A 57,671-nucleotide genomic window follows, 5' to 3' on the forward strand; every position below is an offset into this window, starting at 1 on the left:
AGTGTTAGACATGTATCCAAGCCTATCTCTTAAGTTAAGAGACTTCTACTGTCTGGTTTCGCAGGGGGCCTACTCAAGTGAACTGGTTTACGCCGACCCACCCTATGTTCATAGCACGCGTAAACGTAGCAAAATCTATCGTCATGAATATTCAGATGACGATCATCGCCGGTTGCTGCAAGTGCTTGTCAGGTTGCCCTGCATGGTCATGATATCCGGTTACGGAAATCCTATCTATGACGAAATACTCAGCGGATGGCGCTGCGAGCGATTTAACGCCAAGACTCATACGAGCGTGCGTGAAGAATGCGTATGGATGAACTTTGATGTTCCTGACAGGTTGCATGACGCGCGATACATGGGCAGCAGTTATCGGGAAAGACAGACTCTGGCCCGCAGACGCACTCGGCTTTATGATCGCATAGAACGAATGGAACCCGCAGAGCGCAACGAACTGATCAACTGGCTGAACGCAACTTATGGTCTGGAGACTGTATGACGCAGCGCGGAGCGGTCTTCATTGGACCGACAATTATCAATCTTGACTTTCCAGCTCCGGAACAGGATATCCTGCCGGGTGTTCGGTGGGGAAGAATTGAGGCGTTCCCATCGCCAGCGTACTGGGCCTATCAAATACTCGCCCGTCGTCTGGAAGTCAATGCCGTCAATTACAAGCTTGGGCGAACGCTCAAAGAGGAAGTGGGTGCCTGCTTGCTGGGTGGACACGGCATACCAGCTGCGATAGGCCTTGCCGCATTCAATAAGCTGAAGGATTGCGGTGCGTTTGATGCTCAGCCACCATCTGAAGCCACTCTTTACGAATGGCTATCAGAGCCCATTAAAACTGGTAACAAATCAGTGCGTTACCGCTTTGCTCGGCAAAAATCGCGCTATCTCTCGGTTGCACTAAACAGGCTGGATGTAGAGATGCCGCCGACGGATTCGGGCCGTGCTCTCAGAGACTGGCTGACCTCCATTCCCGGTATTGGTCATAAAACGGCATCATGGATAGCACGTAACTGGCTCTGTGCGGATGATGTCGCTATTCTGGACATTCACATCCTTAGGGCGGGATTACTTGCAGGTTTTTTCCCGGGAGACCTTACTGTTGAACGTGACTACCTGAAGCTGGAACAAATATTTCTGGAGTTCAGTGAAGCTATGGGCGTAAAAGCATCCGAGCTGGATGCGCTTATCTGGTATGAAATGCAGGCCTCTTCCAGTACGGTGTTCAGTCTCATCGAAAACATGCGCGGCCAGCCTCTTGCGAAATTGCGCCCTCGTTCATCGCGAGCCAAAAACCGCCAGTCCGGTACCAGCCAGACGACCTTCCAGTTTTAATCCGGAGCACCAGTCATGGCCTGTAATGCCCAGCGGGCAAAAATTGCATTCCAGCGCTTCGGCAACAAGCGCCATCTGCCCAACAAGAACACCAGAATCGCGCCAAACAAGGCTATCAGCATCTAAATATTTTGCTGACGTTTTTCCCGGCTCAGCGATAAGTCTGACAATAATTCCGCTCTGGATATCAATTACCGGCAAAAGCTCATCGCGTATTTCGAATCGGGTCTGCTCAGGGATCCGAAGCGGTGCCAGCGCGTGCATGTCAGGCAGATACAGCTGCCACCCATCCCGTTCAGGGAGGGAAAGAATAATGTGAATAGGATGTATGGCCCCAGCGGAGGGCACGGGGCGTTGAGTTAGTGGAAAGCCATAGCTTGAATGTCCCACAGCCATCACTCTGCCGGTTAGCCATAGCCAGTGAGATAGCTGGGCCTGACTGACGTGGCTGAAGTTTCGCTGTGTTCTACGGGTTTCGATCACATCATTCAATCCGGGAAGCACTGCATTCTCCGAAGGAGGCGGCAAAAAAAACGGATCTCCGGCGGGCCAGTTAACGGGTTGATAGCTGAGTGGCTGTTCACGAGGAACAGGACTAGCGGGAACGGTCCAAGTCATATCCGACATCATCCAGAACCTGAAAATATTTATTGCACCCCCGGCAGTTGCCGCATGGGATGTTTGCCTTATGGCAGCTATGGGCCCAGGCGAGGCCACCTGGCGTAACATCTGAAATTCTGATCAACTCAGAGGTTGATAACGTAATTGCCGGAGCTTCGACAACCATGCCTCCTTCCTGAAACGACATAAGCTCACTGATTCTGCTGATAAAGCCTATGGTACCATCCAGATGCGTTTCATCTGACTTCACTGTGCCGATCCACAGGTGCGTGACGCCAAGCGTTATTGCCTTCATGGCCGCCAGCGAGATGAGCATCTGGTTACGATACGGCCACCAATCGCTCGATGGTGCATTCGGATCCATAGCGGTACCAGCCATATCCCCTGATCCCAGCGAACGGCAGTCAATGCGTATAATGTGATGCTCAATTCCAAGGGCCTCACAGGTGGCAGTGGCAGCTTTAATTTCGGCATTGGCGGCTTGCTGACCGTAGTCGAGTGTCAGTGCTATATCCGGGCGCTTCCACCAGGCAATAGCAATGGAGTCCATTCCGCCAGAAAGTAAAAGTGCGGTTTTCATTTTTGAGCGGCCACCCAGAGCGTTTTATAAATTGCTGTGACGTAATCTTTGCTCAAGATACATCCTGATCCTTCCATCATTTTCTGATCCTCTTCCGATTCGTTCTCGGCATAGAACACCACCGGGGTGCCTAGCGCCCGTGCGTAACCGACTTCATAGATGGTGCCGGAGTCGAGTGCATCACCTATTGCAAAAACGATGTCGGCCTGCCGTATCGCATCAAGATCCTTTTCGACTACTTCTTCTGCGGGTCCGTGTCCAACCATGTGGTAGGGGGAAAAAACGTCCAGCCCAAGATCGCTCAGGTTCCGTCGCGCTTGCTCAACAAGCCAGAGCTGTGCCAGGGTAAAGAAGGGGCCAGCCAGATAGACTTTTCTGTTGCCACCCTCAATGAACGCCTGAGAAAGCTTGATGGGGCTGGGACTGAAAGCAGCCAGCCCTTCTGCTGAAGGAAAAAGTCCGCTTTCGCAGTAGCATGCGGTGGCAAGTGAGGCATAATTCGCAGCGTCGTGGGCTGTTTTTTTGTTCAGCATCCACTCACGGGAAAAATAGGCTACGAATGCGTCACCAGATCCAATTTTGTTGACCCGACTTGTCTCATAGGCAGGGATATAGGATATTTTCCCTTTATCGCAGATGAGTGCACCGGCTGGGCCCTGCTTGATAATGATGACTTCGGCATGACCACTTTCGTAGAGAAACTCTGCATGCTCTCTGTCGGATAATTCACTCTGGCCACTAAGGGTCTTCGCCTCATAGCGATTAAGGATCAATGCGAGGTGCTTTGCTCTGGATCCGTTTGCTGTGAATGGCTCCGGATTGGTCACATTCTGGGGATCATATACTGCATATTCCGCGTCGATTACAGCGGATCCCTCCAGCATTCCATAGCGTAGAACACAGGGCGCTTTCACTGTAATGGCCGGGTAAGGGGTGTCCGGGTAATTGAAAATTCGAGGTTCCGCCAGCCCATGCTCATAATGGAATATGACGGATTCACGTACTTCATTCGTATGAAGCGTGAAGTTTTCAAAACAGGCGCGTTCTCGAAGAACCGAATTGACTACTTCATCAGCGTAGGTGTACAAATCAACGTTTACACCGAGCGTTGCCAGTGCTGATGCCGCCCTTCCCGCTGAACCGTAAACCTGGTGATTTCCTGGATAAAGGATAATTTCATGATAGGTACCGCCTGCAATAGTGATGATCTCCGTACTGACCGTTTTGCTGTTGCTCATATCGCGTACACACTGACCCTGACCTGACCACCGTTAATGGCGGTCACTTTAGCAACATAGGTAGTACCATTACTCATACAGTCACGGAGGCGCTGGATGTAGGGTGAAGCGATACCCCCAGCCTGCATACCATTGTGCATAGCAACCGTTAGCAGAGTCCCATTTGAATTGATTTGCATAATCCCCATAATCACGCCGATTGACAGCTGCGCTACGACATGCGGATCAGGCGAACTTAACTGAGTATCAATCGTAAGTTTTTCACAGGTCACTTCAAAATCATCCTGACCGAACTGGCCGCCAAAGCTACCCCCACCAGAGCCTGACATAGACACCTCATGTTACAATTATTAATATATTTGATATTTGTATATCAATAAATTTTGTCGGTGTATAGAAAAATTGTTTGCTTTATGTGCAGGTATCAGGTGCTATTTTTTTAACTAACATTAGTCATGATTTGTCTTGATAGTCATCTCGGTAGCGTCAGCCTAAGGTCCTTCGAGCAGACCTCGTCGTGAGGACAGAAAGTGTCCATAATTACGGCACCACCTCAATTAACGTATTGAATAAATTACCTATTACAGATAAAACAATCGTTCTTCGGGATAAAACTTCCGTTACCCTAATTAAACATGTATTCTACCCTACTGGGCTTTTTCCAGCGAAAAAACGCGGAGTAAGCACACATGAAGCGGAAACACAGAATATTCACCTCCCTTTCGCGCCGTAAGCGCCGCGCTAAAACCCGAGAAATCAAAAACCTTATCCACCATGAACGGCATCGCTGTGGTGGTATATTCTATGACGAGTGCGATATAGATGAGGCATTTGCATGCGGAAACTGGAAGTGGAGCGACATACTTTTCTTGGGAAGAGACTCTGCGGTTTTCTGGAATGCGGAGATAATTACGGCCAGTGTAGAATTTAGTGATAGAGTCGAATCAATCGCATTCAACGAAGCATGGTCGATGCTGGATGATGGCGAACGGTTCTGTGATTTGTGCAATAAACCAGCACTCGCCCAATTCGCAGGGCTGACATGGATGGAATATCTTGAGAAGCGAGAACATGAAATAGCCCGAGAAAACCCACCAATAGTTCACAGTGGTTATCGTATCCTACCCGGCTATGCAAATGGTATTGGTTTGCAGATTATCGTTGATGTTGATGTTTTGAGTCGTGACGTCATTGAATCTGCTATCGCAGATTTCATTACGCAAGGTGAGCGCGAATGGGTCTCGAATGAACCAGCGTACCCCAAGGTATTTCAAGAAACTTCCACTGTAGATTAGAAGGAAAATATTGAGCCTTGAGATAAAAATACCATTACAGATAAAGTAGTTAATTAAATTGTAAGCATCCCGGTAAGCCAACACATAATATGTATATTGAGAGTTTTAACGAAGATTTGGATACGAATATCTGAATGAACGCGGTTCAATGTTATTGTACATAAAATGATTAATGCATGATGACAATTACCGACAACACTCAGCGCTGGATTCTCTGCCCTTCCTTCTAAATTTTCAGCAGTTGGAAGAACATAAAAATCTTTCGGAACAGCGTGAAAAAATCAGAGCTGCTCTTTACCTGTTGGTAAACCGAAGCTAATTTTTTGGTGAAGATTAACTGCGGAAATTCCCTCCAAGAGAGTATCTAGGGAATACATTTTCAGTTCCGTATGGCCAATGATGATGAAACCATATTGGTCTTTAGTATCAATAACATTGTAAGTATCCCCTAAAACAGCCCGTTCACTTTTAGGATCTTCCGACATATGACCCTGGCCCAAAATCAGTGCGGTGCTAAATCAGAGATCTTCGTCTTTTTGCAGGCTCCGGATAAATTCAGCCGGAGTCATGTCATTTAATGATGAATGCGTTCTCTCATGATTATATTCCCCGCGCCAGTTGTCGAGTTTGTATTGTGCATCTTCACCAGTGAATGTTCAGGCATTCATCCCGCAGACTACCGTTAAATTGTCAACGACGGGTAAAAAGTGATCCACTTACATCTCCACTGACAGTCTAATATTGATCCACCGTTTTACTCAGGATTAGCTTCAGCGATAACCCCGGCCTTTCTTTTCTGTTTAAGTCGATAGCTCTCTCCTTTTATCTGAACAACGTGTGAGTGATGTAAGATCCGGTCCAGCATCGCCGATGTCAGTGCCGCATCCCCGGCGAGCGTTTGATCCCACTGCCCGAACGGTAGGTTGGATGTCAGGATCATCGCGCTCTTCTCGTAACGTTTGGCGATGACCTGGAAGAACAGTTTTGCTTCTTCCTGACTGAACGGCAGATAGCCTATTTCATCAATGATAAGTAGCTTCGGCGCCATCACGCCACGGTGAAGCGTTGTTTCATAGCGGCCCTGGCGTTGCGCTGTAGACAGCTGAAGCAACAGGTCCGCCGCTGTTGTGAAGCGCACCTTGATACCTGCACGTACTGCTTCGTAGCCCATTGCTATCGCCAGGTGCGTTTTCCCCACGCCAGACGGACCCAGCAACACGATGTTTTCGTTACGCTCGATGAAGCGGAGCAAACGCAGCGACTGGATTTGCTTCTGTGGAGCTCCGGTGGCGAAGGCGAAGTCATAATCTTCGAACGTTTTCACCGCCGGAAAGGCTGCCATTCGGGTAGCCAGTTCAGCAACCAGTGCTTTGAGTTTGTTTTCGTCCATAATTTGCCTGTCTCCGTTGTTGGAGTGAACATATCAAAAACAGGCAGATACACAATTTAAATTACAGTCTCAAAATAAAAATCACATCCTAACAACAAGGCTTTTCAGGTTTTTTATGTAACGAATTTTGTATGGTATTGATATCATACGCTCGCCAAACTTTACAACTTGGCTATTACAGCTATACCAGCAAACCCCGCCCCGACAACTAAACCAAGTTGTATGCAGTTTTATCAGTCGGGGCCAGATGACGGTGGCTCGCAAACGAACTTTAATCGTGCAGCACCCGACACCGAATAACGGGCCAAAGTGATATACGTCACTTGGCACCTTGTGCGACCGTGCACAACGCCTCAATATCTTCCGCAGAAAGTTTGTGATATTTAAGTTGTTTATGCACTACTTGCGCGTCAGCATACCCGCCATTACTGGCCAACGAGATCGAATATGCTTGAATCGCATTGCGCATCCTAGTGAGCCCTTGTCCGTTGACGATTCGAATATCGGAATGGGGCGATGCAGCATGTTCAAAGATGGTCTTGGGATGCACCAAGATGGGCGTCCTTGTACAAGTGTGACCGTACTTTTCATCAAACCAGACGATGGACCCATTTAATTGGTTCGTGTCATGTTTGGAAATTCGTTCGGCCAGTACAGCTCCGCTCTTGCATTCGATCACGAAATACCGTGAATTACCGAGAGCCCAAAGGTTATCTGGTCCTCGACCCACTAGATCTTCTGGCCTTTCTGACCCGAAACCGAGAAACACTCCTAGTTCCTTCATGGCGGCCTCAAACCGCTTTGACCCTTCTTCACCCCACTGTAGATCATCTAATAATCCGTTGACCCAGATGATGAGGTCGTTACCTTCGAGAAAGCGCGTCATAAAGTTAACGGCTGCGGCCGCTTGTCCGCTGGCTGGTGCGCTGAGACGGTGATAAGTCGTTCCTGCCAATGGCTTAAGAAGCCGATAGTTGTCGCTGAGCGCAGCCAGTTGCAGTTCCTGCGCCTGTGAAGGGTCAGTAAAATTCGTGTACGCTGCTAGCTGCTGTTTCAGGTAGCCTTTGATCTGACGCTCACTTGTTGCGTTCACCGCTCTCTGAGTCTTGTCCTTGGCGATATCATGTCGCGATACGCGTGCCGCATCGAAGGCCCCCCGCAACAGCACCTGATTAGCATCAATGCGTCCCTCTGTGATAGGAGGCGCGTTCACAACCGCATTACGGCCAGCCTGCACCCAGTTGTCGTCTTGGGCCAGACATAGGTCCATAATCTCTTCAAGCTTCTCGAGAGATTGCCCACGCAACTGCTCCGCCACACTTTTGCCGAGGTCAATCTGAGCGCGAGTGGCGGAAGAAAACATCGTTTCGGCCTCGGGTTGATGGAGTCGTTGCGTCAGCCTGCCGCCAAGCAATAGTACGACACAATGATCGTCACTGGACCGTACACCACGACCCATTCCCTGTTCGATTCTCTGAACTTGACGCACAAGCTGGCGTTTGGTTCCGTCCAACAGTAACATTTCGCGCCGTTCGCCGAGCCCGTAAACCTCCGGCAAGCCGTCAATGACGAGCAACTCACAGGCCTTTCCTGGCAAGTCGATACCGTCGTATTTATTGATCAGCACGGTTAAACCCACAATACCGTCCTTAAGATGCTGTATACCTGCCTGAATGTTGTCCTTGTCAAGAGTTTGATGCGCGACATCTTTCCAGAATTTTGCGCGCTCTTTAGAGGGGACGATAACAACGACGTTCAGGTTTTCTGCGATCGCTGACACAAGTTTGCGGATCTCCTCCATTTTGAAGTCCGGATTGATCTCTTGTGGAGCAAGAATCATGCGGTCTCCAATATCGCCACCTCCTTTAGGTCGAATCGGCTTAACGACCTCATCCGCCAAGGCCCCAAAGTGGCTCACAAGGATTGTGTCGTCCGCTAAGGTGGCCGTCATATAGATCCGCCGCTGTGCAGTGTCGAATGACGGAATGCGATCGATCGGGATGAAATGTGGAGAGATTTCTAGTTTGCCACCGCCGAACAGGCAGGTGCAAAGCGGGATACAATCGCGCAGCAAGGGCCAACTCCACTCCAACTCTGCGGAAGCCCGTTGGGTATGCAGCAGCTCGATGACTTGCTTTTGATGAGACTGCCAAGCCCAATAGGGCACCTCCATCACGATACTAGGGTCTAGGGCCTGCACGTCGAGCAGACCGGCAGGTGACTGATTTTCCAAGTCGTTCTCAAAGAGATTGAGTAGGCCGTCATATACCGGTGTGCCGACATCGGCCTTAATCGAGAACTGGTCGTGAACCACGCCAAGGCATGCATGCGCATCGTCGACAACAACACAACCGATCGGAATCTTCTTCTGTCCGACCCCAAAAACCGAGCGTGCGTTGAAGAGCTTCCACACGTTGGCAACAAGGATGGCTCGACCTGCAAGGAAGTCGGGGTCCTTCTCGTCATCTGTAGCGGGAATACCAAGCTCTTTCGCCTCATGTAGTACCTGATTGACAAGGAAGCTATCGGGCGTGATGTATACTGCGGGCTTGATGTTTTCGTTAAGCGAACTCTGCAAGCACAGCAAGCCCACTACAGTCTTGCCGCCGCCAGTATTCATCTTAAGCGTCAAATCTTTGGCTTTCCTCCGTGCATACCAAGCGTCGAGTACGTCAGCCTGCTCATCCAGAGGACGCTTGAAACGGGCGTCTCTCTTGAGCGTAGTAAAGATTTTTCTCGGATCAGTTTGCTTTGCACCGATACCCGCGTTCAGCTTGCCAAAGTCTAGGCTCATATAACAATCTCTAGTTAGGTTTGGGCCATGTAAATCGCCACTGTTTTCTATTATGTATTACAATGACCATACAACGAGATAGTCACTGCCCCCAATTGAAACCTTAAAATACTCTGTGTCCAGATAACTTATCTGTGAGCTAGGAGAAAAAATAAGGGGTCTAGTTCCATCAGTCCATAGATGACCGCTCCCCATTGATTAATGCCCCCTCGTCATCGCAGTCAATAACTATCTTTTTTCTCCATCAGAACGCTCCCGGTCAATCTTTGTCAACGGCGCATTAAGTTGATGTTCTGCCATTCCATGTTTGTAGGCATTGTATTGCCAGATCACAAACTGCTGTTTGTACCTCCGGTTTTCTTCTTTAAGCTCTTCGATTTCACTTCCAAGATTCACAATCCTGGCGGCTGCAATATTCAGACTAGCTGGGCGTGGATTTTTGCGGCCCCTGCCTTTAAGCGCCTCTTTCTTCGTTTGATAGGCAGCCACTATTGCCTCATGTGCACTGAGGGACTGTCTTGACGGCAACTTTCCGACCAATGGTTCTGCCGCCTCACAGATTGCTGACCAGGACAGTTTTGGTTCCTGCCATCCCCGAATTAGATTCACGATGGCGTTAATATCTCTATTGTCCAGATGCTTAGCCAAGGCCCCCCCCTAACAAAGTTGTCAAATCATCTAACATCACAGCTTCTTCACTTTCTTTGCCTTTTTGCTCAATGGCCTCAATAGACTTCTTTGCGACAACACGGCGAAGCTGGCTGAAATCATTGCCCCGGAGCTTAATCTGGGCACCATTTTCAATCTCTGGATTCTCTAAAATAGCCACTAGCTCACGAAGCCGGGTAACAGTTTTCTTGTGGTACTGATACCAGCGATCAGTTCCTATCTCGCCGCTTTCCACAGCTGCGTCAGCAAGCAAAAACAGTCGCTCCGACTTCTCCAGACGTTTCTTAATGCGATCCAACTTTTCAGTATCATCGCCTTTGATGCAAACCTGTTCGGTACAATTGACACAATCTCGGAACTTCTCACAAGGACTCATGGTGTAATCATGCACACAGTAGCCATACTCCATCACATGGACTGCAGCATGCTCTAAGGTATTGAACTCCTGCATAGCCACGGGCAGATGCTTTGCCACCTCGCCAACAGGCCCAAATAGCGCTTTTGTGGGATCGAGTCGTTCAGCCATACCAACCAGCTCGTATTCGGTCATGTGGTTGTAAGTTCGATTCTGTTTCACATCTGCCCGCCCCGACCACTTGGCAATTTCCAGGTTTGACAGGCCGCCGCGCTGGGCAATGGTGTTGAGCAGATGCCGAGCCTGATGCGAGGTCAATTTGACCCGTTCTCCGTTTTCTGCGCGGTAACCATGACGATCAAAGATACTGCTGTGTTTTCCTTCCAGTGTTTCACGAGGTGACAGATCATTGTTGAAGAAATTATTGGTTGGCTTATGCAATTCAACCGGTATACATCCTCGGTTCCCGTGGAGCTGATTTGCATTCAGTGCAAACAAGGCATCGTTGTACTTAATCCCTTTGTCTTTATCAAACCACGGAAAGTCATCGGGCAAACGCGCCATAGTATGCTGCCACAGGCTATTTAGCGTATGCACACCATCTTCTGAGGCTAAACCTCTACTATTAAGACACGACCTGCACGTCTTTGGGGTGTTATGTGCAAAGCCGAGCGCCATGCAGGTCTGCTCCATCGTCAACGGCACATCATCAGCAACATCAGGGCAGTTAGCATGGCGGTAAAATTTATCCGGGTGTTTCTCAATCCACTCGGCCAGTTGTCGAGCATTTTCAGAGAGCACTCTAACTCGAGCTACGGCTGTTTTAGCGATGCTGACCATCACGGTGGGTATCCATTTGATATCACCCTCATAGCCTTTCCCCGCAAAAAAACGCCAACCATAGCGCTCTATACCTTCACGATCAGTTTCAAATACCTCGCAATCCACAGGTAGAGCAAACACCTCACTAATGCGTGACGGCGCTGACATCAACATGGCAAATACTGATGTTGTAAATATATCTCGTTCATGAATTGGGTCGTTGGCAAAAATTTCTGCCAACGCATTGAGGGCAATATCACTTGGAAGTTTCTCTTCCCTATTTTTCTTCGCCTCCCTGCCTGTTTTGTTCTTGTCCTCAGCACGCTTAATTGGATTGACCCAATCTTGTACAGCGTTTGATACAAGCTGGTTTTCAACTACAAACTTAGCCAGCCGCTCAATCTCTCGGCCGCAATGATATGCTGAGCTATCTGAGTAGTGCTGCCTTGCCAATTCAGCTGCTTCATCAAGCACAGTAATTGACAGGCCATCAATATTTGCACTCCCGTTTACTTGAAGCAAAGACGCCTCAACCGCTCGTAGGGCCTTACTTTCATTCTTTGTCCCCGTGGGACGATGCCCCTGCTGGTAACGGAAATAAGCTTTAGCGAAACCGATGAACTCTGGAGCTTGCACCTCTTGGGGTTTTGGTTTGCGAGTAGTAACACCCAACTTGGCAAACACAGTTATGTTTGGCCACACCGGATCATCCCAATTGAGTTCGGTTCCGAATACAGTCAGTTGATCTCGGCACTTGGCTATGAATGCTCCAAGGTTTTCGGCGGCTGTCAGCATAGACTTTGACTTGAACTTGAAAATCTCAGCCATTGGTAATTAATCCCTCTTTACCAAGCTCTTCACGACGTTTAGCGCAACGCATAATCACATCTGCCACCGCGATGATGCTACGATCTAGTACAGCAGCAATCTGGATATCACCAGTTATCTCTTTCAGCCGTTCACGCTCATTAAGCAGGCCCTGATAGACATCTTCATGTGGGCCATTCAACCAAGGCTGGAAGTGCATGCAGGTATAACAAGGAATAGGAACATTGGCACCACAAAAGCCATACTCGCCACAAGTGCCAACACCCTGGCCCATTTCGGTCCGAATACGGCTGGTAGGGTCATCACCCCGATGCGCATCCCTCTCTGAATCTACAAGCACCCCGACAAATGCTTGAGCGTATGGCGCCAATTGAAATCCAACCGCCTCATCCAGCATTTTCACATGCTCGGGTATATTCTTGATATAAACACCTGCGTTTTGGGTGTCCGTATGGTCAAGCAGTTCCGCTATTACCAACTCGCCAAAACCTTCACGGGCAGCCCGTGTGCCCGTGGTATAACGAAAGCGGCGAGAATTGATATGCAATAGATCACCAGTACGTTCTGACCGGATATCTGATTCTTCTACGATTAAATGGAGTGTTTTAGTTATCACTGAAGCGGCGATGTGGAGTTTGTCAGTGGCAAGCAGTTGGTAGAATTCATAAGGGGATTGGATGGTCGCTAGCACATCAAGATCAGGAAACAGAGGGATCTGCTGCCGGTCAGCTTCCTGCAATTCAATCCCGAGACGATTCTCAACCAGAGTAACAGCATTCCTTGCCTGAGCACTCAGGACTGCCCATAGTTCGAGAGTCATCGCATAGGGCTTGAAGCTTTCGCGAAAAAAGCTGTTACGTTGCTTGGCTCGCGGCACATTCAACACATAGAAGGATTCACCCTTTTCATTTTCTCCGCAGAGAATATCAACCACGCGCAGCTGAGAGATCTGGATTGAACGACGCCCTGTATGACTGACGCTAAGAGCCATAGCCAACTCCGCGATGGTGATTAAGCTCTTTTCATAAGCTCGTACAACCGCCTCGTTAAACGCTTGAAGTTCATTATCCGTCAGAGGCCCATCTTGAGGATCCATGCGCTTAACCGCATCCCCCTTACGCCCCCCCTTTAACCTCCATCCCTCCAGCAAACACGCCACGTTATTGCTAACACCGGGATAGCCCAGCCTGTGCCACTGTCGCAGGAAGGTGCTAACAACACCTAACCGATATTCATGAGCCGCATCCAAAGAAGACCTGTAGCCAATCAACATGATATCGTCGATGCAAGTAGCTTTAGTTGCTCGAACCATTGCTAAGAAACACCAGAAAATACTATGCGTGTGACCAGCAGACATGTTCCTTGCATAGAATGACAGTGTATAAAGAGCCCCCTTCAGAGACTCTGATTCCAGAAGCCTATGTAGCAATCCAACCGGAATAGTGGTGTTTTTATCTAACCGCCATTTTTGATCATGCAGCATAAAATAGTATCCGTTCGCCCTTGCTGGGATTCGCTCGGGAACTAATGCTGGTAAGATGTTATTCGTCATCATTCTTCAAGTCCTCAGGCAAGCGAGTACCGTTAGCTTTTTGTAATGCCAAAGCGGCCTCAAACCCTTTTTGCTGAATGAAACGCTTGTTGTAAGTCGCTGCGGTTCCTGAGCCCTCCCTCCAGCCCATTAAGTACGAGCGGACTTGCTCTTGGCGTTCCTCGCTGACTTGCTCATCCATGGCATCCATTCGCTCTGAAAACTTGCGATTCCAAGTGTGACGGAGCGAGTGTCCTGATGCAGCATACAATTGTGGCGAGACGGCTCTGACCACGGAAAATATTTTATGATACCCCGCCTTGGATATAGGGTTTCCCACAGTTGGCCCACGCTTGTAAGTCACAAACAGGTAGTCATTTTTCTTCGCATTTCGGACATTACGACGATCTTGGGTGATATAACCATGCAGTTCTTGAACTAAGGACTCAGCCAACGGTAATAGCCGCTCTCGAGTTTTAGCATTAGGCTCATTAGTTCTCGAGTCAGCTCGTTCATCTGCTCGCCTCACGATATGGATCCTGTTAGTGCTAAAGTCGATATCCTGTATTCTGATGTTTAACAATTCGCCACCTCGAATACCAAGATAAAACAGAAGCAAGATCATCAGCCGATTGCGACGCTGGACATCTATTGAAAAAGGGTTTGACGCTGATCCAGGCTGGATGAGTTCAAATAACGCATCCAATTGAACATCACTCAATGACTTATCTTGCAAATCACCGTTTCTGCCCTGTTTAGACGGTCGGCGCGTCTTTATCTGCTCCGCCATTGCATTGATCTGTTCAACAACGTCCAGCTCAGGCATTTTTAAGATATGCATCGCATACCAGCGTAAATAGTTGGCAAACGTTGTTAAGCGGGAGTGTTGTGTTCCGTTATCCACGATATTGGTCAACTCATCATCCAGCCAAGGGTTGGAGAGCGCTTTTGATGGCATCCTGACTTGCTTGCGCTGAGCAAAATCTCGCAGATCGTCCAGCTCATGTGGCTTGAAGAAATCCTTGGTCAAAAACCGCTGTTCAAGGTTAATGTCACGACTCTCCAGAAAGCGTAACAACAAGACTAGGTTGTTAGCAGCAGCTAGCGTCGTTGAGAAGGCATTGCCTTTATTACGGATTTGGGTTGTTAAAAACAAAGTTGGGTAATACATGGGAAGGCCAGAAGCACGATCCACTACCATGCAATAGCGCTCGCCACTATCCATGACAAATGTTGTAACTCTGTAGTTCTTTTCCATGCACCCACACCTCATAAACATTACACAATTACAAGGTACACTATATGTGAAAAATCACCAATTAATACAAGACACTTTTCCTCGGCGCTAGAAATAAAAAACCCCTGTATTAACAGGGGTCTGCGTATAAAATCTTTACATTTTGTTCTAAGGTCAATCTCAGAACGGAATGTCGTCGTCGAAATCCATCGGCGGTTCGTTGCCGAGCGGCGCCGCGTTTTGCGGTGCGGGACGGCTGGCCGGCGCGGCGGAAGGATTGCCGCTGAACTGGGCATTCTGGTTGTGCGACTGTGGTTGCTGCGGCTGCCCCCAACCGCTTTGCTGACCGCCGGCATTGGCGCCTGACGCGCCGCCCTGGCGGCCGCCCAGCATCTGCATGGTACCGCCGATATTCACCACCACTTCGGTGGTATAGCGATCCTGGCCGCTCTGGTCTTGCCACTTGCGGGTTTGCAATGAGCCTTCAATATAGACTTGGGAACCTTTCTTGAGGTATTCCCCCGCCACTTCGGCCAACTTACCGAACAGCACCACCCGATGCCACTCCGTTTTTTCCTTGGTTTCGCCGGTCTGCTTATCGCGCCAGCTCTCGGAGGTCGCCAGGGTGAAATTCGCCACCGCGCCACCGTTCGGCATATAACGGACTTCCGGATCCTGGCCCAGATTTCCGACTAGAATCACTTTGTTTACGCCCCTGCTGGCCATGTTGACTCTCCCGATATGTTGAATTGATAACTCCGCCGCCCGCGCATGCAAAGCGCGGTTTCACGCCATGCGGCCGCCGCTGAAAAAAGCCGGGGATTAATCATGGGCGGCAATGGCGCATCTCGCCACGCGGCTCCAATCTAACATAAGAACCCCGTGGCTTCACGCCTTAGTTCCCCACCCGCATGGACCCGAACTGCGCCGACGTTTACGGCATTTTCCGCTAAGTGTAATCTGTAAAGTTTATCATGCAATCCCATAAAGGACACGATGGGAAATCATTGCGAGGGGGATCTCGCCTCGGTTGCGGCAAGGATGGCCGTTGCATAAAATACTGGATATCCGTTCAGTTTTTTTTGTGTCATAATTGTCCGTTTCCAGAGGGCCGAAACCTGCGCAGCCCTCAACCCTCATTTATTGGTGTCGGGATCTAGTTGAATGGATAAGATCGAAGTTCGTGGTGCTCGTACCCATAATCTGAAGAATATCAGTCTGGTTATTCCCCGCGATAAGCTCATCGTCATTACCGGTCTGTCCGGCTCAGGCAAATCGTCGCTGGCTTTCGATACCCTCTATGCCGAGGGTCAGCGGCGCTATGTGGAATCGCTTTCCGCCTACGCCCGCCAGTTCTTGTCTCTGATGGAAAAACCGGACGTCGATCATATTGAGGGATTATCGCCGGCCATTTCCATCGAACAGAAATCCACTTCGCACAATCCCCGCTCCACCGTGGGCACCATCACCGAAATTCACGACTACTTGCGACTGCTGTATGCCCGCGTCGGCGAGCCGCGTTGTCCCGATCATGATGTGCCGCTGGCGGCGCAGACCGTCAGCCAGATGGTGGATAATGTCCTGTCCCAGCCCGAAGGCAACCGCCTGATGCTCCTGGCGCCCATCGTCAAGGAACGCAAGGGCGAGCACAGCAAGACGCTGGAGAATCTGGCGACCCAGGGTTATATTCGCGCCCGCATCGACGGCGAAGTCTGCGACTTGTCCGATCCGCCCAAATTGGAACTGCAAAAGAAACACACGATCGAGGTGGTGGTGGATCGGTTCAAGGTTCGCGCGGACATGGCCCAGCGGCTGGCGGAATCCTTTGAAACCGCCCTTGCGCTGTCCGGCGGCAACGCCATCGTGGCGGATATGGACGATCCGCAGACGGAAGAATTGCTGTTTTCCGCTAATTTCGCCTGCCCTATTTGCGGCTATAGCATGCCGGAACTGGAGCCCCGGTTATTTTCTTTCAACAACCCGGCCGGAGCCTGTCCGGTGTGCGACGGTCTCGGCGTACAGCAGTATTTCGATCCGGAGCGGGTGGTGCAAAACCAGGATATTTCACTGGCCGGCGGCGCTATCCGCGGCTGGGACCGGCGTAACTTCTATTATTTCCAGATGCTGAAATCCCTGGCCGATCATTACAAATTCGATGTGGAAGCGCCGTTCAATGAACTGAGCAGCGTTATCCAGCAGAAAATTTTATACGGTTCCGGCAAGGAAACCATTGAGTTTCATTACATCAACGACCGCGGCGATAGCGCCACCCGCCGCCACCCTTTTGAAGGGGTTTTGCCCAACATGGAGCGCCGCTACAAAGAGACAGAATCGCCGGCGGTGCGCGAAGAGCTGGCCAAATACATCAGCAATCGGCCGTGCAACAGTTGCGGCGGCACCCGTTTGCGACGCGAAGCCCGCCATGTGTTTGTGGAAAACACCACCTTGCCAACCATTTCCGATATGAGCATCGGCCATGCCCTGGACTTTTTCGATGAGATGAAACTTTCCGGCCAACGGGCGAAAATCGCCGAAAAGGTCTTGAAGGAGATTCGCGATCGGTTGAAATTTTTGGTGAATGTCGGCCTGAATTATCTGTCTTTGGCCCGTTCAGCCGAAACCCTCTCCGGCGGCGAGGCGCAGCGTATCCGGCTGGCAAGCCAAATTGGCGCCGGTCTGGTGGGCGTCATGTATGTGCTGGACGAGCCGTCCATCGGCTTGCATCAACGCGATAATGAACGCCTATTGGAAACCCTGATTCATTTACGCAATCTGGGCAATACGGTTATCGTGGTGGAGCACGACGAAGATGCTATCCGGGCGGCGGACCATATTATCGATATCGGCCCCGGCGCCGGCGTGCATGGCGGCGAAATCGTCGCCGAAGGCACCGCCGAACAAATCATGCGCAACCCGGCGTCGCTTACCGGCCAGTTCTTGTCCGGCAAACGGGAAATCGCCATACCGCAACAACGCGTGCCGGCCGATCCCACCAAGGTATTGAAACTGATCGGCGCGCGCGGCAATAACCTCAAGGATGTGACCCTGACCCTCCCGGTGGGGTTGCTGACCTGCATTACCGGCGTATCAGGCTCCGGCAAGTCAACGCTGATTAACGATACGCTCTTTCCGGTGGCGCAACGTCAGTTAAACGGCGCGGCCGGCACGGATATCGCGCCTTACCGCGATATTCAGGGTCTGGAATATTTCGATAAAGTCATCGACATTGATCAAAGCCCCATCGGGCGGACGCCCCGCTCTAACCCCGCCACCTATACCGGCGTGTTCACCCCCATCCGGGAGCTGTTTGCCGGCGTGCCGGAATCCCGCGCCCGCGGCTATACGCCCGGACGTTTCAGTTTTAACGTGCGCGGCGGGCGCTGCGAAGCGTGCCAGGGCGACGGCGTCATCAAGGTGGAAATGCACTTTTTGCCGGATATTTATGTACCCTGCGATCAATGTAAGGGCCATCGCTACAATCGCGAAACCCTGGAAGTAAAATATAAGGGCAAAAATATCCATGAAGTGTTGGAAATGACCATTGAAGAGGCCCGGGACTTTTTCGATGCCGTACCGGCGCTCTCGCGCAAGTTGCAAACATTGATGGATGTCGGTTTGTCCTACATACGGTTAGGCCAATCCGCCACGACACTGTCCGGCGGCGAGGCGCAGCGGGTCAAACTGGCCCGCGAGCTATCGAAGCGCGGCACCGGCCAAACACTGTATATTCTGGATGAGCCCACCACCGGCCTGCATTTTGCCGATATTCAGCAATTGCTTGAAGTGCTGCACCAGTTGCGTGATCAGGGCAATACCATCGTGGTCATTGAGCATAATCTGGATGTGATCAAAACCGCCGACTGGATTGTCGATCTCGGCCCGGAAGGCGGCAGCGGCGGTGGAGAAATCTTGGTATCCGGCACCCCGGAAACCGTGGCGGGCCATGAGAGATCCCATACCGCCCGTTTCCTTCGGCCGATACTGGAGCGCAATCAGCACCCCGCCGCGAAAAAGGCCGGCTAACCCGGCTTGCGGCGACCGGATGATTGCCGGCCGCCGCCTCATTTGGTGACGTCACCGGCCTAAGGCGGTATCGTCGTAGGCCGCGTGATGAAAGTCAATTTCCCATTCCAACACTTGCCGGTAGAGTGCTGACAGGCGCCGCCGTTCTTCGGCCGACAGGGCCGACGCACACCGGTCAAGTTCTTCTTTGAGCCACCCGGCCTGGGCGTAAAACCCTGCTTCAGCGTGCATGACCACCCATTGACGAACATCCTGATCGGTCTGCTTCGCCGCATAGGCACGCCGGCACCAATGGTAATACATCCATTCCGCGCCGAACATCAAGGTCATAATCTCGGCATAGGTACCCTGGCATGCGGCATTCAGCATGCCGTCACGAAAGCGTATCACCGCCGGCAGGTTGCGCTGGACGTCGTCGGGATTGATTCCCCGTCGCGCCAGCACCCCCTCGAAATAGCCCATCTGCTCGTCCACCAGCGCAGTCAGTACCCCGACCAGCCAACGTTGCTGCTCAATACCGGGGGCTTTGCCCACCGCCTGCGCGAAAATACGAATGGCCGTCGCGACAAAATCGCCTTCAAACACCAGATAGCGATTGAATACTTGTGCGGATAACCGGTCCTGCTCAATATCGGTAACGAACCGATGCTGTTGCATTGTTTGCCAGGTTGCCGCATGGTCGGCCAATAACCGGTCACTGAAACCGTTCATTGTGCCTCCAGGGCCGGACGCGCCGCGTCCATGAAATGCCTGACCCGCGCCGGTTCCACTTCGTTCCACCATACACCCTCCCTTTTTAGCGCGCTGGCGACGATAACCCCCTGGGTACGGCTCAGGATTTGAGCGACATTCTCCGGCGTGACACCGGACCCAACCAGCAACGGCAAGGCCGTGGCCGACCGTATTTCTTCGATTTCTTCGTGCGTCGCGCTGTCGCCGGTACGTTGCCCGGTGGCAATAATCGCATCGGCCTGGAAAAAATCCACATCACGGGTCAGTTCTACGATGGACCGGTCGGCAACGATGGCGTGACTGCCATGCTTTACGTGACTGTCGGCGAACACCCGGATATGTTCCGCGCGTAACATGCTGCGATAGCGCAAGGCTTTGGCCGCCGCGCCTTCAATGAACCCTTCATTGGCGATATAGGCATTCGCCCATTGGTTGACCCGGATGAAATCCGCCCCGCCGGCCAGCGCCGTCGCCAGCGCGGGTAAAGCGGCGTTGGCCAGCACATTAATGCCAAGAGGGACGCCGAACTCAGTTTTAATACGATCCGTGATAACCGACATTAACGCCGCTGTTTCCGGGCCAAGATCGTCCGGCTTGGCGAATGGAATATCGCCATGATTTTCTATAATTAATCCGTGCACGCCCCCCTCGATATAGCTTTTGGCGTCAGATAAAGCACGTTCAAATATTTTACCAACGGGCTGGCCTTTATATTGCGGCGTGCCAGGAAAGGCCGCGCAATGTACAACACCGATCACCGTTTTTTTTCGAAAAAATATATCTTGTATTGCGCTAGGTTTTTCTGCTGATATAGAAGCCATCATGGTTCACCTTACTGGAAATTTGATAATGCACGTCTTCGTCGTGGGTAATATTGGTGTTGATCAAACTTTTCTTATAGATGATCTGCCAGAAAAAGGCGCGTCCATCCACGGCTGTAAAATAAACCAGGATCTGGGCGGCAAAGGAGCCAATCAAGCCATTATTCTGGCCCGCTGTGGAATTCCTACCACATTGATTGCCGCTTGCGGCAATGACGGCCCTGGCGACTGGTGCCGCAGAAGACTGGCCGAAGAAGCGCTAACGCTACGCCCCGAACAACCTGCGCCATACGCCACCGATACGTCGATTATTTTGAACAGCGCTGATGGCGATAATGCCATTATCACCACTACCACCGCCGCCGAAAATTTATCATTTGCACAGATCAAAACCGCATTAGCCCCTGCATTGCCTGGCGACATCGTATTACAGCAAGGGAATCTTCCCTACGATGTCACCCGCGCTGTCTTTGATTATGCCCACCATTCAGGTCTATTTACCGTCTTCAATCCCTCACCGGTCAAGGCGCCATTCGCTCAGCTCTGGCCGCTGGTGGATTTGGTGGTGGTCAATAGCGTCGAAGCGCGAATGTTCAGCCAAATGCCGGATGCCGCCAGCGCCGGACAACAGTTGCTGGCGGCCGGGAATGGCGCGGTGATCATCACCCTCGGTCGTGACGGCGCGATACTGTTCAATTCCCGGCGGGAAGAACATGTGCCCGCGGTCCCGTGCCGGGCGACGGACGCCACTGGCGCCGGGGATACCTTCCTGGCGACAATGCTGGCCTCCGCGCTGCGGCGGGGTGTTCCCGTCGATACCCTGGCCCTGCGCCATGCCGTCGCCGCCGCCGCCATGACCATTAGCCGCGCCGGCACATTACAGGCTTTTCCCTCGCGCCGGGAACTCGCCGCGCTACTGGAGAGCGCCTGAACCGGTGGCGGGCAGGCGGCATCCCTCAGGACACCCATAAGGCCGCCGCGCACCCTCCCTCTCCCCATTCTGGTTATTTGAACAGAGGCCTGAAGGTATCCACATTACTCTTAGTCACCACTGTGGCAGGCACCAGAATGTTTTTTTCCACCGTTTTGCCGGCGTTTACGGCATTCAGGGCTTTGAGCGCTTCCGATCCCATTTTTTCAGGATCTTGCTGTAAAACCGCCACCACATAGCCCTGATCGATACCCGTAATCGCCTGCGCGGTCAGATCCCAACCAAAAATTTTGATATCCTTCTGCCGTCCTTGGTTCACCACCGCGGCCATGGCGCCCAGCAACGCCGGTTCACCCGTGGCATAAATGGCCGTCATATCCGGATTGCCGGTAATCAGGTTTTCAGCGGCCGTCAGCGCGTCATCCTGTATATTGCGACCGTCCACCACATCGACGACTTTTATGCCTGAATGGGTCTTAATGACATCTTCGAACCCTTTTTGGCGCTGGTTTTGTATGGCGGAATTCAACGCGCCGACGATGCCGATCTTGGCCTTGCCGCCCATATTTTTCTTAACATAATCGTTAAAAAAATGGCCGAGAATCTGGCCGCCCTTGATATTATTCACGCCCACTTGCGCCTTTTGCGGGCCGGCCGGCAATACGGCATCAATGGCGATAACGGGGATGTGCGCATCGGCGGCTTCTTTGATAGCCGGCATAATACCGTTGACATCAATGGCATCCACCATGATGCCTTTAACGCCTTGCTGGATATAATTTTCAATGGCGTCATTTTGCGCAACCGGATTATCATTGGCATTGAATATCACCAAGGACTTTCCGCTTTCTTTGGCCGCCGCCTGAGCGCCTTTATTCATTAAATTGAAAAATAACGCCTGCTGATTAATCTGAACCAGGGCATAGGTAGGCGGCGCCTCCGCCGCTCTAGACACGCCAGTGAATAATGTCATTGCCGTTAGCGAGCACGTTAACGTGATCAAAAATTTTCTACCGGTGTTGAATAACATGGTGTTGTCCTCGTCAGAAAAATGCAAACAGGATGCAAATACGCGCTGAACCGTTAACATACACGGGTATCAGGGATAATGTCAGGCGGGACAAATATCAATAAGGCGAAATACGGTTACGACGCTTGTGGCCCGCATCGATTACGTGATTTCGTACTGTCTGACAGCGCCCTAGCTTGTCCATATCAGCTATTTGACGAACGCCATTAGCAGGTTCGGAAATATACGCTTATACTCGTCATACTCCGTGTTGCTTCTTTGTTGGCTACGCTTGCTTGCCGCCGCGATGCAACTCGGATTATGCAAAATATCTATTTGACATTGCGATTAGGCGGGCCTTTCTCACAGCGGCCGATCATGTGACATAATAAACGATCGGCCCAAGGAGACATTGCCGCTTTCGCAAGCCGAAATAGTGGCAGTATCACTTCCGCAATAACGTGACTCGGTAAACTGGATATTACAATTCATCGGCGCAGAGCATTTGTCAAGCATAAAATAGTGACTGCCATTGCATTTTCCTTCGGCCAATGGACAAAAAGACCTGTAACCGCCTGACGCAGATGTGATAACAATAAACCCGTGCGGAAAATTTTTGGTGATAACTATGGGTAAAAAGCGAGTGGTCCTCTCGGACGTGGCGAATCTGGCGGGTCTGTCAAAGGCGACCGTTTCACGTTATCTCAATAACAGTATCGTACTGCCGCAATCCACAGTGCAACGCATTGAGGAGGCTATCGCCCGGTTAGACTACCGGGCCAACAGCCTGGCGCGCCGACTAAGCAAAGGGGGCAGCGAAACCATCGGTCTGGTGCTGCCGGATATCACCAATCCGTTTTTCGCCGAACTGGCTGATGCCGCCGAGGAAGCCGCCTCCGAGCATCGCTATAGTCTGGTGCTCTGTATCACCCGCAACAATCCCGACAAGGAGCGGCAATTCATCCGCTGGCTCGATACCTGCCAGGTGGACGGTTTGTTGTTTACCACCAACCGGCCGGATAACGGTCTGTTGCGGGAGGAATTGGCCGACCATCAACGCGTCGTCTTGATTGACGAAGATGTTCCGGGCAGCCAGGTGCCGAAGGTATTTGTCGATAATGTTCAAGGCGGTATGCTCGCCACTCGCCAGTTGATCGCCGCCGGCCATCGCCGTATTGCTTTTGTCGGCGGCCCCGACGCGCTGATGAGCGTGCGTGAACGCTACCAGGGATTCAAGCAGGCCATGGATGCGGCGGGTCTGTCTTGCTCCAATGCGTGGATACTGTTTGGCGATTACAGTCGGGAATTCGGCCAGGCCGCGCTGCACCGCCTGCTGTCGCTGCCCGAGGCGCCCACCGCGGTTTTCGCCGCCAGCGACTATCTGGTGCTGGGTCTTCTGGACGGTCTCGGCCAGCGGGGGCTGTCGGCGCCAGAATCGCTATCGCTGGTCGGGTTCGATGATGCCAGCTATGCCGAGCTCATCACGCCGCGGTTATCCACCATACGTCAGCCGGCCCGGTTGCTGGGACGCACCGCCGTCGATATCATGATTAAGCTGCTCAACGGCCGGCAGGATGTCGAACTTGAGACCCGGATACCGGTGGAATGGATAAGCCGGGATTCCGTCCGTCGATACCCGCCGGCATAGCGCAATGCACCATAGCGGGTCGCCGGACGCACAAAAATGCGGCAATTTCTGTGCCGGCGATGCCCCTTGTCTTTGCGGCGTCCGATCTTTGACCCGTTCGAATTATGCCTTGTTTTCTCGGGATATTTTCTATAACGCGCCGACCGTTGGTGGTGAAGCCGTGCCGCATGGCATGAAAACTGCTTGATACCCAGCGGCGATACAAATATCCACGGGCGGTGGTATGGCGCTGTGGAGGGGCGGCAAGGCGTTTTCCGTTGTTTTGGTAAACCGGTTTACCTAGGAATGGCGAACCGAAAATCGCGGAACTCGCCTTGCTTGTCTACTGTCCCGCTGAGGGACGATACCCGCTTCATTTTCGATAATGGAGGCGATCAATGACCGGAACACCGAATTCACGTTCCCGAGTGGAGATGGTGGAGATTACCAAAACCTACGGCTCCATCCGTTCGCTGCGCGGCGTTAATCTGCGCTTGGCGCCGGGCGAGGTGTTGGGGTTGGTGGGCGACAATGGCGCCGGAAAATCCACGCTGACCAAAATTCTTTCCGGCGCGGTTACGCCCACCAGCGGCGCCATCCGTATCGATGGTCAGGAGAGGGCTTTCACATCGCCGGCGGATGCGCGGCATTGCCATATCGAGATGGTGTATCAGGACTTATCCCTTTGCGACACCGTCGATGTGGCCGGTAATCTTTTCATGGGCCGCGAACCTCAAACCCGTTTTTTAGGCATTCCGTTTCTTGATGAGAAAACCATGCATGCCCAGGCGCGGGAAATGCTAAAAGGGCTGGGTATTTCAATTCCGGATACGCGTTTGCTGGTGCGCAATCTCTCCGGCGGGCAGCGCCAGGCTATCGCCATCGCCCGCGCCGCCGCTTTCGAACCCAAAGTACTGATTATGGACGAGCCCACCGCGGCGCTGGCGGTGGCGGAAGTGGAAGCGGTGCTGGCGCTGATCAAACGCGTCAGCGCCCTTGGCGTCAGCGTAATCCTGATAACCCATCGCCTACAGGATCTTTTCCTGGTCTGCGATCGTATTATGGTGATGTACGAAGGCGCCAATGTGGCCGAAAGGGATGTCGCGAACACCAGCCTGGCGGAAATCGTCAACCTCATCGTCGGCCAGAAATTCGATGCCCATTCCGCCCGCGCCCATCAAGGGGGCAACGCATGAGTATCATTAACATGACCAATAACCGTATGATTCGGTCCACCTTGCCGCGCCGCGTGCTGCATAACCATTCCGGGGTGGTCAGTATCGCCTTATTTTGTTTTTTTTGCTGTGTGGTGTTCTCGCTCATTACCGATAATTTTCTGACCAGCGCCAATTGGCTGAATATTATCCGCCAGAGCGCGCCGTTGCTGATTGTCGCCACCGCCATGACCCTGGTGATCACCACCGGCGGCATTGACCTCTCGGTAGGCTCCACCCTGGCGCTGGTCGGCGCGCTCTCGGCCATCGCCCTGAATAATTGGGGCATACCCTGGCCGGTGGTATTGCTGGGCGGATTGATTCTGGGCGGACTGATAGGCTTACTCAACGGCTATTTTATCGCTTATGAAGGAATACCGGCGTTTATCGTTACCTTGGCGACGCTGGCGATAGTCCGCGGTGTCGCTTTATTGATAACCCAGGGATATTCCATCCCCATTCCGGCCGGCAATCCCTTTACCCAGCTAGGACGCGCCTGGGTCGCCGGATTGCCCTTGCCGGCGATTTTGGGAGTACTGGTCCTGGTTTGCGGGCATCTGCTGCTTAATAACACCCGGTTCGGCCGCTATGTCACCGCTATCGGCGCCAATAGCGAAGGCGTCAGGCGCGCCGGGGTCAATACCCGCGCCACGACATTATGGGTTTACATATTAAGCGGCAGTTGCGCCGCTTTGGCCGGCATGATTATCACCGCGCGGCTGGGCAGCGGATCATCCAATCAGGGCGAGGGCTTCGAGTTGCAAGTTATCGCCGCTGTCGTTCTCGGTAGCACCAGCCTGTTCGGCGGCTTCGGCACCATCATCGGCACCCTGTTGGGCGCCTTGTCCATCGCCGTGATCCAAAACGGATTGATTTTAGCGCACATTTCCCCGTTTTTTACGCAAATCGCCACCGGGACCATTATCCTGCTGGCTATCTGGCTTAATACGCGGATTTTCAACCCGGCACGACCGATGAAAGGATAATCGCCATGCAAAGTTCAATCTTCCGCCATGCCGATCCCCTGCCGGTGGGCGTCGACAACGGCCATGTCATGACGGTTCTCGGCCCGTTGCCGGTGGAAAGGATGGGCGTGACCCTGATGCACGAACATATTTTGCTGGATGCCGCCGGCAAATGGGTACCGCCTTGTTGCTGTAGCGAGCGCCATTTGGCGGAAATGCCGGTTCGCATGGAAAATCTCGGCGAGCTTTACATGAATCCCCTGGCCAGCCGCGATAATTGCCAGTTATTCGACCCGGAGACGGCCATTGAGGAATTAAATAAATACCGCGCCTTGGGCGGGGAAACCGTCGTGGATCCCACTAATATCGGCATCGGCCGCGACCCCCAGGCGCTTGCGCGTATTTCCCGTATGACCGGGCTGAATATCGTCATGGGTACCGGATTCTATCTCGAACCGTCCCACCCGGCCTATGTGAAGGTCCGTTCAGTGGAGCAACTGGCGGAACAGTTGATCTACGATGTGGGTGGCGCACGGGAAAAACCGGCAATCCTCGCCGGCCTGATTGGCGAAATCGGCATTTCCGCCGCCTTTACCGCCGATGAGGAAAAATCCTTGCGGGCGGCGGGCCGCGCCAGCGCCGCCACCGGCGTCCCGATTGAAGTCCATTTGCCGGGCTGGGAAAGACTGGGACACCGGGTACTGGATATTTTGCAGGAGGAAGGCGCTGATTTGCGGCATACGGTGCTGTGCCACATGAACCCCAGTTTCGCCGACGTGTCCTATCAGCACAGCCTGGCGCGCCGGGGCGCCTTTTTGGAATACGACATGATCGGCATGGGTTATTATTATGCCGATGAATCGGCGCAATCCCCATCCGACGAAGAGAACGCGCGGGCCATTATGGCATTGATCAATGCCGGATTTATTGCCCAGATCCTTTTATCGCAGGATGTGTTCCTCAAAACCATGCTAACCCGCTACGGCGGCCACGGCTATGGCTATATTTTGCGGCATTTCGTGCCGCGCCTGCGCCGTCACGGTATTACCGGCGAGCAATTGGAAACGCTCATGATCGAAAACCCCCGTCGGGTATTTCAACGACAACGGTGAACCCGCAAAAGGTATGTCGTATGCATGTAGTCGACGAAGTCATCGACCTGGCCCGGACGTTACTGGCTTTCAATACCCTTAATCCGCCCGGGGACGAAGCATTATGCATGACGTTTCTGGCGGACTTTCTCAAATCGCGCGGTTTCCAGGTCAAACTACACACGTTCGCCGAACGCCGATACAATCTTGTCGCCCATTTTGCCGGCAAGCGGAAAGAGGGCAAGCCGCTGGTTTTTACCGGCCATCTGGATACGGTTCCGCTAGGCGATGCCCCATGGCATCACGATCCTTTCGGCGGCGAGATTGCCGACGGCAAACTGTACGGGCGCGGCGCCAGCGATATGAAGGCGGCAGTGGCGGCATTTATCATCGCCTGCCAGCAACGGCGGAGCGACATCGAAACCGGGCCGGGGATAACACTGTTGTTGACCAGCGGCGAGGAAACCGGCTGTGACGGCGCGCGGGCGCTCATTGCGCAGTCCGCCATCGATTTGCCGACGGCGGGCGCGTTGATCGTCGGCGAACCCACCGCCAATTATCCGGTTATCGGTCATAAAGGCGCGTTATGGCTGCGCTGCGAAACACAGGGTAAAACGGCGCACGGCGCCATGCCGGAGCTGGGGGTCAACGCTATTTATCTGGCGGCCGACGCCATCGGTAAAATCCGCCTTTTTGATCCGGGCGCACCGCATCCGCTGATGAAAAAGCCCACCCTGAATGTCGGCGTCATTCATGGCGGATTGAATATCAATTCTGTGCCGGATCGCAGCTACTTTGATGTGGACATCCGTAGCGCGCCCAATTTGCGCCATTCGGAGATACGGCAACGACTGTCCGCCGCCCTGGGTGATCGCGTCGCCATGACGACCCTGGTGGATTTACCCGCCGTGCTGACGGACACGGATAACCAGTGGATCAAAGCCGTATTCGCTCGCTGCCAGCCTCTGCATGATGCGCCGCTGCAAGCCAGGGTGGTGCCCTATTTTACCGATGCGTCGTTATTGATACCGGCGCTTGGCGCGCCGCCCTGCATTATTCTCGGCCCGGGCGAACCCAACCAGGCGCACCAGACCGACGAATATTGCGAGGTGGACAAACTTTGCCGGTCGGTGGATCTCTATGGCGAACTGATCGGCGACTGGTCAGCGCGAAACCGGCGCTAAACGTGCCGGCAGTCGGCACGGCTTTCGTCCGCGCCGGCCTGGTAAGTGCGCTTGTCCGGCTTATCCCCCTTGCAGCGTGGCGATGATACGCCTGCCGCCGCCGTGCGTGCGGTGCTCTCCCAGCCAAATGCCCTGCCAGGTGCCCAACAATACCCGCCCGCCGCCGACAGGCAGCAACAACGAGGCGCCCAGCAATGATGATTTGATGTGGGCGGGCATATCGTCCGGTCCTTCATAATCATGTTGATATGGCGCATCTTCCGGCACATGGCGTAAGAAATGATTTTCCATATCGGCCCGAACGGTAGGATCGCAGTTTTCGTTCAAGGTCAGCGAGGCCGAGGTATGCTGCATAAACAAATGCAGGAATCCGGTCTTGATGGCGGCAAGATTTTCGAGCTGTCCCAGGATTTCATCGGTAACCAAATGAAAACCGCGCGGCCGGGCTTTTAAGATCAAGGTTTGTTGATACCACATGATTCACGCTCCTGTCCTCTCTGCTCATTATGTACTTGTCATATTCCAAGCCGCCTCTTGGTCGGCTACGCTCGTTCGCCGCCGAGATGCAACTTGAATTATTTAGGGTATAGAGGCATCGGCGTGATTTATCTGAGTACCGCGATGCAACTTGAGGTATTCAGAGTAAATATCTGCCGTACATGCACAAGGGCAAGACAAAACGCGTTAGCCGGCGACCCCGCTCACCGCGGCGATGGCCCGGGCCGTGCGCAGGACATTGCCGCCGTTTAGCCCGGACAGACACATCCGGCCGCTGGCGATAAGATAAACGGCATATTCATCACGCAACCGATCCACTTGACGCGGACTCAGACCGGTATAACTGAACATGCCGCGCTGCCGTAGCAAATAGCCGAAATCATGTTCAGGCAGGGCGATTTTCAATGCATCCACCAAGCTATGGCGCATTCGCATCAGGCGTTCCCGCATGCCGTCGACCTCCTCGCGCCAAAGCGCGCAAAGCGCCGGATCGTTGAGCACCTGTGAAACCAGTTGGGCGCCAAAGCTCGGCGGGCTGGAATAGTGGCGGCGCACGGCGGCGGTCAGTTGCCCCAGTACCCGTTGCGTCTCGGCCGGGTTATCGCCCGTTACGGATAAGGTGCCGACCCGTTCGGCGTACAGCGAAAAAACTTTTGAAAACGATTGGCTGACCAGGCAAGGCAATCCCAGGCGGGCCATCTCGCGCACCGCATAGGCATCGTCATCCAGCCCCTCCCCCAGGCCCTGATAGGCGATATCCAGGAACACAATCAGATTGCGTTCCGCGACGACCTTGATGACGTCATCCCATTGCTGGCGGGTCAAGTCCGAGCCGGTGGGGTTATGGCAGCAGGGATGCAGCAGGACAATATCGCGGGCCGGCAGGGACCGCAGGCAATCCAGCATGGCGGTGAAATCAATGCCCAGCGCCTTTCCGTCAAAATAAGGGTAGGTTTTTACCGGAAAGCCCGCGCCAGCGAATACCGCCACATGATTTTCCCAGGTGGGGTCGCTAACCCAAACCGTGGCGTCCGGGAAATAACACTTAAGGAAATCCGCGCCAATGCGCAGCGCGCCAGAGCCGCCCACCGTCTGGATGGTGGCGATGCGGCCCGCGACACGCAGCGGGTGGTCTTCACCAAACAGCAGCGCCTGTCCGGCGTCGCGGTAAGAAGCCAGTCCCGCCATGGGCAGATAACCGCCCGCCTGTTTTCGCGTGGCATCCACGATGGCTTGCGCCTCGGCAACCGCCCGCAGTTGCGGAATGACCCCTTGTTCGTCGTAATACAGGCCGATACTCAGATTGATTTTATCCGGACGTGAATCCTGCTTATAGGTTTCCATCAGCGATAATATCGGATCCCCGGCATACGCAGCGACATTTTGGAACACGGTGCAGACTCTCCTGGTTGAGCGGGTTCAAAGGCGAATTCCCGCCTCCACATTAACAAACTCAATGAACGTATGACAAACCTTCTCCGGCCGGGATACGCCGCCGCTCACAAAGAACATGCCGGCATGCGGTTGTCCGCCGGCGCCTCGGCACATGTACCGTCGACATACTCAAGCGCCACCCGGTTGGTCAGTTTGGTAATGAGCTCATACGCGCTGATGCCGCTGGCCTCGGCGACCCGTTCCACCGGCAGGGACGGCCCCCACAGCGCCACCTGATCACCGACGCGGTCAATACTGTCGGGGCCCAGATCCACCGTCAGCATATCCATGGAAACCCGTCCCACCAGCGGCACCTGGCGGCCATTTACCCAAACGGGCGTGCCGCTGGGGGCGCTACGCGGATAACCGTCTCCGTAACCGAACGCGATAACGCCCAGGCGGGTATCGCGGGCGCTGACCCAGGTTCCGCCGTAACCGCTGGCTTCACCCGCCCGGTGATCCCGCACGGCTATCAGCGCCGATGTCAGCGTCATAACCGGTCGAAAGCCAAAATCGGCGCCGATACCCGCCGCCGGCGAAACGCCGTAGAGTAAAATGCCGGGACGAACCCAATCGCGATGGGAATCCGGCCACAACAGAATTCCGCCGGAAGCGGCGATGGATTGCATGCCGGGTTTGCCCCGGGCAAACGCGTCAAAGCAGGCCAGTTGCTGGCGGGTGGTATCTGTCTGAGGTTCATCGGCCCTGGCGAAATGGCTCATGATATTCACCGGCCCCAGGATACCGGGACAGGCGGATAAACGCCGATAAAACGCTTCGGCTTGATCCGGCCGGATACCCAGACGGTGCATGCCGGTATCCAGTTTCATCCATACCCGAACCGGCAACCCGGCCTGCTCCAGCGCCAGCAACTGCTCTTCGCAATGCACGGCGGTGTCGATATTATGCGCCGCCAGCAACGGCAGTTCCTCTTTGCTGAAAAAGCCCTCCAGCATCAGGATGGGTTTCGCTATCCCCCCGCGGCGTAGCGTCAGCGCTTCCCCCAAACGGGCCACGCCCAGGTAATCCGCTTCATTTTGTAACGTCAGCGCGGTTTCCAACAGGCCGTGCCCGTAAGCATTGGCTTTCACGATCGCCACTACGCGGCTTTGCGGCGCCAGCCGACGTACCTGTCGGAGATTGTGCCGCAATGCCTGACGATCTATAACGGCGGTGGCCGTTTTCATTATTCCTGTCCTGGTTATTATTCATCATCGTATTGCGGCCCGGCATAACTGTCGAACCGCGACCATTGTCCGTTAAACGTCAGCCTGACGGTACCGATCGGGCCGTTACGCTGTTTACCGAGAATAATTTCCGCAATACCCTTCATATCGCTGTTTTCGTGGTACACCTCGTCGCGATAGATAAACATGATAACGTCGGCGTCTTGCTCAATGGAGCCGGATTCACGCAGGTCGGAGTTTATCGGCCGTTTGTCGGCGCGTTGTTCAAGGCCGCGGTTGAGCTGGGATAGCGCCACCACAGGTACTTGCAATTCTTTGGCCAATGCCTTAAGCGAACGCGAAATTTCAGCGATTTCCAATGTCCGGTTGTCGGATAGCGACGGCACCCGCATCAATTGCAAGTAGTCGATCATGATCATGCTCAGACCGTCATGTTCGCGAAATACCCGCCTGGCGCGGGAACGCACTTCAGTAGGCGTGAGGCCGGAGGAATCGTCGATATACATATTATTTTTTTCCAGCAGCAGGCCCATGGTGCTGGAAATCCGCGCCCAATCCTCATCGTCCAATTGCCCGGTGCGAATGCGCGTCTGGTCGACCCGGGACAGCGACGCCAGCATACGCATCATTAATTGCTCGCCGGGCATTTCCAGGCTGAAGATCAAAACCGGTTTGCCTTCGGTCATGGCGGCGTTTTCGCACAGGTTCATGGCGAACGTGGTCTTGCCCATGGACGGCCGGGCAGCGACGATAATCAGATCGGACTTTTGCAGGCCGGCGGTTTTCTTGTCGAGATCCGAATAACCGGTGGAAACCCCGGTCACGCCGTCATGAGGCCGCTGATAAAGCTCCTCGATGCGCGCCACGGTATCCTCAAGGATTTGGTCGATGCTCTTGGGACCGTCGTCTTTACTGGCACGGTTTTCCGCTATCTGGAATACCCGCGACTCCGCCAGATCAAGCAGTTCCTCACTGCTACGCCCCTGGGGATCGTAACCGGCGTCGGCGATTTCATGGGCGACGGCGATCATCTCCCGCACAACCGCCCGTTCCCGGACAATATCCGCATAAGCGGCAATATTGGCGGCGCTGGGGGTATTTTTCGATAATTCGGCCAAGTAGGCGAACCCGCCCACCGAGTCCAGTTCGCCCTTTTGTTCCAGCGATTCGGAGAGCGTGATCAGATCGATGGGCTTGCTCAGTTCAATCAGACGCTGCATCTCGCCGAAAATCAGCCTGTGCGGACGATTGAAGAAATCCTTGACCGCCACCCGCTCGGCGACGTTATCCCAACGTTCGTTATCCAGCATCAGACCGCCCAGCACCGATTGCTCCGCCTCCAGGGAATGGGGGGGCAGTTTCAGGCCTTCTACCTGACGGTCCGAAGCGGAACCGGTTTTATTGAGGGCTTTTTTTTCTGGCATGCGATAATGACTTTATCTGCTGGAAACGTCCTTGGATGAAAACGCATTGTAGCGTTAGTTGCCGTCAAATCCTATGCGGCTGTGCATTCAGGCGACAAGACATATGAGTGTTCGAAAACCTTACAGGAGGAACAGCGATGGCCAAGCGCATTCAATTCTCCGCCAACGGCGGCCCGGACGTTTTGGAATATGTGGATTTTACACCAAAAGAACCGGCGGCGGGCGAAGTACAAGTTGAAAATAAGGCAATAGGCATCAATTACATCGATACCTACGTGCGCAGCGGCTTATATCCGGCCCCGTTACCCTCGGGCCTGGGTACCGAAGCCGCCGGGATCATTACCCGGATAGGCGAGGGAGTGGCCGGTTTCAAGCCAGGCGATCGGGTGGTTTATGCCCAATCTTCACTGGGCGCCTACAGCGAAATCCATAACGTCGCCGCCGAGAAAATCGCGCTACTGCCCAACGCCATCGGCTTTGAACAAGCGGCGGCCTCATTTCTCAAGGGACTGACGGTGTTCTACCTGTTGCGCCAGACCTATGAGATCAAACCCAACGAAATTTTTCTGTTTCACGCCGCGGCGGGCGGCGTGGGTCTCATTGCCTGCCAATGGGCCAAAGCCCTTGGCGCTAAAATGATAGGCACCGTGGGGTCGGCGACAAAAGCCGCCCTGGCGAAAGACGCCGGCGCCTGGGAAGTCATCAATTATCGCGAAGAAAACGTACCGGAACGGGTGGCGGCACTGACCGGCGGAAAAAAAGTGAGCGTGGTCTACGATTCGGTGGGCAAAAACACCTGGGAAGCCTCGCTGGACTGTTTGCATCGCCGGGGATTGATGGTCAGTTTCGGCAATTCCTCCGGCCCGGTGACCGGCGTCAGCTTGTCCATTTTGAACCAGAAAGGATCATTGTTTGTCACACGGCCGTCGCTGTTTGGCTATGTGACCAACCAGGAAGAACTCAGGCTTGCCAGCAACGAATTGTTTTCCATGATTGCCAGCGGCGCCATTAAAATCGACATACCGGAGCGGCAGAAATTTCCGCTGTCGGAAGCGCGGCAGGCGCATCGTGCCCTGGAAGCACGACAAACCAACGGTTCTTCACTGCTGATACCCTGAACCCCGATGTGAACGATATCGGCGCAATAGTAAACGGGCTTCCCTTGGGAAGCCCGTCTTTTTTTGACCGCTAGACAACAGAGGCCTTTTTTTAGGTAGGGTCAGGGCAGTCACGGCAACGGGAAGCGGCGACATACCGCCGGGCGCCTCCGGTACGATGAAATCTGCGATAGGACAATGGGGGTATCCTATCAGCAGAGATAAGCAAAAAGTATCGATTATGCAGATTTGACCTTAGAAATGAGAAAAGCTGTGATCAGCCACGCATTTTTCAGCCGGTAGCCTGGCGCTTCGTCCCGCTTACCGGCATGCGGATCAATAGCGGGGCAATTGCGGCGGTCCCATGGCTCGCCATACCCAGGCAATCACTAAAGCCAATAGCAACCAGGGCAGTAATTTCAGGGCCAGCAGAAACAGACCGGCAAACAGCATGACAAACGTCCCCACCACCAGCGCCGCCAATACGCCCAACAGGGAAATACCGGTAAACAACAGCATCAGGAAGAAGGCGATAACAAAAAAGATTTCCAACATGTTCAGCTCCCAATCTTGAGGCAGGTACGGTTGCCGACCTTGTTCGGCATGCGCTTGCCCTTCGCGCTACGCTTTTTATTTAACAAGATCCATGCCAAGATGCATTTTGATTACTTAATTGATTTAATTAACTTTTCACGAGAAACACATAATGAATATAGCGAATTTCGCTATCTATTAGCCAAATTCGCCGTCTTCTTAGACGCAGGGCTTTACAATCAACCTGAACCGCCACACCCCGCATGGCGAAGCGAGACGCGCTCTAGGAAAGATTATCGGAAAACCGTTGGCTGACGGGCGCATCTTCAGCCAACCGATTCGCGGCGACGTTGGCCAACGCTCGTTCCACCACCGAGATGTCGGCGCCGGGTTTGTGGGCGTTTTCGCTCAGGTGGCGCCGCCACTGCCGCGCGCCGGGCCGCCCCTGAAACAGACCCAGCATATGGCGGGTGATGTGGCCAAGCGAGGCGCCGCGGGAAAGCTGGCTCTCAATGTAGGGCAGCATGGCCGCCGCCACATCGACCAGGGAATCATAAGGATCGGTCGCGCCGAATAACCGGCTATCGACACGGGCCAGCATGGACGGGTTTTGATAAGCTTCTCGCCCGATCATGACGCCATCAAGCCGTTGCAAGTGCCCGCCGGCCTGCTCAAGGGTTTTGATGCCGCCGTTAATGGCCAGTCGTAACCCGGGAAAATCGCGTTTTAGCCGGTATACCCTGTCGTAATCCAGGGGGGGAATTTCCCGGTTTTCCTTGGGGCTTAGCCCCGACAGCCAGGCTTTACGGGCATGGATGATAAAAGTGTCGCATCCGCCTTGTTCCGCCACGGTCCCAATAAACTCGCACAAAAAGGCATAACTGTCCTGGTCATCGATACCGATTCGGGTTTTCACCGTCACCGGGATGGACGCGACGGCGCGCATGGCGGCGACGCATTGCGCCACCCGTTGCGGCTCCGCCATCAAACAGGCGCCGAAGCGGCCGTTCTGTACCCGATCGGAAGGGCAGCCGACATTAAGATTGATTTCATCATAGCCGCGTTGCTCGGCCATCCGCGCGCATCGCGCCAAAGCATCCGGCTCGCTGCCGCCCAGTTGCAAGGCCACCGGATGTTCTGCGTCGTCATAGGCCAGGTAATCCCCTTTGCCGTAGAGTAAGGCGCCGGTTGTGACCATTTCGGTGTAAAGCACGGCGCGCCGTGTCAACTGGCGCAGGAAGTAACGGCAGTGGCGATCGGTCAAATCGAGCATCGGCGCGACGGCGAACCGGCAGGAGGGATAATTGCCTGGCACATCAGGCACAATTGGAGCTACAGGCATTTCTTGCAAAGTCATCGTTTCGTGCATTTAGGTTAAGTCTCGCCGAGATCAGTAGCGGCGACCCTGTCAACGCCAGGAACACGCGGTGCTGGCAGCCAAAAAAAAGCTTTCTTACTATAGCACAGAAACCTTGCCCATTTTGACCGATGCCAACGGCTCGCCTGACCGGTAAATTGACCTAGCGAAACACGATCAGGTTAACAAAACACGAAAAATACCTTTCCCAAACCCCACTTTACTCCGCAATATTGTCGACAATATGCAATAATCAATGCGACCACCAGCCAGGGGAGTAAATGATGGCGATACCACAAGAGCAGCGAGCAATGGCGTTGGAGACGGGTGTTACCCGGCGTTTGGCGCAATACCTGGTCCAAACGCGGCCAGATGATCTTCCCGGCGCGGTCCGCGCGCGGGGGGTCGATTCATTCGTCAATTGGCTGGGCTGCGCCGTTGGGGGCAGCGGACATCCAGCCGTGAAAATCGCCTTATCGGCCTTGGCGCCCTTCGCCGGCGCCCCGCAGGCTGCCGTGTTAGGCCGTATTGAGCGGACCGATATCCTGACCGCGGCGTTGCTCAATGGCGTCAGCTCACATGTGTTCGACTTTGACGATACTCACCTTAAAACGGTGATCCACCCCGCCGGTCCGGTGGCGTCGGCGATTATGGCATTGGCGGAATATCGCGCCATTGGCGGCGCGGAGTTTATCCATGCCCTGATTCTGGGAATCGAAACGGAATGCCGTATCGGCAACGCCGTCTACCCGGACCATTATGCCGTGGGTTGGCATATTACCGGCTCCGCCGGCGTTTTCGGCGCAGCGGCGGCGGCGGGCAAAGTACTGGGGCTAAATGAGACGCAAATGACCTGGGCGCTGGGCATCGCCGCATCGCAACCGGTTGGTCTGCGGGAAATGTTCGGTACCATGACCAAAAGTTTTCATCCGGGCCGGGCCGCGCAAAACGGGCTGACGGCGGCATTGCTGGCGGCGCGGGATTACACCAGTTCAGAGCAGGCCATCGAAGCCAAGCGCGGTTGGGCCAATGTCGTCAGTACCCGCCAGGATTACCGGGAAATTACCGACGGCCTGGGCGAACGCCATGAAAGCCTGCTCAATACCTTTAAACCTTTCGCCTGCGGCATTGTCATTCATCCCGTGATAGACGGCTGCATCCAATTAAGACATGAACATCACCTAGACGCTGACCTGATAGATGCGGTGCGATTGCGGGTCCACCCACTCGTGCTGGAACTGACCGGCAAGCGGATGCCCCAAACCGGTCTGGACGGCAAATTCAGCGTCTATCACTCCGCCGCCGTGGCATTGATTCAAGGACGGGCCGGCGAAGCGCAATACAGCGACGCCGCGGTGCATCACGCGCCAACCGTTGCCCTGCGCAATAAAATCAGCGCGGAAATCGACCCGTCATTACCCGCCGATGCCGCCCATATCGTCCTTGTGCTGCAAAACGGACAACATCTCGAGAAACATATCGAGCATGCGATAGGCAGCACGGCAAATCCCATGAACCGAGAGGCTATCGATGGCAAATTCACCGATCTCACGGCCCCCGTGCTTGGCGCCGAGCAGGCGGCGAAACTCTTATGGGCCTGCCGGGAGGTGGAATCCTGCGGTAACATGGCGGATTTGGCCAGGCTGACACAGCCCGAGGGAAAGCGGACGCGTTGTTGATCCGGTTCGGCCACAAACGGGATGCCGCCGCCCTGGGCGCAGACATCCCATCATGATAGGCATAACGGGGGAATGTCGACATGTCAGGAGAATTGGCGGGACAGGTCGCCGTCGTGACCGGCGCGGCCCGTAACATAGGTCGGGCAATTGCGGTGGAACTGGCCGCCGCGGGCGCGGCGGTCATGGTCAATGCCCGGCAATCGGCCAGTGAGGCGGCAGATGTCGTACGGGAAATTGAACGTTGTGGCGGGCGCGCCCAACTGCATTTGGCCGATATCAGCGAACCGGAAGGCGCCAGGGGACTCATGGCCGAGACCGTAAAACAGTTCGGTGGCATTGATATTCTGGTGAATAACGCGGCGATTCGGCGCGAGACGCCTTTCGCCCAATTGAGCTGGACTCAATGGCAGGAAGTCCGATCGGTCATCCTCGACGGCGCTTTTCTGTGCGCAAGCGAGGCCCTGCCGGCACTCATGCGATCCGGCAAGGGCAGCGTTATAAATATTGGCGGCATGTCTGCGCACGCGGGCTCCGCGGGGCGAGCGCACGTTATCGCCGCCAAGGCCGGTTTGGCGGGATTGACGCGCGCATTGGCCTATGATCTGGGGCCGGAAGGCATTACGGTCAACTGTGTGGTGCCGGGCATGATTGATACCGTTCGCGGCGGCGCGGCCGGCGATACGCGTCCGGCGCATCGCGCCGCTCGGCAGACGCTGCTGGGCCGACCGGGACGCCCGGACGACATTGCCGCACTGGTCCGGTTTCTCTGTGGTCCGCAAGCCCGCTACCTGACCGGACAAGTCATCCACGCCAACGGCGGGGCTTACCTGCCGTGAACAAAGCACAAGATCGGCTTGCGCCCGGGAAGTCTGACCGGCAGTACCGGCCAGACGCATCGGTATGCCGATTTTCTCCTTCACCCGCCTAGGGGGTCGCCAATGACCATGCGCTTTTCATCGGATAACATGCCGCCTATAGCGGAAACGCTCGCCGGCTGGATTGCGAATCAGGATACCAGCCGTTATCCGGCCGAAACGGTCGATGTCGCGCGTTTGCTGCTGTTGGACATGCTGGGACTCTGCATCGCCGCGCGTAATGAATGCTATACGCTGGCGACATTGCGCTCCGCCGACGGGCAAGGCGATTGTACCGCGTTGGGACATCGTGGCGGGCTTACGCTGTTTGATGCCGCGTTAGTCAACGGCACCGCCGCCCATGGCGAGGATTTTGACGATACCTTCGAGGGCGGGCCAGTGCATTCCGAGGCGGTGGTCGTTCCAGCGGTATTGGCCGTATGCGAACGTGAAAAATTGTCCGGCGCGGATTTATTACGGGGAATCGTCACCGGAGCGGAACTGATGTGCCGTTTAAGCCTGGCGGCGCCGCGCGCTATCCATCGCGCCGGATTTCATCCCACGGCGGTCATCGGCGCTTTCGCGGCGGCCGGCGGCGTCGCGGCTAAACTCACGGCAAACCGCATCAGCGCTGGGCATTGCCGGCAGTATGGCATCCGGGATCATTGAGTATCTGACCGAAGGCGCCTCCACCAAACGCATGCATGCCGGCTGGGCGGCGCAATCGGGCATTCGCGCGGCGCTGATGGCTAAAGACGGATTCGACGGACCGCATACGGTGTTCGAAGGCCGCCATGGTTTTTATCGAGCGTTCGCACCCTCGCTAACGGCCGACTTCACCCCGGTATTGGACAAGCTCGGACAGCGTTGGCTGATGCAAACCATCGCCTTTAAACCCTACGCCTGCGGCACTATGACCCAGCCCTATATTGATTGCGCCATCGCCTTGGCGCGCCGGGGGATAAAACCGGAGAACATTCGCGACATCATTTGCAAAGTAGGCGAAGGAACGGTACATCGGCTTTGGGAGGACCTGGCGGTCAAACAGCGCCCTCCCAACGCCTATGCGGCCAAATTCAGCACCCCCTATTGTATGGCGGTGGGATTTTTCGATGGCAAGGCCGGGTTGGCGCAATTTACGCCGGAACGTATCATTGACCCGGCGGTATTGGCGTTAGCCGGCAAAATCGGTTATGTTGTTGACCCGCAAAATCCCTACCCGGCCAATTTTACCGGTCATTTGCGGGCGACGCTCAACGACGGCGAAAGCGTGGAAATTGAACGGCCATGGATGCGTGGCGGCGCCAAAGAACCCCTCACCCTCCGGGAGCTCGAAAACAAATTCCGCGACAATGCGTTGCATGGCGGTTGGCGGGAACCGCTGATAGAACGCATGTTGGCGCTCTACCAGGATATCTTCCATCAACCGGATGTTGGCGCGCTGCGTCACGCCGGACAATAGCGCGGCATGGGACGCCATTTATAGCCAAATGGCGTCCCATAAGACATCAATGAATCTGAACATCTATCACCTGATAAAAGGCATTAGGCGTATCGGCGACATCCCAGACGGCAAGAATCACATGGTAACCGGTGTATTCCGGCGGAATAAAACAGGGAAGAACGACAATGGTCGGCGGTACCGCGCCCTGTTTTTCCTCGCTGCAAATCGGTGTCAGAACAAACTGCGCGCGCGTCAGTGGCGCGTTGGGATTCCAGTCCGGCCGGGTGATGAAAATGCGCCAGCTTGAAGTGGCATGGGTCGCGTGCAACGACCAAATAAACGTGTTGTCGCCCCTGTTGATATCCACCCGGTACCAACGATTCACGTCTTGTTCGTTTAACTCCGCAAACCGCGCTTGACCTCCACTGGCGATGTGGCCGTCCGCCGGACCGGCGGCGGGAAAACCTTTAGGGCCTTCTATGGACTGTGGTTCGTAAGCGACATCCCCACAGTTGCGATTTCTAAAGCCGCCTTGTTCGGAACACAAAAAGGAACGGCTTTCCGGCGATTGCACCACGCCATGAAAGGGAACGGGATTTTGTGCCAGCGCGTTTTGATTAAAAAAAAACGCTACTATCATAGTTAAAAATAACAACGTCTGTCGCATTGTAGTGTCTCGACTTGTTGACTCACAAAGCCTGCCGCAAATTAAACGGCCACGAAGCCTCTCTGTTTCCTCGGAAAAGAATAAAAATTTACCTGTCGCTCATCAATCTTCATTTTTGGTATTGCAAATAAGGAAACAATCAGTTTTATGCCATCCTATGCGTGACCTGATTTATCCGCCAACGACGATCCGCCGCAGAACCGTGATGGGCCCATGCCGGCCTCAGGCCGATGAGCGGCCTCGGATGACAGTCGATAACAAGTGAAGGCGGTTGCGCCAACGTGTAAAGGTCCGGTAGCCAGACATTAACATTTTCCGGATGTTCCCTGGAAAAGTTCGTACTGCATACCAGATGTCCCTCATTTCGTCCCAAAACCAGCAAAGCCGATTTACAAGTTGGTCATAATCCACTATCACATGAATTCGTTCTGATGCTTTTAGTTTGAGCGATGAAAAAATGGTATGCGCGTCTAACGGGGATTTTTAGCAGTTCGTCTGGTTAACAACCTAACCGGTTTTTTGCTGCCTGTTCTAAGCGTAAGACATCTTTTGTTGTATTACCGGCGTTGTACTGCCATGAGGCGCCGGCTAAACAATTTTATAGCAAGACTCACACATCTATTTCCTTCAAACTTATTAACGGTAGATACTGTAACTATTATGACTGTATTTATTCTCGATCCGTGCGCGTATACCAGGTGTGCGCTAAAAAGTTCTCTTGGCGCGAATGGTGTGAAGGGAAGCATTCGTACACTGGATAGCTTGACGGCACTAAAAAAGAAATGTCAAACGTCGTCGCCTTCCGTGGTATTCATCAATCAGAATTATTTTCAGGTTCAGCATGATAACGAAGAGCTAAAATCGGTCATCGATCAACACCCGGCGACACTCTTTTTTATATTCATCGGTAATGAGAGCATAAAATTCTACGATTTTGTGCCTATCAAAAACAATGTTATTATTACATCGAAGTTTATAAAAATATCGACTATCAATATGATTATCCGTTACTTCATGGATATCAAAAGCTGGCGTGATGACAAAGAAACCATCGGGTTCGCGCCCTTGCGCTTCAGTAAAACCGAAGCGGAAATCCTCACGATGTGGATGTCGGGTTATGACACCTTCCATATCTGTTCACATTTGCATATCAAGGAAAAAACCCTCTCATCACACAAAATCAATATCAAACGGAAAACCCGTGCCAGTAATAAGCAGGTTATCTATCATTTGATCACCATCGCCAACAGTGTTACTGAAGGGATTAACCATCATTGGCAAAAACCTGTCGGTTTTACCAATACGGCGACTTATCCGTTGCAATCGGCTTAATGGGAATCTTAATGCGGGCGCAGTGACATACCCTGCTGGGCATTACCCGAGTTGGGCGTTTTACCGCCATCATGATAAGATGGGGGAAAGGCAGGCTACGGGGATTCTTTATGAACAGCATGGATAAATCACAGCTGCTCAGCCAGGCGGAACAACTATGCGAGCAGCGCAATGTGCGTTTGACGCCGCAACGACTGGAGGTGTTGCGTCTGATGACCCAGCAGGAAGGCGCAATCAGCGCCTATGACTTGTTGGATCTGCTGCGCGCATCTGAACCGCAGGCGAAACCGCCGACCATCTACCGCGCCCTTGATTTCTTAATGGAACAGGGGTTTATTCATCGGGTGGAATCGACGAACAGTTTCGTTCTGTGCCATCATTTTGAAGAGCCCAGCCATACCTCCGCTTTTTTTATCTGTGACGAATGCGGTCAGGTAATAGAACGTTCGACGGAAGGTATCGAAGAAATCTTGCAGCGGATGGCCCGCGCCAATGGGTTCACCATGCGGCATAACGTGGTGGAAGCGCATGGGTTATGCGAGAAATGCACCCAAGTACAAAGCTGTGCTCAGTTGGACAATTGCGGGCATGCGCACGCAGTTAAAAGAAAATGATTGTCCGGACGATAAAAGATGTGCCGTTTATACTCCCAATACTTGGGTTTGCATCGCGGCGGCAAGCGAGCAAGTTCCCAGGAGCATAGATAACTATGTGACTGGGGCGTGCAAGCGCAGCCAACAATGAGGCAACGTGAATTATGACGAGTATGGATGGTACATCCTTGTACCTCGGGTAGGCGCTTAAACTCAATCATGGAGGAGTATTGGCGGGAATTTACTGCATGGACTACCAATGGTATTTATTGCGGGTTTCCCAATCTCTGACTTCCGTTTCAGCCGCTTCTTTGCCGTAACCGTATCTTTCCTGTATTTTGCCGATTAACTGGTCGCGTTTGCCTTCCACAACGGTTAAGTCATCATCGGTGAGTTTTCCCCATTGTTCTTTGAGTTTACCTTTGAATTGTTTCCAGTTGCCGTTTGCTTGATCAGAATTCATTGTAATCTCCTAATTTAATCAGTTTTAATCAGCAATCTTTATGAATTCCCTGCGTTGGCGATCCCGACAGGGCCTGATTACAGCTGAATACCGGTTTTTACAGGCCGTGAAAAATTTGTCTTCTGAAGTAATTATAGCAGTGAACAGGGTAAATAAAGGCATTAACAGAGGATATGACCGCATTATTAATGATGAATGGGTTTAACGTGCTATAAGTTGTTACAAAACAGCGGGTAGCATGATGCGATTTAACGGGGCAAGATGTAACTAAATATGTATTAGTGGTGTTAATGAAAAGAACACGACTATGGAAAGCGCCCCTTCCTCGGGATATTGGATATTATACATGTCGCCCGCCAGTAGTCTGAGCGGGCAACATGTGGCGGGCAGAGCGTTCAGATCCAGTTGGCGTTACGGATAACGCCGACCGCTAAACCTTCTATGGAAAGATCCTGGTGACGCAGGTCGACGACTATCGGCGTGAAATCACTGTTTTCCGGCAGCAGTTCCACAATATTACCTTGCCGTTTAAGACGTTTGACCGTCACTTCATCGTTAATGCGAGCCACCACCACTTGTCCGTTACGCGCTTCCTGTGTTTTATGCACCGCCAGCAAATCGCCGTCCATGATGCCGATATCCTTCATGGACATGCCGCTGACCCGCAACAGGAAATCCGCATGCGGACGGAACAGATCCGGGTCCACCCGGTAATGGCTCTCAATATGCTGCTCGGCAAGCAGGGGCTCGCCCGCCGCGACGCGACCAATCAGCGGCAAGCCGGCCTCTTCTTCTTCATCCAGTAGCAGCCGGATACCGCGCGATGCGCCGGAAATGATTTCAATTGCGCCTTTGCGCGCCAGCGCCTTAAGGTGTTCCTCGGCGGCATTGGGAGAACGGAATCCCAGTTGTTGAGCGATCTCCGCGCGCGTCGGCGGCATGCCGGTCTGCATGATGCGATCGCGGATAAGGTCAAAAACCTCTTGCTGTCTGGCGGTTAACGCTTTCATTCCGTCCCCTGTTTGTTTATACAGTCTTTGCGAGAGTATATACAGGTCTGAGGCAATTGAAAACCTCCCCGCCGGCAAAAACGTTAAAAAGCCGCAAGATACGCGCTTCGCTGATCCAACCCACCCGTCAAAACAGACGCCAGAGAAACGTGGCCCATACCCAGACCGCCAAGAGTATGGTCAACATGACCGCCGCCGAACCCAGATCCTTCGCCCGGCCGGACAAAGGGTGGCGTTCGGGCCCGATGCGGTCCACCACCGCTTCAATGGCGCTGTTGATAAGCTCCACCACCACCACCAGCCATACGGAGCCTATCAATAAAACGCGTCTGACGAAGTCCGGTTCGAGGGAGTATGCCAAGATGACGGCCGCCACGGCCGCCACCGCTTCCTGACGAAACGCCGCTTCATGGCGCCAGGCGGCGCCAATGCCTTTCAACGAATATCCCATGGCCTGGTAAATTCGTCGCAGCCCGCTATTTTGATTTGCCATAGCCCTATACGCCTTGAGAAAACAGCGCTTATATTACCGGTTCTTTGCGTTCGCATCACCACAGATCTGTGGCGCGGTTTCTGGTATTCTTGTGCCGCAATGCTAACAAGAGGCTTTACAAAGATATGTCAGGTTGGCGTACTTTATATTATGCGTTATTGAATTTACCGCTGAAACTGTTGGTCAGGAGTAAGGTGATTCCGGCCGATCCCCAAGGGGAGACCGGCTTGGATCCGCTACGGCCGATAATGTATGTTCTACCTTATAATTCCAAGGCGGACTTGCTTACGCTACGCGCGCAGTGTCTAAAACTGCAATTGCCGGATCCGCTGGACCAAGTGAATATCGACGGCGTCAGTTTGCCGCGTTATGTCTTTATCAACGACGGACCGCGGGTCTTTTCCTATTTCACCGAAAAGCCGGAGTCCGTCAGGTTATTTCATAATTACCTGGACTTACATCGCAACAATCCGCAGTTGGATGTGCAGATGGTGCCGGTCGCGGTGATGTTCGGACGATCGCCCGGCCGCGAGGCGCAACCCAATCATCCCGCGCCGCAACTACGTCTGCTGAACGGTTTCCAGAAATTCATTGCCGTATTGTGGCTGGGACGCGACAGCTTCGTCCGCTTTTCCAGCCCGCTATCCATGCGATATATGGCGACGGAGCACGGCACCGATAAAACGATTGCCCAGAAACTGGCCAGAGTGGCGCGGATTCATTTCGCCCGCCAGCGCCTGGTGGCGGTGGGGCCGCGCCTGCCGGTCCGGCAGGAGTTGTTCAATAAGCTGCTGGCGTCCAAGGCCATTGAAAAAGCCGTGGAAGATGAGGCGCGCACCAAAAAGCTTTCCGTGGAAAAAGCGCAGCAGGCGGCCATCGGGATAATGGAGGAGATCGCCGCGGACTTCTCTTATGAGGCGGTGCGTCTCACCGATCGGGTCCTCGGATGGACCTGGAATCGCCTTTATCAGGGATTGCACGTGCGTAACGCCGAGCGGGTGAGGCAATTGGCCGAAGACGGGCATGAAATCGTCTATGTGCCCTGTCATCGTAGTCATATGGATTATCTGCTGTTGTCGTATGTTCTCTACCATCAGGGTCTGGTGCCGCCGCATATCGCCGCCGGCATCAACCTGAACTTCTGGCCGGCGGGGCCGGTTTTTCGCCGGTTGGGCGCATTTTTTATCCGCCGGACGTTCAAGGGCAACAAACTTTATTCCACCATATTCCGCGAATACCTCGGTGAATTGTTCACCCGCGGATACTCGGTGGAATATTTTATGGAAGGCGGGCGCTCCAGAACGGGCCGGCTGCTGGAGCCCAAAACCGGCACACTGACCATGACCCTTCAGGCCATGTTGCGCGGCGGAAACCGGCCCATTACCCTGGTGCCGATCTATGTCGGCTATGAGCATGTCATGGAGGTGGCGACCTATGCCAAGGAATTGCGCGGCGCGACCAAGGAAAAAGAAGGGTTTTTCCAGATGTTGCGAGGCTTGCGCAAGTTGCGCAACCTGGGCCTGGGCTATGTGAATTTCGGCGAACCGTTATCGCTGAGCGCCTACCTTAACCAGCATGTGCCGCAGTGGCGCGAATCCATCGATCCTATCGAGGCGCAACGCCCCGCCTGGCTGGCGACGGCGGTGGCCGACATCGCCGGCAAAATCATGGTCCGGATCAATAACGCCGCCGCCGCCAATGCCATCAATCTGTGCTCTACGGTGTTACTGGCGTCGCGACAACGTTCGTTGACCCGCGAGCAGTTGCTGCAACAACTGACCTGTTATATGGCGCTGTTACGCAACGTGCCCTACGCGCCGGACGTTACCGTACCGGACGCGACCGCGGAGCAATTGCTCGAACACGCGTTGGGCATGGATAAATTCAGTATTGAACAGGATACCATTGGCGACATTATCTACTTGTCGCGGGAACGGGCCGTCCTGATGACCTACTACCGCAACAATATTCAGCATCTGTTCATTCTACCGTCGCTGGTGGCGGCCATGGTGATCGGCCATCCCGGTATTGATCGCGCACGACTGCTACACCGGATAACGCTGCTGTATCCGTTGCTGAAAGCTGAATTGTTCATGCATTATGACGACAATCAACTGGAAGCGATTATCCTCAGGCTGATAGCGGAACTGTTGCGACAGGAATTGATCACGGAAGACGCGCAGCGGCTCAGCATCAATCCTGGCCGGGCCCATACGCTGCAACTGCTGGCCGCCGGCGTTAGGGAAACACTGCAACGTTACGCCATCGCTTTTTCCCTGCTGCGATTCAACCCGCGGATTAACCGCGGAACGCTGGAAAAAGAAAGCCGTATCATGGCCCAGCGCCTCTCGGTGCTGCACGGTATCAACGCGCCGGAGTTCTTTGATAAAGCGGTGTTTTCCACCTTGGTGGGAACGCTGCGCGACCAGCACTATATTAGCGATACCGGCGACGCCATAGAGGAAAAAGTCAACGAGACAAGCCTGATCCTGAGCGAATTGGTTACGCCGGAAGTGCAATTGACCATTGAAAGCGCCGGCGTGCTGGCGTCGGTAAAAATCACCGACGCGACGTCGGCGGATTAGCCGCGGCCGCGGGGGCCTAACGGGTCCCCGCGCCGAGCAGGCTCAAGGCGATCCCGGCATAGATAACCATCCCGACCAGGTTATTGTTTAAAAAAGCCTTGAAGCAGGCCTGGCGATCCCGGCCGGCAATCAATCGTTGTTGATAAAGAAACAGGCCCGCCGCCAGCAGCAACGCCGCGTAATAAACGGCATTCAACCGCGACAGCCAGCCGAGGGCGGCCAGCAGCAGTAACGTAGCGCCTTGCAGCAGACCAATGAGGGTTTTGTCGTGGCGTCCGAAAAGGATAGCGGTGGATTTTACGCCGATGCGCAGATCGTCATCCCGATCCACCATGGCGTACTCGGTATCATAAGCCACCGTCCAAAGAATATTCGCCGCAAACAAGAGCCAGCAGGACAGCGGCAACGCTTCGCTGACCGCGGCATACCCCATCGGGATCGACCAGCCGAAGGCCGCGCCAAGCACCAGTTGCGGCAAGTGCGTGTACCGTTTCATGAACGGATAGACCCAGGCCAGCGCCAGGGCCGCCGCCGAGAGGACGATGGTCATGGTATTCAATGTCAGCACCAGTCCGAACGCCGCCGCCACCAAAGCAACGAACAACACTTTCGCTTCTTTCTCGCTGACCAGGCCGCTGGGCAGGGGACGCGAGGCGGTACGCTTGACATGTCCATCGATTCTGCGATCAGCGAAGTCATTAACCACACAGCCGGCGGCGCGCATCAAAAAGACGCCGCCGATAAATACCCCCAGGATGCCAAAATCGGGCACACCCCGTCCGGCAAGCCAGAGGGCCCAGAGTGTCGGCCAAAGCAACAACAAAGAACCAATGGGTTTATCAATGCGCATTAGCCGGCAACAGGCTTGCCATTTACCCAATGTGGCGCCATGTTCCACTTTTTTACTCCTTTAGTCGGTCAAGCGTCGCCGTGTTCAACGATACAGCGGTGCGTCTGATAAAAACAGTTCGGTCAACAACAATGGCTTGCCATGGGAATGCAAGCGGGACCGGCGCGCCCATAATCCGTCAGCGCGTCCCAGTTGAATGAAATCGCGCGCCGGGGGACCCTCGCGAAACAGCCAGCGGCCCAGCGGCGTATCCCCAAGCGCGGTTAACGCGCTCTCCGCATCGCCGAGCACATGCGCGGGAATCAAGGTACGGCCCGCCAGCCAGGGCCGGCCATCGCCATAAAGCACCACTTCCCGCAGCCAGTAACGCCCGCTTGCGGGTAACAATGCGCTATCGCCGCCCGATTCGGCGGCGGAGCAATACCCTTCCCGGATACGCCGGACGCTTAGCGTCCGGCAGTGGCGCTCCAGACGCAGGGTCATCGAGTCGCTTTCCAGCAACCAATTCTCTTGCGTCGGACTTAAACACGGGCGCGGACCGTCAAACCAGCGGATAGCCGCCAAGAGCGTGGTAGAAGGATCGTCCGTCATCCTGTCCTCATGATGTCAATTGAGAGTCGGATACAATTGTAGCCCAGAACACGTACCAATCCCTGTTCCACGAATATTCACGGACGCCGCCGATGAATTGCCGCGCCACAAACGCGAGTCGCATGGCGCGTGGGGAGACCATACAAGCGACGAGCAGCGGCGCGGTCAAAACACCCCCACGGGGCGAGAGCGGAAAACCCGCACGCGGCATTGCCGGATGAGACGGTATTGCGGCCACTATCGCCCGCTGCGCGGATCAAGTCAAGAATCCTTGCCATCCCGACTTTCCCGCCGCCCCGCGGTCCGTCACGGCCACGCGACTCGCCGACAACGGCAACGGCCTCCCGAAGGAGGCCGTTGGCGCCGATATCGATATTCGAGGATTTCAGCGCACTTCCGGTGAACGTTCGCTCGTCAGATCATACAGATAGAATTTGCGTCCCACCATTTGTCCGCCGTCTCTGGTCAGCGGGATCCAGTTCAATTGCGCCCGAGTGCGATTTGGCGTAACGGTCAACAGATCCAGCGGAATCGACAAATAGAAACCCTTGGTGAAAGAACCTTCGCCATAGTCCGTGCGGGAAACGTTGGTAAAGGTGGCGAACGCGCCGGCGACAACGCCGCTGTCGAACCGTCGCGAAACATCAAAGGTCACGCCCTTGTCTTTCGCCAGATAACGCCCGACGCTGGCTTTAACCAACACGCCGTTTAGGAAACTGGGTTCCCAATAACCGGTCAGATTACCGGTGGCGACACTGTAGTCGGCAAACCGCATCATGTTGTTCCAATCACGCTGTTTGACATAATTGCCATCCAGGCCCACCGCCCAATTGGAATCCAGCGGACGATAAAGCACTTCACCGCCCACCCCGCCATACATCATTTCCAAATAGCCGCCATAGACCTGGCCATACCAGTCGTCGCCGAGCCTGTTGATATAGGCGGTCTGCAGATTGCTGATGTACACATCATTGCCGACATATTCGCGGATGCGGGTCCTGACCCGCGGCAAATGCGAATCGCTGGGCGGACTGGTGAACTTGAACTTATTGTAATTATTGATGATATTGCCGAACAGGCTGCCGGAATTCACCCAATGATCGGTCATCCAGTAATTGGCGTAGCCTTCCACGCCGATTTGATACATATAAAAAGATTCAGGCCCGCCGAAGGACTGGTTGAGCACCGGCGACCAGCCCAATTCCAGGCGATTGCGTTCGATATAGTAACCCTGTTCAGCGTTTTTCGGCACATCCGGCTCGGTACGGCGCTGTTTCAGCGGCTGTTCGTGCCCAAGCGGATAGCCTTTTAGACTATCCTGCAAACTCTTGACATCCGTTTCAGTCGTCACCATCGGCATGTGCTGCCGTGTCTCGGTGACTTTGAGGGTATCGATATTGGCGGGCAGGTTGTTGACCAGAATACGGTTGGCGCGATCGACGCCCTCGGCGCCATCGCGATATTTATATTGCTCGCCGGTCATGTACAGGGTATTGCCTTTAACCTGGATATGCGGCGCGGCGAAACCCGCCACGCTATCCATATCGGTCAACTGCTGCGCCACCACCTGATGCTGCAAGATCTCGTCTTGCGGATGAGGCTGATACGCCGGCTTTTCGCTGTCCAGATGCGATTGATGCAATTCATTGAAATTGGTGCGTAATGAAAAGCCGAACATCAGAGTATTGCCACGCTCATAACTCAGATTGACATCCGCCCAGTTGGTCAATCGATAAATCGCGCCGACATTGATCGGCGTATTTTGCTTAAGCTGGCCGGCAAAATCGCCTTTGTAGTTGTTGCCTTCATATTCCAGTTTCAAGCGCAACGGCTGCCAGGGCGTCTGATACTCCACGCCGCCGAATATCGATGACGGACCGTGGAAGAAATCACCGGTGTTGAAGGAGCCCGCGGCGTTGTGCGCATTGCTGCGATAGCAATAGTCATTGGATAGCGAGCAAAACGGGTTTTTCACGTTGCCGCTATTGCCCAGATAACCCCAGCCGAGCCCGAGGGAAAAATCGAAAGGTCCCCAAGCCTTGCTGGCGGCGAGAAACTCGCTGTCAAACAGCCCGGTGCCGCCGAAGTCATTAATGCCCAGCGACACCTCGGGGAGATAATAACCTTCCTGCCACAAACGCACTTTGAAGTCGATGCCTTTGTCTTTATAGGTTTGATTACCGCTGAAATTCGGATCGTTGCTGTATTTGCGGGTTCGCACGTCGGTATAGCGTATCGTACTCCCCAACCAGGGCATCAATTGGACATAAATGGAATAGAAACGGTACTGATCGTTATCGCGGTAGTTCATGCTGAACTCGCCGTCCGGCGCCATGCGGGCCGTCGGCGTCTGCAACAGCCCCACCCCGCCCAAATCCATTTGTGAGGGTCCCAGCGGTTCGGTATAAGGCGCCGCCTGGCAAGCGGAAGCCACTGACAACGCGATGAGGCTCAGGAGATAGGTTTTTTTCATCAGTCAGGGATCCGGTGAGTCAGCAGAGTAACGATTTGATCATTCACGTCCCGGTAATCGCCCGGTAGCGACCACGAAGAAAAGCCGACGTATATCACGCTGCCCGGTAGGGCTTCGTTATGACGGCGATTCCAATAGGCCACCGGTACCGATCTGGCGCGGCCGTCGGGCGTTATCAGCCAGGCGACGCTTTTATCCGCGCCGCTTAGCCGCTCATGACCAACCAAATAATCGCTGACATCCTTGCCGACCTGATAAGGCTCAGAACCCGTACCGGTCAATACGCCAAACAGACGTACCGAGCTGGGTTTCGCCAGGGCATAAACCGTATAGTCGCCGCTTAGGGCATAATCGGCGCCGGGCTCCAGGCGGATCACATCCGGGTCCATTGAAACGAACTGCCGGCCGGTCACCTTGATGGCGGAAAGCTGACCGCGCACCCGATCCACCGATGCGGCCAGATCGAGGTCGTTATCCCGCCGGAGTTCGCCGCTCAAGGTACTTAGCCTGGCCAGTAACTGCCGTTGTCGTTCCTGCTCCACGGCGGTGGCCATTTTTTCAGCGATAATCGTGCCGGGCCACCAGGTATGTCCGGCGAGAACCGGGTTCAGCGCGACCTGTTCCAGATGGGACGCGCCGGTTATCACCGCGGGCCGGGACTGTCCGGGGAAATAAACGGTGACCCGGCTGTCAGCCGCGGCCGAAGCAACAAAACCCACACATAAACTCGCTATCAACAAGAGTCTTTTTTTCATGGCTTATACGGATTTAAAGTGGTGGTTTCGACGGGGAAGAAATCCGGCCCGATAAATTGTTGGGTTTTATAAACGCCGCCGGTGACCGGATCGATCCAGTAACGGTTGCGATAATGGGTATGCAGTTCCGCCACGTCGACATCTTCATCAAGGATACGCGCGGTGTGCGGAGCCCCGAGAATGGTCAGGGTTTCATTGCCTGCGAGGGTAAAGCGGGACGTAAACGTGGCCGTGTAGACTTTCCTGCTTTCGGTCCATGTCTGAGTCCGGGTCCATTGGGCGCCATCGGTAATGCGATTCGCATGGATGAGCGGATCGGCGGACAGATTGGTAACATCGAGCAGGTTATCGGTCAAATCAAGGGTCTTTATCAGGCGGCCGTTGCGGGTAACCAGCATGGCCTTGTCGCGGGTGACCCATTTAAGATTGCCGTTTTCGGCGTAGGCCAGCACCACGAAAATCTGCGGGCCATTATTAACCCGCGCATACATACTGGCATAGGGAATATCCCTGACCTGTTCCGGAGTCATCTCCACGTCAGGCATGCCGAATGCCGCGACCTTAAAGGTTTCACCCAGGCTCTTTTGCGATTGACTGCACGCGGCCACCAGAAAGCACACCACCAATAAAAATAAATAGCGCACGTCGTTCATCCCAAACGAAAGGAGACCAAAAAAATAACCACACCTGCGTGTGGTTATCGAGTCATTATTATTACTGAACGGTTGATGTGGTGGTCCCGCTGGTCGGCGTGGGCGTCCCGCCGTTGTCATCGTTGTGGGAGGCGACCAGCGCGGCCCCTGCGACCAACGCGACGGCGCCAACGCCGATAGCGGTTGCGGCGCCCGCGCCAAGACCCGACGCGGTGGCGCCGGCAGCGCCGGATGATGAGGTGGTGGTATTGGTGCCGGGCGCGGCAGCCAGGGCATAAGAACCACTAGCCATCAGCATCGCGGCCATTACAAGAGTAAACAATTTCTTCATAGATATTACCTTTCGCTCATGAGGATGATGACTAAATCTAAAGGGTGAATTGCCCTTATATAATCATCATAAAGCAATATAATGCAATAAAATATATCTTGCATACATCTGTCACGGAGGAAACCTTCCCGTTTTGAGCGAAACAGCAGAATGTGTTGGCAGTAGCTTTCTCTGCCTGGCCGCTAATTTCAGCGATCAAATTCTAAATAAGGCGCCTCACGGGCCCTAGATACAATATATTGCCATAAGAGACGGCAGAATAATTCAGAATTATCCCACCAAGGCATATTTTAACGCTATTACTTTAAGGGCATTGTGCTCAATTACTATCTGTTTGAAAGTGGCGAAATTTCAACTTTACCCCGACCAATGGGCTTAAGGGAATGTTAAGAAAGGCAAAATGCGCCGGCGTCTTTTTTTAGGATTATCCTTAGCCAAGGTTAAAGCGTAGCGCAGCGGCCGGGCAATGTAAATAATGCAAAGCCAGCCGTTTCCCGACGGGCAACCCTTTTCACGGTTGCCCGCGGCGACATTCTGTTTCGCTCGTTAACGCCAAGCCTTGAAACGATTGATCAAACCATTGGTGGAACTGTCATGACTGGCGACCGGGTCGTTGGTGGCTAATTCCGGCAGGATCCGATTAGCCAATTGTTTGCCCAGTTCCACACCCCATTGGTCGAAAGTGAATATATTCATGATAACACCCTGAGTGAAAATCTTGTGCTCATACAGCGCGATCAGGGCGCCCAGACTATAGGGCGTGATTTCTTTAAGCAGTATGGAATTGGTGGGCCGATTGCCTTCAAACACTTTGAAGGGTACCACATGCCGTACCTGCTCCGGAGTTTTGCCGGCCGCGGCGAACTCGTCCTCAACGACTTGCCGGGATTTACCGAAAGCCAGCGCTTCGGTCTGGGCGAAAAAATTCGACAGCAATTTGGCATGATGATCGGCCAGCGGGTTGTGGCTGACGGCCGGGGCGATAAAATCGCAAGGCACGATTTTGGTTCCCTGATGGATCAGTTGATAGAATGCATGCTGACCATTGGTGCCCGGTTCCCCCCAGATGATGGGTCCGGTCTGATAGGAGACGGGATGCCCGTCGCGATCAACATATTTGCCGTTGGATTCCATATTGCCTTGCTGGAAATAGGCGGCGAACCGGTGCATATACTGGTCATAAGGCAGGATGGCTTCAGTTTCCGTGCCAAAGAAATTGTTGTACCAGATGCCTATCAATGCCAATAGCACCGGCAGGTTGCGTTCGGCCGGCGTTTCGACGAAATGATGATCCATGGCATGGGCGCCGGCCAGCAGTTTTTCGAAGTTTTCAAAACCGACAGACAAGGCGATGGAAAGACCGATAGCCGACCAGAGCGAGTAGCGCCCCCCCACCCAATCCCAGAATTCAAACATATTCGCGGTATCGATGCCGAATTCGCCAACCGCCTTGGCATTCGTCGACAAGGCGGCGAAATGCTTGGCCACATGTTTGGCATCGCCGGCGGTGTTAAGGAACCATTGCCGGGCGCTATGGGCGTTAGTCATGGTTTCCTGGGTGGTGAATGTTTTGGATGCCACCAGAAACAGCGTAGTGGCCGGGTCGAGAGGTTTGACCGTTTCCGCTATATGGGTGCCGTCCACATTGGACACGAAATGCATGGTCAGATGATTTTTGAAAGGCCGAAGCGCCTCCGTCACCATATAGGGGCCGAGGTCAGAGCCGCCGATGCCGATATTGACCACATCGGTGATGGGTTTACCGGTATAGCCCAGCCAATCGCCGCTTATCACCCGATCGCAAAACTGTTTCATTTTCGCCAGTACGGCATTCACTTCCGGCATGACATCTTTGCCGTCCACCCGTATTGGGGTGTTGCTGCGGTTACGTAACGCGACATGCAAGACGGCGCGATCTTCAGTGCGATTGATTTTTTCACCGGAGAACATGGATTTTATCGCGCCGGACAGATCGCATTCCCTGGCAAGCGCCTGGAGTTTTTCCAGCGTTTCGCCGGTAATCCGGTTTTTGGAATAGTCCACCAGCATCAGGTCATCGAACGTGGCGGAAAACTTGGCGAAACGCGCGCCGTCCCCGGCGAACAGATCGCTGATTTTCACGTCTTTCATCTGGTCATAGTGCTGTTGCAACGCTTTCCAGGCGGCGGTATGGCTAGGGTTTATGTTTTTCATGGCAACACTCTTGTCTATTGAGAATGAAACGAATCCGATGATAACGATTGTATCGCCAAGGCCGTGACTTGCGAGGTCTTTTATTGCGATAGGCAATCTTAATGGGGTTTGGGCCCGCCAGCGCATACGGGCGCCTGCCATTGAGAGTATCAGAGTGGAGCGGTTTTGCACTATTGCCCGCGCGCCTGCCGGATCCTGAAAAAAGGTCATACACTGCTCGTTGACAGACGCGTCATTACCCGCTATTTCTAATGGCCGAGTTACGCATGATTATGCGTAAACCAGAAGAGGCGCGCCGCCCAGGCAAGGTTTCGGAGGATCCGTAGTCCGAAGAAAAAACCCCAGGGGGAGCGGCGCCGAGATGGCGCAAGGAATACGGACGGACCGCCATCGACCGCAGGGGCTGAATCCCTTGGGTTGTCACTGGCATTCGCCCTTGGGCGACGGCACGGTGGGGCGCTTCTGGGCGTATCGTAGATGTCTACCTCTGCTCCCTTTTTCCGCTCTTGACGCGTGCCAAGGACCCTTGATAACTGTTCACGGTAGATATCCCGACGCGAGGCTTTAAGAGCATGGCAGAAAGTACATCCAATTCCTTGATTGTGGCAAAATTCGGCGGCACCAGCGTCGCTGATTTCGATGCCATGAATCGCAGCGCGGACATCGTGCTGTCCAATCCCGACGTGCGACTGGTGGTGTTATCCGCCTCGGCCGGCGTAACCAATTTGCTGGTGGCTTTGGCTGAGGGCAAAGAACCCGAGCGCCGCGCTTTTTATCTGGATGAAATCCGCCGTATTCAATACGCCATCATTGATCGCTTGGCTGACGCTCAGGTCATTCGTGAAGAAATCGATCGCATGCTGGATAACCTTGCCATGCTATCCGAAGCCGCGGGGCTCGCCACGTCCCATGCCCTCACCGACGAGCTGGTCAGTCACGGCGAGTTGATGTCGACATTGCTGTTTGTGGAAATTCTTCGTCAACGGCAAGTCGCGGCGGAATGGTTCGATGTGCGCAAGGTCATGCGCACCAATGATCGATTCGGTCACGCCGAACCGGATATTGCCGCACTGAAGGAATTAGCCCGTAGTCAGTTACTGCCGCGCCTTGATGAGGCCCTGATCATTACCCAGGGATTCATCGGCAGCGAAGCCAAGGGCCGCACCACCACGCTTGGCCGCGGCGGCAGCGACTATACCGCCGCCTTGCTGGGCGAGGCGCTTTGCGCGTCGCGTATTGATATCTGGACGGACGTTCCCGGCATTTACACCACCGATCCCCGTGTCGTGCCGCAAGCCAGACGTATTGATGTGATAAGTTTTGAGGAAGCGGCGGAAATGGCCACTTTCGGGGCGAAAATCCTTCACCCGGCCACCTTGTTGCCGGCGGTGCGCAGCGAAATACCGGTCTTTGTCGGCTCCAGCAAAGAACCCACCATCGGCGGCACGCTGGTTTGCAACCACACGCCCAATCCGCCGCTATTTCGCGCCATCGCGCTACGCCGCCGCCAAACGCTGCTGACGCTGCACAGTTTGAATATGTTGCAGGCCCGCGGCTTCCTGGCCGAGGTTTTCGCGATTTTGGCCCGTCATTATATTTCGGTGGATTTGATTACCACGTCGGAAGTGAGCGTTGCCTTGACCATGGACACCACCGGCTCCACCTCCACCGACGGCAGCCTGTTGACCACGTCTTTGCTAACGGAGCTGTCGTCGCTTTGTCGGGTGGAGGTCGAGGAAAATCTGGCGCTGGTCGCCTTGATCGGCAACAAGCTGTCGCAGGCGTGCGGTGTGGGCAAAGAGGTCTTCGGGGTACTGGATCCTTTTAATATCCGCCTGATTTGTTATGGCGCCAGCAATCACAATCTTTGTCTGCTGGTGCCGGGCCAGGACGCTGAACAGGTCGTCAAGACCCTGCATGCCAACCTGTTCGACGCCGAATAGTCAGAGGGGGTTGGAAGCCCTGCGGTGTTCATCGGTCTCCGTCTCGCCGTCGTCTTCCAACTCCAATACATTATAGGCCACCGCGCAAAACAGGGAATTGACCCGTTTCATATCGCCCAGGAGACCCAGATGCAACGAACTGGTCTCCATGCTCTGTACATTCTGTTGATGCAGACGATCCACATGGGCATGGGCATAGCGGCGGTCGGTGATGCGAAACCGGTGTTTGGCTCTGCGCAATCGCCGGGCGCTGGTGATATCGCCGGAGAGGAATACCGACAGGCCCAGGCGCAGGTTGGACATCAGTTGTTCGTGCAGCGTATCCAGCTCTTGCAAGCCCTCGGCGGAAAACGCCCGGCGCGTTGCCAGGGATTTGGCCGCCACATCGCCGGTCATACGCTCGATAATGTCGCCGGCCTGTTCGAGATTGAGCGCCATCTCAATAATCTCCGCCCAACGGCGCGAATCCGTTTCGCCCAGCTCTTCTTTGGGTATTTGCGCCAAATACAGCTTGATGGCGGTGTACAGCACGTCCACATCGTCATCCAGGCGGCTGACTTCCCGGTCCTTGTTGGGCAGACCGTGTAGCACTTCGCCATGCAATAGCAGCATGCTTTCCACCACATCCCCCATACGCAGGGTTTCGCGGGCGGCATTGGCCAGCGCCAGCGTGGGGGTATCAAGGGCGCTGACATCCAGATGGCGCGGCCTCACGCCGAGTTCGCCCCCTGGTGTCGCGCCTATCCATTGCGTACACAACCGGGCCATCGGACCGGCAAACGGGATCAGGATCAGACAGCGAAGCAGGTTATAAAACACATGGAAATAAATCACCAGCTCGGAAGGGCTGACCGGCAGGCGACCCAGCACGGTCGCCAGCAACGACACCGCCGGCAGCACCACCACACAGCCCGCCAGTTTGAACAGCAGGCT

The 57,671-nt window shown here is 54.2% G+C and carries 49 protein-coding genes, 4 pseudogenes and 1 riboswitch (1 of these 54 running past the window's edge); of the genes and pseudogenes, 19 read left to right on the forward strand and 34 right to left on the reverse strand.

Annotated features, from left to right (window positions below):
* Window positions 1–499: pseudogene (locus tag FCN80_RS26920) on the forward strand (hypothetical protein); the annotation flags it as partial.
* A complete protein-coding gene (locus FCN80_RS17960; RefSeq protein WP_044650562.1) occupies window positions 496–1,341 on the forward strand; it encodes an 8-oxoguanine DNA glycosylase in 846 nt (281 codons plus the stop codon). The pseudogene FCN80_RS26920 and the gene FCN80_RS17960, both read left to right, overlap by 4 nt.
* On the opposite strand, the gene FCN80_RS17965 is transcribed toward FCN80_RS17960, so the two are convergent.
* Genes FCN80_RS17965 through FCN80_RS17980 form a run of 4 tightly spaced genes read right to left on the reverse strand, consistent with a single transcriptional unit; the run spans window position 1,285 to window position 4,109 of the window.
* Complete coding sequence (locus FCN80_RS17965) at window positions 1,285–1,959, reverse strand: nitroreductase family protein (RefSeq protein ID WP_230492761.1); 675 nt, start codon at window positions 1,957–1,959, stop codon at window positions 1,285–1,287. The two genes, FCN80_RS17960 and FCN80_RS17965, sit on opposite strands and share 57 nt — an antisense overlap.
* On the reverse strand, window positions 1,937–2,542 hold the full coding sequence (locus tag FCN80_RS17970) for a 7-cyano-7-deazaguanine synthase (protein WP_016236833.1): 606 nt from the start codon (window positions 2,540–2,542) through the stop codon (window positions 1,937–1,939). The genes FCN80_RS17965 and FCN80_RS17970 overlap by 23 nt, the downstream gene beginning before the upstream one ends.
* Entirely contained in the window at window positions 2,539–3,780 is a 1,242-nt protein-coding gene (locus FCN80_RS17975) for a PfkB family carbohydrate kinase (RefSeq protein ID WP_077875872.1), read from the reverse strand. The genes FCN80_RS17970 and FCN80_RS17975 overlap by 4 nt, the downstream gene beginning before the upstream one ends.
* On the reverse strand, window positions 3,777–4,109 hold the full coding sequence (locus FCN80_RS17980) for a hypothetical protein (RefSeq protein ID WP_001514826.1): 333 nt from the start codon (window positions 4,107–4,109) through the stop codon (window positions 3,777–3,779). The genes FCN80_RS17975 and FCN80_RS17980 overlap by 4 nt, the downstream gene beginning before the upstream one ends.
* Before the next feature lie 360 nt (window positions 4,110–4,469).
* On the opposite strand from FCN80_RS17980, the gene FCN80_RS17985 reads away from it, so the two are divergent.
* The gene (locus FCN80_RS17985) at window positions 4,470–5,075 is read left to right on the forward strand and encodes a hypothetical protein (RefSeq protein WP_136991551.1); all 606 of its coding nucleotides are present in this window, start codon (window positions 4,470–4,472) and stop codon (window positions 5,073–5,075) included.
* A gap of 281 nt (window positions 5,076–5,356) precedes the next feature.
* Here FCN80_RS17985 and FCN80_RS17990 read toward each other — a convergent pair whose 3' ends face one another.
* From FCN80_RS17990 to FCN80_RS18030, 9 genes and pseudogenes are all read right to left on the reverse strand, one after another.
* The gene (locus FCN80_RS17990) at window positions 5,357–5,560 is read right to left on the reverse strand and encodes a hypothetical protein (protein WP_136991552.1); all 204 of its coding nucleotides are present in this window, start codon (window positions 5,558–5,560) and stop codon (window positions 5,357–5,359) included.
* A gap of 33 nt (window positions 5,561–5,593) precedes the next feature.
* Window positions 5,594–5,762 (reverse strand): annotated as a pseudogene (locus FCN80_RS17995) (integrase core domain-containing protein); the annotation flags it as partial.
* A 67-nt stretch (window positions 5,763–5,829) separates the two neighbouring features.
* Window positions 5,830–6,423 (reverse strand): annotated as a pseudogene (gene istB / locus FCN80_RS18000) (IS21-like element helper ATPase IstB); the annotation flags it as partial.
* A 361-nt stretch (window positions 6,424–6,784) separates the two neighbouring features.
* On the reverse strand, window positions 6,785–9,259 hold the full coding sequence (locus FCN80_RS18005) for a DEAD/DEAH box helicase (protein ID WP_136991554.1): 2,475 nt from the start codon (window positions 9,257–9,259) through the stop codon (window positions 6,785–6,787).
* Window positions 9,260–9,487: 228 nt separating this feature from the next.
* Complete coding sequence (locus FCN80_RS26610) at window positions 9,488–9,907, reverse strand: hypothetical protein (protein WP_196239160.1); 420 nt, start codon at window positions 9,905–9,907, stop codon at window positions 9,488–9,490.
* The gene (locus FCN80_RS18015; RefSeq protein WP_136991555.1) at window positions 9,900–11,933 is read right to left on the reverse strand and encodes an integrase; all 2,034 of its coding nucleotides are present in this window, start codon (window positions 11,931–11,933) and stop codon (window positions 9,900–9,902) included. The genes FCN80_RS26610 and FCN80_RS18015 overlap by 8 nt, the downstream gene beginning before the upstream one ends.
* Window positions 11,926–13,488 (reverse strand): site-specific integrase, encoded by a 1,563-nt coding sequence (locus FCN80_RS18020; protein ID WP_136991556.1) that lies wholly within the window; start codon window positions 13,486–13,488, stop codon window positions 11,926–11,928. The genes FCN80_RS18015 and FCN80_RS18020 overlap by 8 nt, the downstream gene beginning before the upstream one ends.
* Window positions 13,475–14,722 carry a tyrosine-type recombinase/integrase gene (locus tag FCN80_RS18025; RefSeq protein ID WP_042944088.1) on the reverse strand — a complete coding sequence of 416 codons (1,248 nt, stop codon included), beginning with the start codon at window positions 14,720–14,722 and terminating at the stop codon, window positions 13,475–13,477. Before FCN80_RS18025 ends, FCN80_RS18020 begins: the two co-directional genes overlap by 14 nt.
* Window positions 14,723–14,881: 159 nt before the next feature.
* Window positions 14,882–15,427, reverse strand: a complete 546-nt coding sequence (locus FCN80_RS18030) for a single-stranded DNA-binding protein (RefSeq protein ID WP_136991557.1) — start codon at window positions 15,425–15,427, stop codon at window positions 14,882–14,884.
* A gap of 438 nt (window positions 15,428–15,865) precedes the next feature.
* Here FCN80_RS18030 and uvrA point away from each other — a divergent pair, with 438 nt between their 5' ends.
* Window positions 15,866–18,724, forward strand: a complete 2,859-nt coding sequence (uvrA, locus tag FCN80_RS18035) for an excinuclease ABC subunit UvrA (protein WP_136991558.1) — start codon at window positions 15,866–15,868, stop codon at window positions 18,722–18,724.
* A 51-nt stretch (window positions 18,725–18,775) separates the two neighbouring features.
* Here the strand turns inward: uvrA and FCN80_RS18040 are convergent, their stop codons facing one another.
* Window positions 18,776–19,435: a TenA family protein gene (locus FCN80_RS18040; RefSeq protein WP_136991559.1), complete on the reverse strand. Its 660-nt coding sequence runs from the start codon at window positions 19,433–19,435 to the stop codon at window positions 18,776–18,778.
* Window positions 19,432–20,277, reverse strand: coding sequence for a BtpA family protein (locus tag FCN80_RS18045; protein WP_136991560.1), 846 nt, complete (start codon window positions 20,275–20,277; stop codon window positions 19,432–19,434). The genes FCN80_RS18040 and FCN80_RS18045 overlap by 4 nt, the downstream gene beginning before the upstream one ends.
* A 28-nt stretch (window positions 20,278–20,305) precedes the next feature.
* Between FCN80_RS18045 and FCN80_RS18050 the strand changes: the two genes are divergently transcribed.
* Complete coding sequence (locus tag FCN80_RS18050; RefSeq protein ID WP_136991561.1) at window positions 20,306–21,208, forward strand: ribokinase; 903 nt, start codon at window positions 20,306–20,308, stop codon at window positions 21,206–21,208.
* Between the two features lie 73 nt (window positions 21,209–21,281).
* Here FCN80_RS18050 and FCN80_RS18055 read toward each other — a convergent pair whose 3' ends face one another.
* Complete coding sequence (locus FCN80_RS18055) at window positions 21,282–22,238, reverse strand: ABC transporter substrate-binding protein (RefSeq protein WP_136991562.1); 957 nt, start codon at window positions 22,236–22,238, stop codon at window positions 21,282–21,284.
* A 607-nt stretch (window positions 22,239–22,845) separates the two neighbouring features.
* On the opposite strand from FCN80_RS18055, the gene FCN80_RS18060 reads away from it, so the two are divergent.
* From FCN80_RS18060 to FCN80_RS18080, 5 genes are all read left to right on the forward strand, one after another.
* On the forward strand, window positions 22,846–23,865 hold the full coding sequence (locus tag FCN80_RS18060; protein WP_136991563.1) for a LacI family DNA-binding transcriptional regulator: 1,020 nt from the start codon (window positions 22,846–22,848) through the stop codon (window positions 23,863–23,865).
* Between the two features lie 377 nt (window positions 23,866–24,242).
* The gene (locus FCN80_RS18065; RefSeq protein ID WP_230492762.1) at window positions 24,243–25,040 is read left to right on the forward strand and encodes an ATP-binding cassette domain-containing protein; all 798 of its coding nucleotides are present in this window, start codon (window positions 24,243–24,245) and stop codon (window positions 25,038–25,040) included.
* Window positions 25,041–25,066: 26 nt separating this feature from the next.
* Complete coding sequence (locus FCN80_RS18070; RefSeq protein WP_230492767.1) at window positions 25,067–26,044, forward strand: ABC transporter permease; 978 nt, start codon at window positions 25,067–25,069, stop codon at window positions 26,042–26,044.
* Window positions 26,045–26,049: 5 nt separating this feature from the next.
* Window positions 26,050–27,135, forward strand: a complete 1,086-nt coding sequence (locus FCN80_RS18075; RefSeq protein ID WP_136991565.1) for a phosphotriesterase family protein — start codon at window positions 26,050–26,052, stop codon at window positions 27,133–27,135.
* A 20-nt stretch (window positions 27,136–27,155) separates the two neighbouring features.
* On the forward strand, window positions 27,156–28,298 hold the full coding sequence (locus FCN80_RS18080; RefSeq protein ID WP_136991566.1) for a M20 family metallopeptidase: 1,143 nt from the start codon (window positions 27,156–27,158) through the stop codon (window positions 28,296–28,298).
* 60 nt (window positions 28,299–28,358) lie between these two features.
* Here the strand turns inward: FCN80_RS18080 and FCN80_RS18085 are convergent, their stop codons facing one another.
* From FCN80_RS18085 to dnaB, 4 genes are all read right to left on the reverse strand, one after another.
* Window positions 28,359–28,775 (reverse strand): secondary thiamine-phosphate synthase enzyme YjbQ, encoded by a 417-nt coding sequence (locus FCN80_RS18085; protein ID WP_136991567.1) that lies wholly within the window; start codon window positions 28,773–28,775, stop codon window positions 28,359–28,361.
* Window positions 28,776–28,982: 207 nt separating this feature from the next.
* The gene (locus FCN80_RS18090) at window positions 28,983–30,188 is read right to left on the reverse strand and encodes an amino acid aminotransferase (RefSeq protein WP_136991568.1); all 1,206 of its coding nucleotides are present in this window, start codon (window positions 30,186–30,188) and stop codon (window positions 28,983–28,985) included.
* 107 nt (window positions 30,189–30,295) lie between these two features.
* Window positions 30,296–31,417, reverse strand: coding sequence for an alanine racemase (alr, locus tag FCN80_RS18095; RefSeq protein ID WP_136991569.1), 1,122 nt, complete (start codon window positions 31,415–31,417; stop codon window positions 30,296–30,298).
* Between the two features lie 17 nt (window positions 31,418–31,434).
* Window positions 31,435–32,841: a replicative DNA helicase gene (dnaB, locus tag FCN80_RS18100; RefSeq protein ID WP_136991570.1), complete on the reverse strand. Its 1,407-nt coding sequence runs from the start codon at window positions 32,839–32,841 to the stop codon at window positions 31,435–31,437.
* A 137-nt stretch (window positions 32,842–32,978) separates the two neighbouring features.
* Between dnaB and FCN80_RS18105 the strand changes: the two genes are divergently transcribed.
* The gene (locus tag FCN80_RS18105) at window positions 32,979–33,959 is read left to right on the forward strand and encodes a quinone oxidoreductase (protein ID WP_136991571.1); all 981 of its coding nucleotides are present in this window, start codon (window positions 32,979–32,981) and stop codon (window positions 33,957–33,959) included.
* A gap of 315 nt (window positions 33,960–34,274) precedes the next feature.
* On the opposite strand, the gene pspG is transcribed toward FCN80_RS18105, so the two are convergent.
* Entirely contained in the window at window positions 34,275–34,493 is a 219-nt protein-coding gene (gene pspG / locus FCN80_RS18110; RefSeq protein ID WP_136991572.1) for an envelope stress response protein PspG, read from the reverse strand.
* Window positions 34,494–34,755: 262 nt separating this feature from the next.
* Window positions 34,756–35,814, reverse strand: coding sequence for a tRNA dihydrouridine(20/20a) synthase DusA (dusA, locus tag FCN80_RS18115; RefSeq protein ID WP_306767896.1), 1,059 nt, complete (start codon window positions 35,812–35,814; stop codon window positions 34,756–34,758).
* Window positions 35,815–36,110: 296 nt separating this feature from the next.
* On the opposite strand from dusA, the gene FCN80_RS18120 reads away from it, so the two are divergent.
* The 4 genes and pseudogenes from FCN80_RS18120 to FCN80_RS26930 all read left to right on the forward strand — a co-directional run bounded on the left by FCN80_RS18120 (window position 36,111) and on the right by FCN80_RS26930 (window position 39,824).
* The gene (locus FCN80_RS18120; RefSeq protein WP_230492763.1) at window positions 36,111–37,508 is read left to right on the forward strand and encodes an MmgE/PrpD family protein; all 1,398 of its coding nucleotides are present in this window, start codon (window positions 36,111–36,113) and stop codon (window positions 37,506–37,508) included.
* Window positions 37,509–37,588: 80 nt separating this feature from the next.
* Window positions 37,589–38,344 carry an SDR family NAD(P)-dependent oxidoreductase gene (locus tag FCN80_RS18125; RefSeq protein WP_136991574.1) on the forward strand — a complete coding sequence of 252 codons (756 nt, stop codon included), beginning with the start codon at window positions 37,589–37,591 and terminating at the stop codon, window positions 38,342–38,344.
* 129 nt (window positions 38,345–38,473) lie between these two features.
* Window positions 38,474–39,125: pseudogene (locus tag FCN80_RS26925) on the forward strand (MmgE/PrpD family protein); the annotation flags it as partial.
* A 150-nt stretch (window positions 39,126–39,275) separates the two neighbouring features.
* A complete protein-coding gene (locus tag FCN80_RS26930) occupies window positions 39,276–39,824 on the forward strand; it encodes an MmgE/PrpD family protein (RefSeq protein ID WP_230492769.1) in 549 nt (182 codons plus the stop codon).
* Window positions 39,825–39,870: 46 nt separating this feature from the next.
* Here the strand turns inward: FCN80_RS26930 and FCN80_RS18135 are convergent, their stop codons facing one another.
* Window positions 39,871–40,446: a lytic polysaccharide monooxygenase gene (locus FCN80_RS18135; RefSeq protein ID WP_230492764.1), complete on the reverse strand. Its 576-nt coding sequence runs from the start codon at window positions 40,444–40,446 to the stop codon at window positions 39,871–39,873.
* A 687-nt stretch (window positions 40,447–41,133) separates the two neighbouring features.
* On the opposite strand from FCN80_RS18135, the gene rcsA reads away from it, so the two are divergent.
* Both rcsA and zur read left to right on the forward strand, forming a co-directional pair.
* A complete protein-coding gene (gene rcsA, locus FCN80_RS18140) occupies window positions 41,134–41,805 on the forward strand; it encodes a transcriptional regulator RcsA (RefSeq protein WP_170975441.1) in 672 nt (223 codons plus the stop codon).
* Window positions 41,806–41,915: 110 nt separating this feature from the next.
* Window positions 41,916–42,419 carry a zinc uptake transcriptional repressor Zur gene (gene zur / locus FCN80_RS18145; RefSeq protein ID WP_136991577.1) on the forward strand — a complete coding sequence of 168 codons (504 nt, stop codon included), beginning with the start codon at window positions 41,916–41,918 and terminating at the stop codon, window positions 42,417–42,419.
* Between the two features lie 232 nt (window positions 42,420–42,651).
* Here zur and FCN80_RS18150 read toward each other — a convergent pair whose 3' ends face one another.
* The 3 genes from FCN80_RS18150 to FCN80_RS18160 form a co-directional block, all read right to left on the reverse strand.
* Window positions 42,652–42,861, reverse strand: a complete 210-nt coding sequence (locus FCN80_RS18150) for a CsbD family protein (RefSeq protein ID WP_136991578.1) — start codon at window positions 42,859–42,861, stop codon at window positions 42,652–42,654.
* Between the two features lie 395 nt (window positions 42,862–43,256).
* Entirely contained in the window at window positions 43,257–43,871 is a 615-nt protein-coding gene (gene lexA, locus FCN80_RS18155) for a transcriptional repressor LexA (protein WP_136991579.1), read from the reverse strand.
* A 127-nt stretch (window positions 43,872–43,998) separates the two neighbouring features.
* On the reverse strand, window positions 43,999–44,364 hold the full coding sequence (locus FCN80_RS18160; protein ID WP_136991580.1) for a diacylglycerol kinase: 366 nt from the start codon (window positions 44,362–44,364) through the stop codon (window positions 43,999–44,001).
* A 125-nt stretch (window positions 44,365–44,489) separates the two neighbouring features.
* Here FCN80_RS18160 and plsB point away from each other — a divergent pair, with 125 nt between their 5' ends.
* Window positions 44,490–46,949 (forward strand): glycerol-3-phosphate 1-O-acyltransferase PlsB, encoded by a 2,460-nt coding sequence (plsB, locus tag FCN80_RS18165; protein ID WP_136991581.1) that lies wholly within the window; start codon window positions 44,490–44,492, stop codon window positions 46,947–46,949.
* Between the two features lie 16 nt (window positions 46,950–46,965).
* Here the strand turns inward: plsB and ubiA are convergent, their stop codons facing one another.
* From ubiA to pgi, 7 genes are all read right to left on the reverse strand, one after another.
* Entirely contained in the window at window positions 46,966–47,847 is an 882-nt protein-coding gene (gene ubiA, locus FCN80_RS18170) for a 4-hydroxybenzoate octaprenyltransferase (RefSeq protein ID WP_136991582.1), read from the reverse strand.
* Between the two features lie 36 nt (window positions 47,848–47,883).
* The gene (ubiC, locus tag FCN80_RS18175) at window positions 47,884–48,390 is read right to left on the reverse strand and encodes a chorismate lyase (RefSeq protein WP_136991583.1); all 507 of its coding nucleotides are present in this window, start codon (window positions 48,388–48,390) and stop codon (window positions 47,884–47,886) included.
* Window positions 48,391–48,775: 385 nt separating this feature from the next.
* The gene (locus FCN80_RS18180) at window positions 48,776–50,863 is read right to left on the reverse strand and encodes a YjbH domain-containing protein (protein ID WP_136991584.1); all 2,088 of its coding nucleotides are present in this window, start codon (window positions 50,861–50,863) and stop codon (window positions 48,776–48,778) included.
* Window positions 50,863–51,582 carry a capsule biosynthesis GfcC family protein gene (locus FCN80_RS18185; RefSeq protein WP_230492765.1) on the reverse strand — a complete coding sequence of 240 codons (720 nt, stop codon included), beginning with the start codon at window positions 51,580–51,582 and terminating at the stop codon, window positions 50,863–50,865. Before FCN80_RS18185 ends, FCN80_RS18180 begins: the two co-directional genes overlap by 1 nt.
* A 32-nt stretch (window positions 51,583–51,614) precedes the next feature.
* Window positions 51,615–52,262: a YjbF family lipoprotein gene (locus FCN80_RS18190; protein ID WP_136991586.1), complete on the reverse strand. Its 648-nt coding sequence runs from the start codon at window positions 52,260–52,262 to the stop codon at window positions 51,615–51,617.
* A 70-nt stretch (window positions 52,263–52,332) separates the two neighbouring features.
* On the reverse strand, window positions 52,333–52,602 hold the full coding sequence (locus FCN80_RS26495; RefSeq protein ID WP_170975442.1) for a hypothetical protein: 270 nt from the start codon (window positions 52,600–52,602) through the stop codon (window positions 52,333–52,335).
* 546 nt (window positions 52,603–53,148) lie between these two features.
* Entirely contained in the window at window positions 53,149–54,795 is a 1,647-nt protein-coding gene (gene pgi, locus FCN80_RS18200; protein WP_136991588.1) for a glucose-6-phosphate isomerase, read from the reverse strand.
* Between the two features lie 277 nt (window positions 54,796–55,072).
* A riboswitch (Lysine riboswitch) is annotated at window positions 55,073–55,265 on the forward strand.
* Between the two features lie 102 nt (window positions 55,266–55,367).
* On the opposite strand from pgi, the gene lysC reads away from it, so the two are divergent.
* Window positions 55,368–56,738, forward strand: a complete 1,371-nt coding sequence (gene lysC, locus FCN80_RS18205) for a lysine-sensitive aspartokinase 3 (RefSeq protein WP_136991589.1) — start codon at window positions 55,368–55,370, stop codon at window positions 56,736–56,738.
* Here the strand turns inward: lysC and FCN80_RS18210 are convergent, their stop codons facing one another.
* On the reverse strand, window positions 56,739–57,671 hold the 3' portion of the coding sequence (locus tag FCN80_RS18210; RefSeq protein ID WP_136991590.1) for a Na/Pi cotransporter family protein. It continues 723 nt past the right edge of the window; the window shows 933 of its 1,656 coding nt (coding positions 724–1,656); its start codon lies off the right edge, out of view — the gene reads right to left on this strand; the stop codon is at window positions 56,739–56,741.

This window comes from Martelella alba (assembly GCF_005217455.1).
Classification (GTDB): domain Bacteria; phylum Pseudomonadota; class Gammaproteobacteria; order Enterobacterales; family Enterobacteriaceae; genus Acerihabitans.

Bases quoted from the DNA above. Each gene is read 5' to 3' on its own strand.
- FCN80_RS17960 (WP_044650562.1), top strand. From the start codon at position 496: ATGACGCAGCGCGGAGCGGTCTTCATTGGACCGACAATTATCAATCTT.
- FCN80_RS17965 (WP_230492761.1), bottom strand. From the start codon at position 1,959: ATGACTTGGACCGTTCCCGCTAGTCCTGTTCCTCGTGAACAGCCACTC.
- FCN80_RS17970 (WP_016236833.1), bottom strand. From the start codon at position 2,542: ATGAAAACCGCACTTTTACTTTCTGGCGGAATGGACTCCATTGCTATT.
- FCN80_RS17975 (WP_077875872.1), bottom strand. From the start codon at position 3,780: ATGAGCAACAGCAAAACGGTCAGTACGGAGATCATCACTATTGCAGGC.
- FCN80_RS17980 (WP_001514826.1), bottom strand. From the start codon at position 4,109: ATGTCAGGCTCTGGTGGGGGTAGCTTTGGCGGCCAGTTCGGTCAGGAT.
- FCN80_RS17985 (WP_136991551.1), top strand. From the start codon at position 4,470: ATGAAGCGGAAACACAGAATATTCACCTCCCTTTCGCGCCGTAAGCGC.
- FCN80_RS17990 (WP_136991552.1), bottom strand. From the start codon at position 5,560: ATGTCGGAAGATCCTAAAAGTGAACGGGCTGTTTTAGGGGATACTTAC.
- FCN80_RS18005 (WP_136991554.1), bottom strand. From the start codon at position 9,259: ATGAGCCTAGACTTTGGCAAGCTGAACGCGGGTATCGGTGCAAAGCAA.
- FCN80_RS18015 (WP_136991555.1), bottom strand. From the start codon at position 11,933: ATGGCTGAGATTTTCAAGTTCAAGTCAAAGTCTATGCTGACAGCCGCC.
- FCN80_RS18020 (WP_136991556.1), bottom strand. From the start codon at position 13,488: ATGATGACGAATAACATCTTACCAGCATTAGTTCCCGAGCGAATCCCA.
- FCN80_RS18025 (WP_042944088.1), bottom strand. From the start codon at position 14,722: ATGGAAAAGAACTACAGAGTTACAACATTTGTCATGGATAGTGGCGAG.
- FCN80_RS18030 (WP_136991557.1), bottom strand. From the start codon at position 15,427: ATGGCCAGCAGGGGCGTAAACAAAGTGATTCTAGTCGGAAATCTGGGC.
- uvrA (WP_136991558.1), top strand. From the start codon at position 15,866: ATGGATAAGATCGAAGTTCGTGGTGCTCGTACCCATAATCTGAAGAAT.
- FCN80_RS18040 (WP_136991559.1), bottom strand. From the start codon at position 19,435: ATGAACGGTTTCAGTGACCGGTTATTGGCCGACCATGCGGCAACCTGG.
- FCN80_RS18045 (WP_136991560.1), bottom strand. From the start codon at position 20,277: ATGGCTTCTATATCAGCAGAAAAACCTAGCGCAATACAAGATATATTT.
- FCN80_RS18050 (WP_136991561.1), top strand. From the start codon at position 20,306: ATGCACGTCTTCGTCGTGGGTAATATTGGTGTTGATCAAACTTTTCTT.
- FCN80_RS18055 (WP_136991562.1), bottom strand. From the start codon at position 22,238: ATGTTATTCAACACCGGTAGAAAATTTTTGATCACGTTAACGTGCTCG.
- FCN80_RS18060 (WP_136991563.1), top strand. From the start codon at position 22,846: ATGGGTAAAAAGCGAGTGGTCCTCTCGGACGTGGCGAATCTGGCGGGT.
- FCN80_RS18065 (WP_230492762.1), top strand. From the start codon at position 24,243: ATGACCGGAACACCGAATTCACGTTCCCGAGTGGAGATGGTGGAGATT.
- FCN80_RS18070 (WP_230492767.1), top strand. From the start codon at position 25,067: ATGATTCGGTCCACCTTGCCGCGCCGCGTGCTGCATAACCATTCCGGG.
- FCN80_RS18075 (WP_136991565.1), top strand. From the start codon at position 26,050: ATGCAAAGTTCAATCTTCCGCCATGCCGATCCCCTGCCGGTGGGCGTC.
- FCN80_RS18080 (WP_136991566.1), top strand. From the start codon at position 27,156: ATGCATGTAGTCGACGAAGTCATCGACCTGGCCCGGACGTTACTGGCT.
- FCN80_RS18085 (WP_136991567.1), bottom strand. From the start codon at position 28,775: ATGTGGTATCAACAAACCTTGATCTTAAAAGCCCGGCCGCGCGGTTTT.
- alr (WP_136991569.1), bottom strand. From the start codon at position 31,417: ATGAAAACGGCCACCGCCGTTATAGATCGTCAGGCATTGCGGCACAAT.
- dnaB (WP_136991570.1), bottom strand. From the start codon at position 32,841: ATGCCAGAAAAAAAAGCCCTCAATAAAACCGGTTCCGCTTCGGACCGT.
- FCN80_RS18105 (WP_136991571.1), top strand. From the start codon at position 32,979: ATGGCCAAGCGCATTCAATTCTCCGCCAACGGCGGCCCGGACGTTTTG.
- pspG (WP_136991572.1), bottom strand. From the start codon at position 34,493: ATGTTGGAAATCTTTTTTGTTATCGCCTTCTTCCTGATGCTGTTGTTT.
- dusA (WP_306767896.1), bottom strand. From the start codon at position 35,814: ATGCCTGTAGCTCCAATTGTGCCTGATGTGCCAGGCAATTATCCCTCC.
- FCN80_RS18120 (WP_230492763.1), top strand. From the start codon at position 36,111: ATGATGGCGATACCACAAGAGCAGCGAGCAATGGCGTTGGAGACGGGT.
- FCN80_RS18125 (WP_136991574.1), top strand. From the start codon at position 37,589: ATGTCAGGAGAATTGGCGGGACAGGTCGCCGTCGTGACCGGCGCGGCC.
- FCN80_RS26930 (WP_230492769.1), top strand. From the start codon at position 39,276: ATGACCCAGCCCTATATTGATTGCGCCATCGCCTTGGCGCGCCGGGGG.
- FCN80_RS18135 (WP_230492764.1), bottom strand. From the start codon at position 40,446: ATGATAGTAGCGTTTTTTTTTAATCAAAACGCGCTGGCACAAAATCCC.
- rcsA (WP_170975441.1), top strand. From the start codon at position 41,134: ATGACTGTATTTATTCTCGATCCGTGCGCGTATACCAGGTGTGCGCTA.
- zur (WP_136991577.1), top strand. From the start codon at position 41,916: ATGAACAGCATGGATAAATCACAGCTGCTCAGCCAGGCGGAACAACTA.
- FCN80_RS18150 (WP_136991578.1), bottom strand. From the start codon at position 42,861: ATGAATTCTGATCAAGCAAACGGCAACTGGAAACAATTCAAAGGTAAA.
- lexA (WP_136991579.1), bottom strand. From the start codon at position 43,871: ATGAAAGCGTTAACCGCCAGACAGCAAGAGGTTTTTGACCTTATCCGC.
- FCN80_RS18160 (WP_136991580.1), bottom strand. From the start codon at position 44,364: ATGGCAAATCAAAATAGCGGGCTGCGACGAATTTACCAGGCCATGGGA.
- plsB (WP_136991581.1), top strand. From the start codon at position 44,490: ATGTCAGGTTGGCGTACTTTATATTATGCGTTATTGAATTTACCGCTG.
- ubiC (WP_136991583.1), bottom strand. From the start codon at position 48,390: ATGACGGACGATCCTTCTACCACGCTCTTGGCGGCTATCCGCTGGTTT.
- FCN80_RS18180 (WP_136991584.1), bottom strand. From the start codon at position 50,863: ATGAAAAAAACCTATCTCCTGAGCCTCATCGCGTTGTCAGTGGCTTCC.
- FCN80_RS26495 (WP_170975442.1), bottom strand. From the start codon at position 52,602: ATGAAGAAATTGTTTACTCTTGTAATGGCCGCGATGCTGATGGCTAGT.
- pgi (WP_136991588.1), bottom strand. From the start codon at position 54,795: ATGAAAAACATAAACCCTAGCCATACCGCCGCCTGGAAAGCGTTGCAA.
- lysC (WP_136991589.1), top strand. From the start codon at position 55,368: ATGGCAGAAAGTACATCCAATTCCTTGATTGTGGCAAAATTCGGCGGC.